This window comes from Microbacterium sp. NPDC077391 (assembly GCF_040686955.1).
Lineage (GTDB): Bacteria > Actinomycetota > Actinomycetes > Actinomycetales > Microbacteriaceae > Microbacterium > Microbacterium commune.
On record NZ_JBFBMI010000001.1, the window covers coordinates 400558 to 458228 of the forward strand.

The 57671-nt window shown below is 69.5% G+C and carries 55 protein-coding genes and 1 tRNA gene (1 of these 56 running past the window's edge); 39 read left to right on the forward strand and 17 right to left on the reverse strand.

Annotated features, from left to right (window positions below; genetic code table 11):
* Positions 1-72: 72 nt before the first annotated feature.
* The 12 genes from AB0O65_RS01835 (at position 73) to AB0O65_RS01890 (ending at position 7929) form a co-directional block, all read left to right on the forward strand.
* Positions 73-264, forward strand: a complete 192-nt coding sequence (locus AB0O65_RS01835; RefSeq protein WP_071645022.1) for a helix-turn-helix domain-containing protein — start codon at positions 73-75, stop codon at positions 262-264.
* 114 nt (positions 265-378) lie between these two features.
* A complete protein-coding gene (locus AB0O65_RS01840; protein WP_003792170.1) occupies positions 379-477 on the forward strand; it encodes an AURKAIP1/COX24 domain-containing protein in 99 nt (32 codons plus the stop codon).
* 81 nt (positions 478-558) lie between these two features.
* The gene (locus AB0O65_RS01845) at positions 559-852 is read left to right on the forward strand and encodes a rhodanese-like domain-containing protein (protein ID WP_071645023.1); all 294 of its coding nucleotides are present in this window, start codon (positions 559-561) and stop codon (positions 850-852) included.
* Positions 849-1112 (forward strand): glutaredoxin family protein, encoded by a 264-nt coding sequence (locus tag AB0O65_RS01850; protein ID WP_071645024.1) that lies wholly within the window; start codon positions 849-851, stop codon positions 1110-1112. Before AB0O65_RS01845 ends, AB0O65_RS01850 begins: the two co-directional genes overlap by 4 nt.
* A complete protein-coding gene (locus AB0O65_RS01855; protein ID WP_071645025.1) occupies positions 1109-1408 on the forward strand; it encodes a Dabb family protein in 300 nt (99 codons plus the stop codon). The genes AB0O65_RS01850 and AB0O65_RS01855 overlap by 4 nt, the downstream gene beginning before the upstream one ends.
* Before the next feature lie 126 nt (positions 1409-1534).
* Entirely contained in the window at positions 1535-2359 is an 825-nt protein-coding gene (locus AB0O65_RS01860; protein WP_191712140.1) for a basic amino acid ABC transporter substrate-binding protein, read from the forward strand.
* Positions 2360-2381: 22 nt separating this feature from the next.
* Entirely contained in the window at positions 2382-3173 is a 792-nt protein-coding gene (locus AB0O65_RS01865; protein WP_191712139.1) for an amino acid ABC transporter permease, read from the forward strand.
* Complete coding sequence (locus tag AB0O65_RS01870; protein ID WP_363382548.1) at positions 3170-3925, forward strand: amino acid ABC transporter ATP-binding protein; 756 nt, start codon at positions 3170-3172, stop codon at positions 3923-3925. Before AB0O65_RS01865 ends, AB0O65_RS01870 begins: the two co-directional genes overlap by 4 nt.
* 61 nt (positions 3926-3986) lie before the next feature.
* Positions 3987-4811: a TSUP family transporter gene (locus AB0O65_RS01875; protein ID WP_363382550.1), complete on the forward strand. Its 825-nt coding sequence runs from the start codon at positions 3987-3989 to the stop codon at positions 4809-4811.
* Between the two features lie 128 nt (positions 4812-4939).
* Entirely contained in the window at positions 4940-6211 is a 1272-nt protein-coding gene (locus AB0O65_RS01880) for an ABC transporter substrate-binding protein (RefSeq protein ID WP_363382552.1), read from the forward strand.
* 12 nt (positions 6212-6223) lie between these two features.
* Entirely contained in the window at positions 6224-7108 is an 885-nt protein-coding gene (locus tag AB0O65_RS01885) for a sugar ABC transporter permease (protein WP_191712136.1), read from the forward strand.
* On the forward strand, positions 7105-7929 hold the full coding sequence (locus AB0O65_RS01890) for a carbohydrate ABC transporter permease (protein ID WP_363382555.1): 825 nt from the start codon (positions 7105-7107) through the stop codon (positions 7927-7929). Before AB0O65_RS01885 ends, AB0O65_RS01890 begins: the two co-directional genes overlap by 4 nt.
* Positions 7930-8003: 74 nt before the next feature.
* On the opposite strand, the gene AB0O65_RS01895 is transcribed toward AB0O65_RS01890, so the two are convergent.
* The 5 genes from AB0O65_RS01895 to aspS form a co-directional block, all read right to left on the reverse strand.
* Positions 8004-9095 carry an ABC transporter ATP-binding protein gene (locus AB0O65_RS01895; protein ID WP_363382557.1) on the reverse strand — a complete coding sequence of 364 codons (1092 nt, stop codon included), beginning with the start codon at positions 9093-9095 and terminating at the stop codon, positions 8004-8006.
* On the reverse strand, positions 9092-9886 hold the full coding sequence (locus tag AB0O65_RS01900; RefSeq protein WP_363382558.1) for an ABC transporter permease subunit: 795 nt from the start codon (positions 9884-9886) through the stop codon (positions 9092-9094). Before AB0O65_RS01900 ends, AB0O65_RS01895 begins: the two co-directional genes overlap by 4 nt.
* Positions 9883-10809 (reverse strand): ABC transporter permease, encoded by a 927-nt coding sequence (locus AB0O65_RS01905; protein ID WP_363382560.1) that lies wholly within the window; start codon positions 10807-10809, stop codon positions 9883-9885. Before AB0O65_RS01905 ends, AB0O65_RS01900 begins: the two co-directional genes overlap by 4 nt.
* The gene (locus tag AB0O65_RS01910; RefSeq protein ID WP_071645034.1) at positions 10806-11942 is read right to left on the reverse strand and encodes an ABC transporter substrate-binding protein; all 1137 of its coding nucleotides are present in this window, start codon (positions 11940-11942) and stop codon (positions 10806-10808) included. Before AB0O65_RS01910 ends, AB0O65_RS01905 begins: the two co-directional genes overlap by 4 nt.
* Positions 11943-12155: 213 nt before the next feature.
* Positions 12156-13931 carry an aspartate--tRNA ligase gene (aspS, locus tag AB0O65_RS01915; protein ID WP_363382563.1) on the reverse strand — a complete coding sequence of 592 codons (1776 nt, stop codon included), beginning with the start codon at positions 13929-13931 and terminating at the stop codon, positions 12156-12158.
* Between the two features lie 99 nt (positions 13932-14030).
* On the opposite strand from aspS, the gene AB0O65_RS01920 reads away from it, so the two are divergent.
* The 5 genes from AB0O65_RS01920 (at position 14031) to ccsB (ending at position 18878) form a co-directional block, all read left to right on the forward strand.
* Entirely contained in the window at positions 14031-14672 is a 642-nt protein-coding gene (locus AB0O65_RS01920; RefSeq protein ID WP_363382565.1) for a histidine phosphatase family protein, read from the forward strand.
* Positions 14673-14797: 125 nt separating this feature from the next.
* Positions 14798-15418 (forward strand): TlpA disulfide reductase family protein, encoded by a 621-nt coding sequence (locus AB0O65_RS01925; protein ID WP_256221176.1) that lies wholly within the window; start codon positions 14798-14800, stop codon positions 15416-15418.
* Positions 15415-16176, forward strand: a complete 762-nt coding sequence (locus AB0O65_RS01930) for a cytochrome c biogenesis protein CcdA (protein ID WP_071645037.1) — start codon at positions 15415-15417, stop codon at positions 16174-16176. Before AB0O65_RS01925 ends, AB0O65_RS01930 begins: the two co-directional genes overlap by 4 nt.
* Positions 16157-17872: a cytochrome c biogenesis protein ResB gene (locus tag AB0O65_RS01935; RefSeq protein WP_363382568.1), complete on the forward strand. Its 1716-nt coding sequence runs from the start codon at positions 16157-16159 to the stop codon at positions 17870-17872. Before AB0O65_RS01930 ends, AB0O65_RS01935 begins: the two co-directional genes overlap by 20 nt.
* Position 17873: 1 nt before the next feature.
* The gene (gene ccsB / locus AB0O65_RS01940) at positions 17874-18878 is read left to right on the forward strand and encodes a c-type cytochrome biogenesis protein CcsB (RefSeq protein WP_363382570.1); all 1005 of its coding nucleotides are present in this window, start codon (positions 17874-17876) and stop codon (positions 18876-18878) included.
* 139 nt (positions 18879-19017) lie between these two features.
* Here the strand turns inward: ccsB and AB0O65_RS01945 are convergent, their stop codons facing one another.
* The gene (locus AB0O65_RS01945) at positions 19018-21063 is read right to left on the reverse strand and encodes a YhgE/Pip family protein (RefSeq protein ID WP_363382573.1); all 2046 of its coding nucleotides are present in this window, start codon (positions 21061-21063) and stop codon (positions 19018-19020) included.
* Positions 21060-23780 carry an MMPL family transporter gene (locus AB0O65_RS01950; RefSeq protein ID WP_363382576.1) on the reverse strand — a complete coding sequence of 907 codons (2721 nt, stop codon included), beginning with the start codon at positions 23778-23780 and terminating at the stop codon, positions 21060-21062. Before AB0O65_RS01950 ends, AB0O65_RS01945 begins: the two co-directional genes overlap by 4 nt.
* 104 nt (positions 23781-23884) lie before the next feature.
* Between AB0O65_RS01950 and AB0O65_RS01955 the strand changes: the two genes are divergently transcribed.
* Positions 23885-24496, forward strand: a complete 612-nt coding sequence (locus AB0O65_RS01955) for a TetR/AcrR family transcriptional regulator (RefSeq protein ID WP_363382579.1) — start codon at positions 23885-23887, stop codon at positions 24494-24496.
* A 47-nt stretch (positions 24497-24543) separates the two neighbouring features.
* Here the strand turns inward: AB0O65_RS01955 and AB0O65_RS01960 are convergent, their stop codons facing one another.
* The 3 genes from AB0O65_RS01960 to AB0O65_RS01970 all read right to left on the reverse strand — a co-directional run bounded on the left by AB0O65_RS01960 (position 24544) and on the right by AB0O65_RS01970 (position 26705).
* Positions 24544-25524: an o-succinylbenzoate synthase gene (locus tag AB0O65_RS01960; protein WP_313478925.1), complete on the reverse strand. Its 981-nt coding sequence runs from the start codon at positions 25522-25524 to the stop codon at positions 24544-24546.
* A gap of 162 nt (positions 25525-25686) precedes the next feature.
* Complete coding sequence (locus AB0O65_RS01965) at positions 25687-25848, reverse strand: hypothetical protein (protein WP_363382582.1); 162 nt, start codon at positions 25846-25848, stop codon at positions 25687-25689.
* A complete protein-coding gene (locus AB0O65_RS01970) occupies positions 25845-26705 on the reverse strand; it encodes a GNAT family N-acetyltransferase (RefSeq protein WP_363382584.1) in 861 nt (286 codons plus the stop codon). Before AB0O65_RS01970 ends, AB0O65_RS01965 begins: the two co-directional genes overlap by 4 nt.
* A gap of 77 nt (positions 26706-26782) precedes the next feature.
* Between AB0O65_RS01970 and AB0O65_RS01975 the strand changes: the two genes are divergently transcribed.
* Entirely contained in the window at positions 26783-27118 is a 336-nt protein-coding gene (locus tag AB0O65_RS01975) for a helix-turn-helix transcriptional regulator (RefSeq protein WP_071644049.1), read from the forward strand.
* 1 nt (position 27119) lies between these two features.
* Entirely contained in the window at positions 27120-28076 is a 957-nt protein-coding gene (locus AB0O65_RS01980) for a hypothetical protein (protein WP_191712120.1), read from the forward strand.
* A gap of 186 nt (positions 28077-28262) precedes the next feature.
* Here the strand turns inward: AB0O65_RS01980 and AB0O65_RS01985 are convergent, their stop codons facing one another.
* Positions 28263-28961 (reverse strand): peptidylprolyl isomerase, encoded by a 699-nt coding sequence (locus AB0O65_RS01985; protein ID WP_363382588.1) that lies wholly within the window; start codon positions 28959-28961, stop codon positions 28263-28265.
* Between the two features lie 70 nt (positions 28962-29031).
* Between AB0O65_RS01985 and AB0O65_RS01990 the strand changes: the two genes are divergently transcribed.
* From AB0O65_RS01990 to AB0O65_RS02030, 9 genes are all read left to right on the forward strand, one after another.
* A complete protein-coding gene (locus tag AB0O65_RS01990; protein WP_363382590.1) occupies positions 29032-29943 on the forward strand; it encodes a 1,4-dihydroxy-2-naphthoyl-CoA synthase in 912 nt (303 codons plus the stop codon).
* Between the two features lie 13 nt (positions 29944-29956).
* Positions 29957-31072, forward strand: a complete 1116-nt coding sequence (locus AB0O65_RS01995) for an AMP-binding protein (RefSeq protein ID WP_363383502.1) — start codon at positions 29957-29959, stop codon at positions 31070-31072.
* 25 nt (positions 31073-31097) lie between these two features.
* The gene (locus AB0O65_RS02000) at positions 31098-31889 is read left to right on the forward strand and encodes a methyltransferase domain-containing protein (protein WP_363382593.1); all 792 of its coding nucleotides are present in this window, start codon (positions 31098-31100) and stop codon (positions 31887-31889) included.
* A gap of 148 nt (positions 31890-32037) precedes the next feature.
* The gene (locus tag AB0O65_RS02005) at positions 32038-33252 is read left to right on the forward strand and encodes a histidine kinase (protein ID WP_363382596.1); all 1215 of its coding nucleotides are present in this window, start codon (positions 32038-32040) and stop codon (positions 33250-33252) included.
* Between the two features lie 29 nt (positions 33253-33281).
* The gene (locus AB0O65_RS02010) at positions 33282-33917 is read left to right on the forward strand and encodes a response regulator transcription factor (protein WP_363382599.1); all 636 of its coding nucleotides are present in this window, start codon (positions 33282-33284) and stop codon (positions 33915-33917) included.
* A 103-nt stretch (positions 33918-34020) separates the two neighbouring features.
* Positions 34021-34782: an ABC transporter ATP-binding protein gene (locus tag AB0O65_RS02015; RefSeq protein ID WP_363382602.1), complete on the forward strand. Its 762-nt coding sequence runs from the start codon at positions 34021-34023 to the stop codon at positions 34780-34782.
* 80 nt (positions 34783-34862) lie between these two features.
* The gene (locus AB0O65_RS02020; RefSeq protein WP_363383504.1) at positions 34863-36248 is read left to right on the forward strand and encodes an FtsX-like permease family protein; all 1386 of its coding nucleotides are present in this window, start codon (positions 34863-34865) and stop codon (positions 36246-36248) included.
* A gap of 77 nt (positions 36249-36325) precedes the next feature.
* Positions 36326-37006 carry a 2-phosphosulfolactate phosphatase gene (locus AB0O65_RS02025; protein ID WP_363382605.1) on the forward strand — a complete coding sequence of 227 codons (681 nt, stop codon included), beginning with the start codon at positions 36326-36328 and terminating at the stop codon, positions 37004-37006.
* Between the two features lie 51 nt (positions 37007-37057).
* Positions 37058-37432, forward strand: a complete 375-nt coding sequence (locus AB0O65_RS02030) for a DUF3054 domain-containing protein (RefSeq protein ID WP_071644065.1) — start codon at positions 37058-37060, stop codon at positions 37430-37432.
* 36 nt (positions 37433-37468) lie between these two features.
* On the opposite strand, the gene AB0O65_RS02035 is transcribed toward AB0O65_RS02030, so the two are convergent.
* The 4 genes from AB0O65_RS02035 to AB0O65_RS02050 all read right to left on the reverse strand — a co-directional run bounded on the left by AB0O65_RS02035 (position 37469) and on the right by AB0O65_RS02050 (position 40791).
* A complete protein-coding gene (locus AB0O65_RS02035; RefSeq protein WP_191712115.1) occupies positions 37469-37957 on the reverse strand; it encodes a SprT-like domain-containing protein in 489 nt (162 codons plus the stop codon).
* Positions 37958-37991: 34 nt separating this feature from the next.
* A complete protein-coding gene (locus AB0O65_RS02040) occupies positions 37992-38522 on the reverse strand; it encodes a hypothetical protein (protein WP_071644069.1) in 531 nt (176 codons plus the stop codon).
* Between the two features lie 93 nt (positions 38523-38615).
* Positions 38616-39485, reverse strand: coding sequence for a fused MFS/spermidine synthase (locus AB0O65_RS02045; RefSeq protein ID WP_071644071.1), 870 nt, complete (start codon positions 39483-39485; stop codon positions 38616-38618).
* 70 nt (positions 39486-39555) lie between these two features.
* Positions 39556-40791, reverse strand: coding sequence for an LCP family protein (locus AB0O65_RS02050; protein WP_363382609.1), 1236 nt, complete (start codon positions 40789-40791; stop codon positions 39556-39558).
* Between the two features lie 162 nt (positions 40792-40953).
* Here AB0O65_RS02050 and AB0O65_RS02055 point away from each other — a divergent pair, with 162 nt between their 5' ends.
* From AB0O65_RS02055 to AB0O65_RS02070, 4 genes are all read left to right on the forward strand, one after another.
* Positions 40954-42630, forward strand: a complete 1677-nt coding sequence (locus AB0O65_RS02055) for an ABC transporter substrate-binding protein (RefSeq protein WP_363382612.1) — start codon at positions 40954-40956, stop codon at positions 42628-42630.
* A 69-nt stretch (positions 42631-42699) separates the two neighbouring features.
* Positions 42700-43704, forward strand: a complete 1005-nt coding sequence (locus tag AB0O65_RS02060) for an ABC transporter permease (RefSeq protein ID WP_363382615.1) — start codon at positions 42700-42702, stop codon at positions 43702-43704.
* Positions 43704-44651 carry an ABC transporter permease gene (locus AB0O65_RS02065; protein ID WP_363382617.1) on the forward strand — a complete coding sequence of 316 codons (948 nt, stop codon included), beginning with the start codon at positions 43704-43706 and terminating at the stop codon, positions 44649-44651. Before AB0O65_RS02060 ends, AB0O65_RS02065 begins: the two co-directional genes overlap by 1 nt.
* 11 nt (positions 44652-44662) lie before the next feature.
* Positions 44663-46327 (forward strand): ABC transporter ATP-binding protein, encoded by a 1665-nt coding sequence (locus tag AB0O65_RS02070; protein WP_363382619.1) that lies wholly within the window; start codon positions 44663-44665, stop codon positions 46325-46327.
* A gap of 9 nt (positions 46328-46336) precedes the next feature.
* Here the strand turns inward: AB0O65_RS02070 and AB0O65_RS02075 are convergent, their stop codons facing one another.
* Entirely contained in the window at positions 46337-46831 is a 495-nt protein-coding gene (locus tag AB0O65_RS02075; protein ID WP_363382622.1) for a hypothetical protein, read from the reverse strand.
* A gap of 214 nt (positions 46832-47045) precedes the next feature.
* Here AB0O65_RS02075 and AB0O65_RS02080 point away from each other — a divergent pair, with 214 nt between their 5' ends.
* The 4 genes from AB0O65_RS02080 (at position 47046) to AB0O65_RS02095 (ending at position 55807) form a co-directional block, all read left to right on the forward strand.
* Positions 47046-50546: a DNA-directed RNA polymerase subunit beta gene (locus AB0O65_RS02080; RefSeq protein WP_071644086.1), complete on the forward strand. Its 3501-nt coding sequence runs from the start codon at positions 47046-47048 to the stop codon at positions 50544-50546.
* 46 nt (positions 50547-50592) lie between these two features.
* On the forward strand, positions 50593-54468 hold the full coding sequence (gene rpoC, locus AB0O65_RS02085) for a DNA-directed RNA polymerase subunit beta' (protein ID WP_071644088.1): 3876 nt from the start codon (positions 50593-50595) through the stop codon (positions 54466-54468).
* Between the two features lie 266 nt (positions 54469-54734).
* Positions 54735-55640 (forward strand): PfkB family carbohydrate kinase, encoded by a 906-nt coding sequence (locus AB0O65_RS02090; protein WP_363382625.1) that lies wholly within the window; start codon positions 54735-54737, stop codon positions 55638-55640.
* Positions 55641-55726: 86 nt separating this feature from the next.
* Positions 55727-55807, forward strand: a tRNA-Tyr gene (locus AB0O65_RS02095).
* A gap of 72 nt (positions 55808-55879) precedes the next feature.
* Here AB0O65_RS02095 and AB0O65_RS02100 read toward each other — a convergent pair.
* Entirely contained in the window at positions 55880-56197 is a 318-nt protein-coding gene (locus AB0O65_RS02100; RefSeq protein ID WP_363382627.1) for a DUF2249 domain-containing protein, read from the reverse strand.
* A gap of 59 nt (positions 56198-56256) precedes the next feature.
* Between AB0O65_RS02100 and AB0O65_RS02105 the strand changes: the two genes are divergently transcribed.
* Complete coding sequence (locus tag AB0O65_RS02105) at positions 56257-56913, forward strand: hypothetical protein (protein WP_363382629.1); 657 nt, start codon at positions 56257-56259, stop codon at positions 56911-56913.
* Positions 56910-57671, forward strand: the 5' portion of a protein-coding gene (locus AB0O65_RS02110; protein ID WP_363382631.1) for a hypothetical protein. Its footprint extends 444 nt past the window's final position; only the first 762 of its 1206 coding nucleotides appear in the window; its start codon is at positions 56910-56912; its stop codon lies off the right edge, out of view. Before AB0O65_RS02105 ends, AB0O65_RS02110 begins: the two co-directional genes overlap by 4 nt.

Genomic DNA, 57671 nt, shown 5'->3' on the forward strand with positions numbered 1-57671 from the left:
CATCCGTCTCACGTGTTTACAGCCGTCGCAGCAACCCCATATGCTGTGCTTCAGCAGAAAGGGGTGCTGGGGATGCCCGACGTTCACGATGTTCGATTCCTGACGGTGGCCGAGGTCGCCGAGATCATGCGCGTGTCCAAGATGACCGTGTATCGCCTCGTGCACGCGGGTGAGCTGCCGGCGATCCGCTTCGGGCGCAGCTACCGCGTTCCCGAGTCGGCGGTCGCCGACGCCCTGCGCACCCCGAACGCCGATGTCGGCTGACCGCCGATTCGGGCGGCGTGCGAGCATTTGATAGAATCGTCCGAGGCATTTTTTCCGTGCCCGTACCCGGGTGCCGTTTCCATGGCATCCAACCCCTGACTTAGTGAGGTTTCCGTGGGTTCAGTCATCAAGAAGCGCCGCAAGCGCATGGCGAAGAAGAAGCACCGCAAGCTGCTTCGCAAGACTCGCCACCAGCGCCGCAACAAGAAGTAAGCGGCACGACACCGAGCGCCCCTCATGGCTCCTGAGCCTGTCGAAGGGGCGCTTCGTGTCTGCGGCGACAGAAGGAGAACCGTGAAGACGATCACCGTCGACCAGCTCGCTCAGCGAGAGGGCGTGCCCCTGATCGATGTGCGCGAGCGCCATGAGTTCGAGGCCGGGCACGTGCCCGGCGCACTCAACCTGCCGATGTCGGAGCTGGGCGGGCGCCTGGACGAGCTGCCCGGCGAGGCGTTCGATGTGATCTGCGAGCTGGGCGGCCGCTCGGCTCGCGTGGTCGAGGCGCTGACCGAGCGCGGACACGACGCGACCAACGTCGAGGGCGGCACCGCCGCCTGGGTGGCGCAGGGTCGTCCGGTCGCGCAGTGACCACCCTCACGATCATCGGCAAGCCCGACTGCCACCTGTGCGAGGTCGCGAGCGAGGTGGTCGACGCCGTCGTCGCCGAGATGCCGGATGCCGCGGCTGAGCGTCTCGAGATCGTCGAGAAGTCCATCGCGGACGACCCCGCGCTCTACGAGCGGTGGTGGGAGAAGATCCCCGTCCTGCTGATCGACGGCGAGCTGCACACGCACTGGCGCGTCTCGCCGGATCGGCTCCGTCAGGCACTCGAGGAGGCCATGAAGTGATCCGTCATGTCGTCAGCTGGAAGCTGGCCGCGGAGGATGCCGCCGTGCGCGCCGAGCAGGCCGCCGAGGTCGCTCGTCGTCTGAACGCGCTGATGGGCGTCGTGCCCGAGCTGCGCGCGGTGTCGGCCGGCGCCAACATCGCTCACCCCGACGTCAACTGGGATGTCACGCTGGTCGCCGATGTGGATTCGCTCGACGCGCTCGAGGCGTACCAGGTGCACCCGGCGCACAAGGAGGCCGGCGCGTACATCAAATCGGTCGTCGCATCCCGGGTCGCCGTCGACTTCGAGATCTGATCCGTCCTGCCTTGCAACGCAAATGTGATGGCATCACGGCCCCGGGCTGCCACGATGTTCCGACCCGCGTGACAAGATGAGTTCACCCCGCCCGCGGGCGCAAGCCCCCGTCACGAAGGAGTGGCCATGAAGCGCCGTCCTCTCATCCTCGGTACAGCCATCGCCGCTGCTGCCGTCCTCGCTCTGTCCGGCTGCGCGAGCAGCGAGAACGGATCCGACGCAGACGCGCCGGCATCCGGCTCCGGTGGTGCGGACTACGGTCTGGTCACGGACGGCACGCTGACGGTCTGCTCCGACATCCCGTACCCGCCCTTCGAGTTCGAGGGGGGCGACAACGGCACCGGGTACACCGGATTCGACATCGACCTGCTCGACGCGATCTCGAAGAAGCTCGACCTGAAGCTCGCGGTGCAGGACACCGGGTTCGAGGCGCTGCAGTCCGGCGCCACGCTGCTCGCCGGCACCTGCGACCTCGGTGCGTCTGCCATGACGATCACCGAGGAGCGCAAGGCGAACATCGACTTCTCCGACCCCTACTACGACTCGCTGCAGTCGCTGCTGGTGCGCGCCGACTCGGACATCAAGAGCATCGACGACCTCGACGGCAAGAACGTCGGCGTGCAGCAGGGCACCACCGGCGAGATCTACGCCAAGGAGAACGCCAAGGGCGCCGAGCTCGTGCAGTACCCCTCCGACGGAGAGCTGTGGCCGGCCATGCAGTCGGGTCAGATCGACGCGATCCTGCAGGATCAGCCGGTGAACCTCGTGCACGAGAAGGCGGACTCCGACTACACGATCGTCGAGACCTACGAGACCGACGAGTCGTACGGCTTCGCCTTCGCGAAGGGAGAGAAGGCCGAGCTGCGCGAGGCGATCGACGACGCGCTGCAGGAGCTGCGCGACGAGGGCGAGTACGACAAGATCTACGACTCGTACTTCGCCGCCAACTGATCGCCACGGAAGGCATCCGACGATGGCGCTGAAGCGCAGAACGAGAACGCTGCTGTATCGCGTGACGATGTACGTCATCTTCTTCGCGGTCGTCGCGGCGGTGGCCTTCTCGATCAACTGGCAGCGGGCGATCCCGCAGTTCTTCAATCTCGAGGTGGCGGCGAAGCTCTTCCCCGACATCATCCTGATCGGACTGCGCAACACGATCCTGTTCACCCTGATCGCGTTCACCGGCGGGGTGCTGCTGGGCATCGTCCTGGCGCTGATGAAGCTGTCGAGCATCGGCCTGTTCCGCTGGGTCGCGACGGGCTGGATCGAGCTCTTCCGCGGGCTGCCTGCGCTGCTGACGATCTTCTCGGTGGCCTTCATCGTGCCGATCGTGTTCGGCTGGAAGGTTCCCGGCGGGCCGGTCGGCGCCGGTCTGCTCGGCCTCATCCTGGTGGCCTCGGCGTACATCGCCGAGGTCATCAGGTCGGGCATCCAGGCCGTCCCGAAGGGGCAGACCGAGGCCGCCCGCTCGCTGGGCATGTCGCCGATGAAGACGATGTTCTGGATCATCCTGCCGCAGGGCTTCCGCATCATCATCCCGCCGATGACGAACGAGCTGGTGCTGCTGCTCAAGGACACCTCGCTCGTCTTCATCGCGGGAAGCTTCATCTGGTCGAAGGAGCTCACCACCTTCGCCCGCGACGCGAACTCGGCGAACGCCAACGCGACGCCGCTGATCGTGGCCGCGCTGCTGTACCTGGTGGTGACCATTCCTCTCACGCGGTTCACCGCGTGGCTGGAACGACGGATGGCGAAGGAACGATGAGCACCGATCTGATCGACGTGCACGCCCCTGTGATCGAGGTGCAGGGGCTGGTCAAGGCGTTCGGCGACAACGTCGTGCTCAAGGGCATCGACCTCACCGTGTACACCGGCGAAGTCGTGTGCATCATCGGTCCGTCGGGCTCGGGAAAGTCGACGCTGCTGCGCTCGGTGAACCTGCTCGAGGAGCCCACCGACGGCCGGGTGCTCATCGAGGGGATCGACGTCACCGATCCCGAGACCGACATCGACCGGGTGCGTCAGCGCATCGGCATGGTGTTCCAGAGCTTCAACCTCTTCCCGCACCTGTCGGTGCTCGGCAACCTCACCGTCGCGCAGCGACGCGTGAAGAAGCGAGGTAAGGAGGAGGCCGAGCAGGTCGCCCGCGAGATGCTCGAGCGTGTGGGTCTGGCGGAGAAGGCGGATGCCTTCCCCAGCCACCTCTCCGGCGGTCAGCAGCAGCGTGTCGCGATCGCGCGTGCGCTGTGCATGAACCCCGACATGATGCTCTTCGACGAGCCGACCTCGGCTCTCGACCCCGAGCTGGTCGGCGAGGTGCTGCAGGTCATGCGCACGCTGGCCGACGAGGGGATGACGATGCTCGTCGTCACGCACGAGATGGGCTTCGCCCGTGAGGTCGGCTCGCGCCTGATCTTCATGGACGGCGGCCACATCCTCGAGCAGGGCGACCCGCGTGAGGTGCTGGCGAACCCGCAGCACCCCCGCACGCAGGACTTCCTCTCCCGCGTGCTCTGAGCCGCGAAGCCCGCCCCGTCGTGTGCGGCGAGGACGCGCCGATCTGACATCCTGAACTGTGATGGAGATCGGCGCGTTCCTCGGCCTCGAGCAGCTCACCTGGGGCGTGCTCGTCCTCGTCGTCGTCGCCGCGTTCGGCGCGGGATGGATCGACGCGGTCGTCGGCGGCGGGGGACTGCTGCAGCTGCCCGCCGTGCTGCTGATCCCCGGCATCACGCCGGTGCAGGCGCTGGCCACGAACAAGCTCGGCTCGATCTTCGGCACGGCGACGAGCAGCGTGACGTACTACCGCCGGGCCAGACCCGACATCCGCACCGCCCTGCCGATGGCGGCGATCGCTTTGGCCGGCTCATTCGGCGGAGCCGCCGTGGCGACCGTGCTTCCGGCATCCGCCTTCAAACCCATCATCGTGGTGGCGCTGCTGGCCGTCGCCCTGTTCACCGCGTTCAAGCCGCAGCTGGGCGCGGCGACCGCGCTGCGCTTCTCGGGGCATCGCCACCACGTCACGGCCGGCGCCGCCGGCCTGGTGATCGGCTTCTACGACGGTCTGATCGGGCCCGGCACGGGCACGTTCCTCGTGATCACGCTCGTCGCCCTGCTGGGCTACGACTTCCTGCAGGCGAGTGCGAAGGCGAAGATCGTGAACTTCGCCACCAACGCCGGAGCGCTGATCCTGTTCATCCCGCACGGCGCGGTGCTGTGGCTGCTGGGGCTCATCCTCGGCGTCGCGAACACGGCAGGCAGCTACCTCGGCTCCCGCATGGCGATCTCCCGCGGATCGGGTTTCATTCGCGTCGTGTTCCTCGGCGTGGTGATCCTGCTGATCGCGAAGCTCGGCGTGGATGTGTGGAACGAGAACCTCGCACCCCTGCTCGCGGCCGGGTGATGGCGGGCATCCGAACCGGGCATCCGGGTCACCGTCCGGATACGACCCTTGCCACCACCGGTGTCTTCCCGCGTAGAATCCGAACTGCGCTCTGTCGGGCGCGCCAGTGCTTCCACGGAGGGGGGACGATGAGGTCACTAGGCACGAAGCGGATCCTGATCGGATTCGCGGGTCTCACGGCGGCGGCGGTCGCTCTCAGCGGATGCTCGGGATCGGGGGATCCGGGCGACGGCGACAAGGTCACCCTCGAGGTGCAGTCGGCGATGGGAGACGGCACGCCCCGATACGAGGCGCTCAGCGCGCTCGCCGAGGCGTACGAGAAGGACAACCCCGACGTCAAGATCGACGTCGTCGCGCTGGGCAGCGACTACGAGGGCGACATGAAGGTGCGGATGGGGTCGGGTGATCTGCCCGACATCTGGGCCACGCACGGGTGGTCGCTGCTGCGCTACAGCGAGTTCCTCGAGCCGCTCGACGAGCAGGGGTGGGCCGACCAGCTGAACCCGGTGCTCCACTCGACGATGAAGAGCGACGACGGCGAGTTCTTCGCTCTTCCGCTGACAACCGACGTCGCCGGCATCCTGTACAACAAGACCGTGCTCGAGGAGGCGGGGATCGACCCCGCATCGCTCGGCACCATCGACGCTTTCGACGACGCGCTCGCGAAGATCAAGGGCGCAGGGGTCGTGCCGATCTCGAGCTCGGGCAAGGACGACTGGTTCGCCGGCAACGTCGCCGACTGGCTCGGCTCGGGGTCGTTCGACGAGGCCGAGTCGGAGAAGCTCGCGGACGGGGAGTTCGTCGATAGCGGATTCGAGGCCCTGTTCAGCACGCTCGAGGAGTGGGCGAAGGCCGGGTACTTCAACCCCGACTTCTCGTCGGCGACCAGCGATGACATCGCGACCGCGCTCGGACAGGGCACGACCGCGTTCGTGATGATCCAGAACACCCTCGCCCTCGGTGCCAGGGAGTTCGTGCCCGACGCGCAGATCGGGTTCATGCCGGTGCCGGCCATCAACGGCGACGACGAGTATCTGATCGGCGGCGAGGGCGTCGCGCTGGGTGCCTGGCGCGACGGCGAGAACAAGGAGGAGGCACTCGACTTCCTCGACTTCCTCGCCGAGCCGGAGAACATCGGCCGCTTCGCCAGCGAAGACGGAAACCCCGCGGGCCTCATCGACATCGACGTCGACCTCGGTGACCTCTCCGACAGCTACGAGCAGTTCTTCACCCCGGGAGAGGTGCGCATGGTGCCGTACTTCGACCGCGCATACCTGCCCAACGGCATGTGGAACACGCTGATCTCGACGACGTCCGGCATCGTCACCGGGCAGACCACGGTCGACTCGGCGGTGAAGCAGGTCGAGGCGGAGTTCGGCACGCTGTACGGCCAGCAGTAGGCCACGCGAGAGGTGACTTCACGCTCGACGGGGATCTTCCCGCGCCGACTCAACTGGTTCTACGTGCCGGCGCTCGTGCTGTTCGCGGTGTTCTCGATCTACCCGCTGATCAGCGGCATCAGCCTGTCGCTGACGAACTGGAACGGGTACAGCCGCGACAAGGCGTTCGTCGGGTTCGACAACTACCTGCGTCTGCTCGACGACGAGGTGTTCCGCACTGCGTTGGTCAACACGCTCATCTACGGGGTGGGCAGCACCGTCATCCAGCAGGTGCTCGGACTGAGTCTCGCCGTCGTGCTCGACCGCATCGTGCGCGGGGCCGCCCTACTGCGCGCCGTCATCTACCTGCCGGTGCTGGTGTCGCCGGTGGTGCTGGGCACGATGTACTACCTGATCTTCCGCTACAACAACGGTGCGCTGAACGACGTGCGCGCCCTGTTCGGGGCGGAGCAGGTCGCCTGGCTGTCGGATGCCGGGTTCGCCATCCCGGCGATCGTCGTCGTCAACTCGCTGCAGTTCGTCGGCATCTCGATGGTCATCTACCTCGCCGGTCTGCAGGGTGTGCCGGCCGAGTACCACGAAGCCGCGCAGCTCGACGGCGCCAGCTGGTGGCAGAGCTTCCGCAGCATCACCGTGCCGCTGCTGCAGCCGGCTTTCGCGACGAGCATCGTGCTGAACCTGATCGGCGGGCTGAAGCTGTTCGACGTCGTGCAGGTGCTCACCGGCGGCGGGCCCGGTCAGTCCACGCACTCGGTGTCGACGCTCATCGGCGAGACGTACTTCTCGAATCAGGCGGCCGGGTACTCGGCAGCGATCGGCGTCGTGCTGTTCATCCTGATCGTCGCTGTGACGTTCGTGCTGAACACGCTGCTCGACCGGAAGCGGGTGGAGCTGTGAAGAACACGGCCACACCGTCGAAGGTGCTCATCTATGCGGGTCTGGCGCTCATCGCCGTGCTGCAGCTGCTGCCGTTCTACTTCGGGCTCACCACCGCCTCCAAACCCAAGACCGACCTCTCGTCGCCCTGGATCTTCCCCGGTGAGGTGCACTGGACCAACTTCGCCACGGCGATACAGCAGGGGAACATCCTGCAGGCCATCGGCAACAGCGCACTCGTGACGGTCGTGTCGACGGTGCTCGTGTGCGTGCTCGGCGCGCTGACCGCGTACCCGCTCGCACGCCGGGTCACGCGCGGCAACCGGCTGATCTACGCCTGCATCATCAGCCTGATCATGATCCCGCCGCTGTCGGTGCTCGTGCCGTTGTACACGCTCATGAAGGACCTCGGCGGGCTGAACACCCACTGGGGCATCATCGTGCTGATGGTCACCGGCAATCTGCCGCTCGCGGTCTTCCTCTACACGGCGTTCATGCGCAGTCTGCCCGTGTCGATCGAGGAGGCGGCGACGGTCGACGGCGCAGGTCCCCTGCAGGTGCTGTTCCGGATCGTCTTCCCCATGCTCCGCCCCGTCACCGCCACCGTCGCGATCCTCGCCGGGGTCGGCATCTGGAACGAGTTCGCCCTGAGCACGTATTTCCTGCGCACCGACGAGACCCGCACGATCGCCCCGGCCGTGGCAGGATTCTTCGCGGCTCAGGGCAGCAACCCGGGCGCCGCGGCCGCGGCATCCGTGCTCTCGGTCGTGCCCGTGCTGGTGGCGTACCTGTTCCTGCAGCGCAGCTTCATCAAGGGGATGGTCGCCGGCTCGCTGAAGTGAGCCCGACGTCAGCGCGCCGGCACGGCGACGTGCAGCCGACGTGGCGATCCGACGCGGCCGAGACGCTCTCGGCCTCAGACCTTCTCGCGTACGGCGACCGGGACGGGATCGATGGTGAGGAAGACGCGCTCGCCGAAGAAGGGATGCGCGTGCGCGTCGTGCTGCACGCGCACCCGCTCGCCCGAGTCGGTGCGAACCAGAGTGCGGCGGATGCTGCCCAGGAACGTGCTCTCCTCGACGACGCCGGCGGTCGCGGCATCCGCCTCGCCGGTGAAGCGCAGGTTCTCGGGACGCAGGTGCACGTCGACAGCGCCGGTGGCGGGCGCGTTCGTGGGAAGCGACCGCCCCCAGACGGTGACCGTGTCGCCGGATGCCACACCCGAGACGACGCTCGACAGCCCGATGAACGACGCGATGTGCGCGGTCGCGGGGCGCAGGTACAGCTCCTCGGGTGTGCCGATCTGGTCGATGCGGCCGGCGTCCATCACCGCGATCCGGTCGGAGACCGCCAGGGCCTCCTCCTGATCGTGCGTCACGAAGACGGTCGTGATTCCCAGGCGCAGCTGGATGCGGCGGATCTCGTCGCGCAGCTGCACGCGCACCTTGGCGTCCAGCGCCGAGAGCGGCTCGTCGAGCAGCAGCACGCGCGGCTCGGTGACGAGCGCCCGGGCGAGCGCGACCCGCTGCTGCTGCCCGCCGGAGAGCTGGTGCGGGAAGCGGTCGGCGAAGGCTTCCAGGCCGACGAGGGCGAGCGCGTCGAGCGCCCGGCGGGCGGCCGCGGCCTTGCCCACGCCACGCCGGCGCAGCCCGAAGGCGGTGTTGCCGGCGACGTCGAGGTGCGGGAACAGCGAGTACGCCTGGAACACCATGCCGATGTCGCGCCTGTTGGTGGGGACGCGCGACACGTCCTGACCGCCCAGCAGCACGGCGCCGACGTCCGCATGCTCCAAGCCGGCCAGCACACGCAGGGCGGTGGTCTTGCCGCAGCCTGAGGGCCCGAGCAGCGACACGAACTCACCCGGTGCGATGTCGAGGTCGACACCGTGCAGCACCCGGTGCGCACCGTAGCTCTTCTCGATGCCGTGGAACTGCACACGCGTGCCCTCACCCGCCTCGGCGAGCAGCACGTTGTCCGCGGTGGCGGGAAGGGGACTCGGGGAGGTCATTGGTCAGCCTTTCGGTTGCCGCGCGCGGCGCGGCCGATGATGAGCAGCAGCAGGAAGCAGAACAGCAGCGCGAGCAGCGTGAAGATCGCCGGCACGTAGGCATCCTGCTTCTGCACGACGATCATCGCGGTCTGGAACACCTGCCGGTTCAGCAGCGACGCGATCGTGAACTCGCCCAGCACGACGGCGATCGAGATGAGGGATGCCGAGAGCAGCCCCTGACGCAGGTTCGGCGCCAGCACCCTGACGACCACGGTCGGCCAGTTCGCGCCGAGCGACCGGGCGGCCTCGGAGAGCGTGCGCAGGTCGGCGGCGTCGATCGATGCCTGGATCGCACGGTACGCGAACGGCAGCACGGTGATGCCGTAGGCGAAAGCGAGCGTCCACGTGCCGGTGCCGAGCGTGCGCCCGATCTGCAGGTAGATCGGAGAGAGGCCGACGACGAGCACGATCGCGGGGATCGAGATCGGCAGAAGCGCCGCGAACTCGAAGACCGGCGTCAGTTTCGGGAAGCGCAGGTTCACGAGGATCATCGTCGGCGCGAGCAGCACCAGCACGATCACCACGGTGACGACCGCGAGGACGAGCGAGTTGCCCAGGCCCGTCCAGATCGGCTTGATCGCCGCCGACGCCGCAGGATCCACCAGCGCCGCCCAGCGCGCGAAGGACAGGCCGCCCTCCCGGTCGCGCAGCGTGTAGAGGAAGGTCGCGACCAGCGGGATCGCGAAGAAGGCGCCGATCAGGATGCCGATGATCCACCGCGTCGCGGGGGAGGGTGCGATGCGGTTCACGACCGCCACCTCGCCGCGCGGCGCTGGATGAGCGAGTACAGCCCCATCACGACGCCGACGATGACGATCATGCCGAGCGCGAGCGCTCCGGCGAGATTCTCGCGGCCGAGCACGGTCTCGCTGGTGAGCGCCGCGCGGATCTGCAGCGGCACGATCTGCGATCCCTGGCTGGCCAGCGCCGCGGCGGTCGCGTATGACGAGAACGCGTTGGCGAACAGCAGCAGCAGGCTGGCGAGGAACGACGGGGCGAGCACCGGGATGCCGACGCGCACCCAGAATCCGAGCCGGGTGCCGCCGAGAGTGAGGTTCGCCTCCGCCCACTGCGGTTTGAGTGCCGCGAGTGCCGGCATGAACGTGATCACCATGAGGGGCACCTGGAAGTAGATGTAGGGGAGGATGAGGCCGGGGACGTCGTAGAGCCACACGCCGTCCGCGAAGATGTCCACACCGAAGGTGTCCTTGAGCAGCACGGTGACGACGCCCTGCAGGCCGATCGTCGCGATGAACGCGAACGCGAGCATGACGCCGCCGAACTGCGCGAGGACGCCGGCCGCGGCATCCACCGTCTGGCGCACGGCGCCCTGCGGGTTCATTCCCAGCATGGCGTAGCAGACCAGGGCGCCCGCCAGCGCGCCGATGACGGCGGTCAGCAGCGACAGCGACGCGGAGTTCGCGAACGTGTTCAGGACGACCGGATCGACGAGTGCGGTGATGTTCGTCCAGGTGAAGACGCCGTCCCCGTCGACGAGGCCCGAGCCGATCGCGAGGAGCGTCGGCACGGCCAGGAACAGCACCACGTAGACGCCGAAGGGAACCAGCCCCAGCCACGCCCAGGACAGACCCGACCGCCGGGCCGTCGGCGACGGCCCGGCGGTGGCGGGGGCGGATGCCGCGGCATCCGCCCCCGTGATCAACGCGGTCACTGAACCGTCACGGCCCACTTCTCGCCGAGCAGCGTGCCGGCATCCGTCGACTGCTTCTCGGCCGGGACGACCGTCTCGGCGGGGACCTCGGGCAGCGCGGCCGCGAGCTCCTCGTCGATCGTGCCCGCTGCGGTCATGGCCTCCATGCGCGCCGGACGGGCGCCGCCCTTCAGCCACAGGTTCTGCACGTCGTCGCTGTAGAGGAACTCCTGCCACAGACGAGCCGCAGCCGGGTGCGGGGCGTCCTTGTTGATGGCCTGGTTGTAGTACGAGGCGTAGCCGACGCCGTCGAGCACGACGACCTTCCAGTCGGGGTTGTCCTTGCCCGCCGCAGTGTTCAGGTAGTCCCAGTCGAAGACGACCGGGGTCTCGCCGCTGGTGATGGTCGCGGGGGTCACGTCGACCTTGAGGAAGTTGCCGGCCTTCTGCAGCTCCCCGAAGAACTCGATTCCGGGGGTGTAGTCGTCGAGGTCCCCACCGGACTGCACGGTGGCGAGGCCCACGGCGCCGAAGGCGGAGCCGGCCTGGGTCGGGTCACCGTTGATCGCGACGGCACCCTTGAAGTCGGCGCTCTTGAGATCGTCGAGCGAGGTGGGCTCGGGGAACTTCGACGAGTCGTAGCCGATCGACATGTATCCGCCGTAGTCGCCGACGAACAATCCGGTGGGCTCCTTGAGGGCGTCGGGGATCTCGTCGAAGTTCTCGACCTTATAAGGCGCGAAGGTGTCTGTGCTCTGCAGCGCGACGGCCAGTCCGAGGTCGAACACGTCGGGCGCGGTGTCCAGGCCCTTGTTGGTCTCTGCGGCCTGGATCTCCTCGGCGCTGGAGACGTCGGGCGAGGCCTCGTTGATGGTGATCTCGGGGTAGCGCTCGGCGAACAGGTCGAGGATCTCGCCGTAGTTGGCCCAGTCGCGCGGCAGCGCGATCACGTTCAGGGCGCCCTCGGCCTTGGCCGCCGCCTCGAGGTCTTCGAGGGTGCCGAAGTCGGCAAGCGACGTTGCGGTCGCAGCGTCCACGGACGAGCCGCTGTCGCCCGCGCTGCTGTCGGCGGCGCAGGAGGTCAGGGCCAGGGCGGCCGTGGCCGCGAGGGCGATGCCGGCGACGAGGCGCGCACGGCGGGTGATGCTGGTCATCAGGGTTTCCTCTCGGATTTCCCGCGCTCGCGCACGGGAGTCGGGTTACGAGAGGAAGCTACGGTGCACGAGTTACCGGGTGGCGCGAACCGGGTGAACGACAGGTGTCCGGAGGGCGAATCGGCGAAGGGTCGGCTGCCCGAGCTCGTACGTCGAGACCCCCGGCTGCAACATCAGCAGCCGGGGGTCTCGACGGTAGGCGGGGCCTGCGGGTCAGGCGTCCTCGGATTCGACGTCGACGCCGGCCTCGGCGCGCTGCTCGGGCGTGATCGGCGCGGGCGCCTCGGTCAGCGGGTCGAAGCCGCCACCCGACTTCGGGAAGGCGATGACCTCGCGGATCGACTCCGTCTTCGTCAGGTGCTGCATGACGCGGTCCATGCCCAGCGCGATACCGCCGTGCGGGGGAGCGCCGAACCTGAACGCCTCGAGCAGGAAGCCGAACTTCTCGTCGGCCTGCTCCTCGCTGATGCCCATCACGCTGAACACACGCTTCTGCACGTCTTCGCGGTGGATGCGGATCGAGCCGCCGCCCAGCTCGGAGCCGTTGCAGACGATGTCGTACGCGTAGGCGAGAGCGGATGCCGGGTCGGTGTCGAACGTCGCCTCGAACTCGGGCTTCGGCCCGGTGAACGCGTGATGCACGGCCGTCCACGAGCCGGAGCCGACCGCCACATCGCCGGACGCCACGGCGTCACCGGCGGGCTCGAACATCGGCGCGTCGACGACCCAGGTGAACGCGAAGACGTTCGGGTCGAGCAGTTCGAGGCGGCGGCCGATCTCGACGCGCGCGGCGCCGAGCAGCGCGCGGCTGGCCTTCGTCTCGCCCGCGGCGAAGAAGGCGCAGTCGCCCGGCTTCGCCCCGACGAGCTCGGCGAGGCCCGCCTGCTCGCTCTCGGAGAGGTTCTTGGCGACCGGGCCGCCCAGCGTTCCGTCCTCGTTGAAGAGCACGTACGCGAGGCCGCGGGCACCGCGCTGCTTGGCCCAGTCCTGCCAGGCATCCAGCGTCTTGCGCGGCTGCGACGCGCCGCCGGGCATCAGAACGGCGCCGACGTACTCCGACTGGAACACGCGGAACGGGGTGTTCGCGAAGTACTCGGTCGCTTCGACGAGCTCGAGGCCGAACCGCAGGTCGGGCTTGTCGGAGCCGTACTTGGCCATCGCATCGGCGTAGGTGATGCGCGGGAGCGGGGTCTGCACGTCGACGTCGATGGTCTTCCACATCGCGACGATGAGGGACTCCATCATCTCGATGACGTCCTCCTGCTCGACGAACGACATCTCGATGTCGAGCTGGGTGAACTCGGGCTGACGGTCGGCGCGGAAGTCCTCGTCGCGGTAGCAGCGGGCGATCTGGAAGTACTTCTCGACACCGCCGACCATGAGCAGCTGCTTGAACAGCTGCGGCGACTGCGGCAGGGCGTACCAGCTGCCCGGGTGCAGGCGCGCCGGCACGAGGAAGTCGCGGGCGCCCTCGGGCGTCGAGCGCGTGAGCGTCGGGGTCTCGACCTCGACGAAGTCTCGACCGTGCAGCTCGTCGCGGATCGCCTTGTAGACGTCCGAGCGCAGGCGCATCGCGGCGGCCGGGCTCGGACGGCGCAGGTCGAGGTAGCGGTGCTTCAGACGCACCTCCTCGCCGATCGGGTCGGATTCGGCCAGGCCGCTCGAGACCTGAAAGGGGAGCGGGGCGGACTCGTTGAGAACGACCACCTCAGCCGCGATCACCTCGATCTCGCCGGTCGGCAGGTTCGGGTTCTCGTTGCCCGCGGGGCGGCGCGAGACCTCGCCGGTCACCTGCAGCACGAACTCCGAGCGCAGCGGGTGCGCCACCTCTTCGTCGCGGATGACGACCTGCGCGATGCCCGATGCATCGCGGAGATCGATGAACGCGACGCCTCCGTGATCGCGGCGACGATCGACCCAGCCCGAGAGGGTGACGGTCTGACCGATGTGCGAGGCATCGAGTGAGCCTGCCGTGTGTGTGCGAAGCACGGAGATTCCTTCTGATCGGGAGATATGAACCCGCCCAGTCTACGTGGCGGGTCGTGACGCCCGATCCGGCGGGGTGCTCGCCCGCGATACGGTGGGCGGGTGACGGCACGACGACTCCACCTGGTGCGCCATGGCGAAGTGCACAATCCGAAGCGGGTGCTCTACGGGCGCCTGCCCGATTACCACCTGAGCAGGGCCGGGCGCCGGATGGCGCGCGACGCGGCCGAGTATCTGGCATCCACAGGCCGCCCCGTGGGCGAACTGCGCTGCTCTCCGCTGGAGCGCACCCAGGAATCCGCCGAGCCGTTCACCGAGCTGTTCGGGCTGGAAGCGACGCACGACGCGCGCATCATCGAACCCGCCAATGTGTTCGAGGGGCAGCGGATGTCGCGCGCTCTGCGCAATCCGTTCAACTGGCGGCATCTGCGTCGACCGTCGGTGCCCAGCTGGGGTGAGCCGTACACGTCGGTCGCGACGCGCATGCGCGCGGCGATGGATGAGGCGTGGGATGCCGCCGAGCGGGCGGCCGCGGTGCACGAGGGCGACATCGTGTTCGTCTCGCACCAGGCGCCGATCTGGATCACGCACCTCTCGGTCGCAGGAATCACGCTGCAGCACGATCCGCGCACCCGGCGCTGCGCGCTGTCGAGCATCACCTCGTTCGAGCGCGTCGGCGACGTGTGGCGTGAGGTCGACTACGCGGAGCCCGCAGCCAAGGGCGTCGACCTCGGCGCGGTCTGACCCACCGGTTTCGAATCGCTCACCTGGCGGCGATCTCGGCGCAGAAACCGCCAGGTGAGCGATTCGAACGCCGGCCGGGCAGCCGTTTCAGAGCGCGCATAGGAACCGCGCGTACGATTCCCAGCGTGTCCGTGCCTGCTCGATCCCTTCGCGGCGCTTGGCGCATCGGCGCCGCAGCGCTCTCCGCGACGCTCGCCATCGGCCTGAGCGCCTGCGCGCCCGACCCCATGGTCGAGGCGTACAAGAACGGCGATCAGAAGGCGTACACGACCGCCGATTTCCGAGTCGAGTCGATCCCGGCCGCCGAGCGCAAGGCGCCCGTCGATTTCGGCGGGGTCACCGAAGACGGGACGACGTTCTCGAGCGACGACATCCGCGGCGAGGTCGCCGTCGTGAACTTCTGGTACGCCGGGTGCGGGCCCTGCCGCATCGAAGCCGAAGACCTCGAGGCGACCTGGCAGAAGCACAAGGACGACGGCGTGCAGTTCATCGGCGTGAACATCTACGACCAGGCCGACACCGCGAAGGCCTTCGCGAAGACGTACGGCGTCACCTACCCGAGCCTCATGGACGCCACCACCGGCGACGCCAAGCTCGCGTTCGCCCGGGTGACGCCGATCCAGGCACCGCCGACCACGCTCGTGCTCGACAGGCAGGGGCGGGTCGCCGCGCGCATCATCGGGCCGATCGACGGCACCTCGATCCTGTCGACCCTCATCAAGGACGCCCTCGAGGAGAAGGCGTGACTCCGGATGCCGTGATCGGAGCCGGCGCGCTCTGGATCGCCATCCCACTCGCCCTGCTCGCAGGGCTCGTGTCGTTCCTGTCGCCGTGCATCCTGCCGCTGGTACCGGGGTATCTGGGATTCCTCGGGGGAGCGGCGGGAACCGCAGCCCCCTCGGCGCAGGTCAGCGCATCCACCTTCCCACGCCGCCGGATGCTTCTCAGCGTCCTCCTGTTCATCGCCGGGTTCACGGTGGTGTTCGTCGCCTACACGGTGATCGGCGGCGCGGCATCCGTCTTCTTCCTGGAATGGGGCGACCTGATCACCCGCGTCCTGGGCGGCGTCGTCGTGCTGATGGGCCTGGTCTTCCTCGGAATGTTCGGGTTCGCGCAGCGTGAGTACAAGATGCGGGTCGACTCGACCGCCGGTCTCATCGGCGCACCTCTGCTCGGCTTCACGCTCGCGATCGGCTGGGCGCCGTGCACCGGCCCCACACTCGGCGCCATCATCAGCGTCGGCTGGACCCTGGGCGATCCGTGGCGTGCCGGACTGCTCGGTGTCGCGTACTCGCTCGGCCTCGGCATCCCGTTCCTGCTGGTCGCGCTCGGCTTCGGCTGGGCGACCAGTGCGACCGCCTTCATGCGGCGCCACATCCGCGTCGTCAACATCGTCGGCGGTGCGCTGCTGATCGTGCTGGGCCTGCTGATGGTCACCGGCGTGTGGACCCAGATCATGTCTCGACTCACGGCGGTGATGAGCAGTGTCATCCTCCCCCTCTGATCGCTCCGACGGCACGGCGGCCGCCTCCGATCCGCTTCGGCCCTCCGATCACATCGACTCCGCGCCCGTCGACGACAACGACATCAATCAGCCCGCGCTGGGCGTCGTCGGCTGGCTGCGGTGGGGCTGGCGCCAGCTGACGTCGATGCGCGTCGCGCTGGTGCTGCTGCTGATCCTCGCCATCGCCGCGATCCCCGGATCGGTGTTCCCGCAGCGCACGGCCGACCCCAACGGCGTCGTGCAGTACCGGCAGAACAATCCCGACATCTTCCCCGTGCTCGACGCGATGCGGATGTTCGACGTGTACTCGTCGCCCTGGTTCTCGGCGATCTACCTGCTGCTGTTCGTCTCGCTGATCGGCTGCATCATCCCGCGCATCAAGCACCACGCGAAGGCGCTGCGCGCGTTGCCGCCGCGCACCCCGGCGCGGCTCGGCCGACTCGAGCACCACCGTTCGGTGACCCGGGAGAACGGCGACGCGGCCGCGGCGATCGACGTCGCCGAGAAGCAGCTCAAGTCGCTCGGGTACCGCGTGGCACGCTACGACCGCGGCACGACGTGGTCTGTGTCGGCCGAGCGCGGGTACTGGCGAGAGACCGGCAACCTGCTCTTCCACATCGCTCTCGTCGGCGTGCTGGTCACGGTCGGCATCGGCGGAGGCTTCGCGTACACCGGCCAGCGCGTGGTCATCGAGGGCGCCAGCTACGTGAACACCCTGATCGACTACAACTCGATCAACCGGGGTCGTTTCGTCGCGGACGACGCGTTCCAGCCCTACGCGCTCACGCTCGACTCGTTCGACGTTACCTACGAGGATTTCGGCACCCCCGGTGCGGGTCAGGCCGGCAACTTCGCCGCCAACCTCTCGGTGCGAAACGTCGACGGCTCGACCAGCAAGGGCACCGTGCGCGTGAACCACCCGCTGCACGTCGGCGGCGACAGCGTCTACCTGCTCGGCAACGGATACGCACCGACCATCACGGTGCGCAACGCCGAGGGCGACACGGTGTTCAGCGGGCCGGTCGAGTTCCTGCCGCAGGACAGCGCGATGACCTCGCTCGGCGTGGTGAAGGTCACCGACGGCATGCCCGAGCAGCTCGGCGTGATCGGCTTCCTCTACCCGACACCGCTGAAGATGAAGAGCGGCGCGTACACCTCGGTGCACGGCGCGCTGAACCTTCCGCTGCTGACGCTGGACGTGTATCAGGGCGATCTCGGCGTCGACGGCGGCAAGCCGGTCTCGGTGTTCGAGCTCAACACCGACGGTCTCGAGAAGCTCAACGGCCGCACCACCGACACCGAGTCGATCGAGCTGCAGCCCGGTGAGACGGCCGACCTGCCCAACGGGCTCGGCACCGTCACGTTCGAGAACGTGTCGCCGAAGGGCGCGAAAGACACGCTGCAGTCGGTGAAGCGCTACGTCTCCCTGCAGATCCACCACGACGCGTCGGCGCCGTGGGTGCTGGCGTTCGCGCTGCTCGCCCTCGCCGGCCTGGGGCTGGCCCTCTTCGTGCCGCGTCGACGCATGTGGGTGAAGGCCACCACCGCCGACGACGGCATCCACCTCGAGTACGCCGCACTCTCGCGCGGCGACGATCCGACCCTCGCCGCCGCCGTTGACGACCTCGTCCGCGGACACGAGCGGCTTCTCGAAGCGGCCGCGCCCGAAGGCTCGACCCCCGCGAAGGGAGCATGACATGCCCGACCTCGATTCGATCTCGATCCTCACGCTGTGGACGGCCATCGCCGTCTACGCCGGCTCGTTCATCGCCTACGCCTTCGACCTCGCCCGTCGCTCCTCCGCGACGATCGCAGAGGTCGAGACGCCGGTGCTGGTCGCGGCCGGGGGAGCGGATGCCCGTGGCGCCGGCTCGCCGGCATCCGGAACCGCCGCAGGCGGCGCAGCCAGGAGCGGGAAGGCGAAGAGCGGCACGCCGCGCTACGTCTTCGCCCGCATCGGCACGGCGCTGGCGATCCTCGGCTGGCTGTTCCATCTCACGTCGACGCTGACCCGCGGCTTCGCCGCCGGACGCGTGCCGTGGGCGAACCTGTACGAGTTCGCGATGGTCGGCACGCTGCTGATCATGGCCGTGTACCTCGTGGTGCTCACCCGCATCGACCTGCGCTACCTGGGAACGTTCATCTCGGGGCTCGTGGTCGTGCTGCTGGGGGCCGCCGCGGCGAACTTCTACGTCGCGGTCACCCCGCTGGTCGACCCGCTGAAGTCGGTGTGGCTCGTGATCCACGTGTTCGTGGCATCGCTGTCGACCGCCCTGTTCGCGCTCGCCTTCGCTCTGTCGGTCATGCAGCTCATGCAGTCGCGGCGCGAGCGTCGCATCGCGGACGGCGTCGAGAACGCGGGTCCGGGGTTCCTGCGCACACTGCCGAACACGGTGCGTCTCGAGAACATGGCGTACCACTTCACGGTCGTGGGCTTCATCTTCTGGACCTTCACGCTGATCGCCGGCTCGATCTGGGCGCAGGACGCCTGGGGTCGCTACTGGGGCTTCGACGTGAAGGAGACCTGGACGTTCATCATCTGGGTGCTCTACGCCGGGTACATCCACGCCCGCGCGACGCGCGGCTGGCGCGGCAACCCGTCAGCATGGCTCTCGATCACCGGATTCACCGCCGTGATCTTCAACTTCGCGATCGTGAACGTCTTCTTCAAGGGCCTCCACGCGTACTCCGGCCTGAGCTGAGCTCAGCTCTTCGCCCACGAGGCCACCCACGCCGCGCGCACGTAGGAGAACAGACGAGGGCAGGACCTGGATCATCGGATCCGTCCTGCCCTCGTCTGTTCCCCTGCGCCCGCAGAGGCAGGCCGCAGGCGTCCGGATGCTAGGCCGCGGCCAGCACGGCCTTCGCTGACGTCGTGCGCCGGGTGGCCACCGCGATGGTGGCGGCACCGAGCGACAGCACAGCCCACACGACCAGGCCGGCGAAGGCCGCACCGCTCGGCTCGATCAGCCCGCTCAGAGCGGGCGCCGTCGGCATCGCGGCGCCGAGGCCCGCGAGCCAGTCGGGCACCGTCGAGATGAGGCTCGTCGCGAATGCCAGCACGCCCACCAGGGCGCTGATCCAGCGACCGATGCCGCCGAGCACGGCGACGAGCGCCTGGTTGATCGCGGCGAAGGCGATGCCGACGATGATCGCGAACCCGGCGAAGCCCCACCACGTCGCCGCGTCGTACGCCACGACCAGCTGCACGACCAGCGCGACCAGCAGGCCCTGCGCCGCACCGATCGCCGCGGCGGGCCAGAACCCGCGCAGCACCATGCCGGCCGACGAGCGTCGCGAGGTGAGCGCGCTGCCGGGAACCGCCCGCAGCACGACGAAGGACGCCAGCGCCCCGAACCACAGCACGACGGCCGACAGCAGGGGAATCGTCGCCGGACCGAAGAAGTCGTTCGTGTCGGAGCTCGAGGTGACCGGGTCGGCGATCACCGACGCGAGGGAGGTCGACTGCTCGTCGTCGAACGACGGCAGCGAGGTCGACGCGGTGCGCAGGCCCTCGGCGAGCTCGTCGGTGCCGGATGCCAGGTCGTCGAGTCCGCTCGAGAGCTCACCCGCACCGTCGCCGAGGGCGGTGATGCCGTCGCCGAGCTGCGACGCGCCGTCAGCGAGGCCCGATGCCCCGGTCGCCGACTGGCCCACGCCGTCGGCGAGCTGGCCCAGTCCGCTGCCGAGCTGGGATGCCGCCGTACCGGCCGTACGCAGCTGGCCGGCGATCGTCTTGGGAGCCTCGGTGCTCAGCTGCGTGAGCCCGTCGGCCGTTCCCGCGGCGGCCTGCGCCGCAGGCCCGGCGTACTGCGACGCGGCGCCGGCGGCCTGCGCGGCCTGTCCGGCCGGCTCGACCAGACCCCCGGCGAGCCCGGCCGCCTGATCGAGCTGGCCGCAGAAGTCGGGATTCGCGGTGCGGTCGCACTGCGCGGCGAGTCCGGCGAGCTGCTGCGACAGGCCGCTGACACCGGTCTGCACGCCGGCGGTCGCGGCAGCCGCGCCGTCCGCCGCCTGCTTCACCCCGGCGGTGGCCTGCTTGGCCCCGTTCGCGGCATCCAGCAGCTGACCCGGCACGAGTCCGCCGCTCTCCAGCGCCGCCGCACCCGAGATCAGACCCTGTCCGAGCTGCGTCGCGCCCGAACCGGCTTCGCGCGCCTTCCCGGCGATCGTGTTCAGGCCACCCGCGAGCTCACCCGCGCCGTCTGCGAGCTTGTTCGCCCCGTCGGCCAGCTGCGCCGCGCCGCCCGGGATCTCGGCCGCGCCGTCGGCCGCAGAGCGTGCACCGGCGGCGAGCTGGTCGGCGCCGTCGGCGGCATCCCCGATCTGGTCGCCGATGGTCTTGAAGCCGATCAGCACGTTGCCGACCGTCGCCTCGCTCAGCATCGTGCCGAGGGTCGAGGCGGCGACCGAGGCGATCTGCTGGCTGATCAGCCCGTCGGCCACGCGCCCGTCGGGCGGGGAGGTGACGCTGATCTCGGCCTGCTCGGCGGTTGCCTCACCGTCCTGCAGGGCGACGCCCGCCGAGGTGGCGTCCTTCGAGAACGACTTCGGGATCGTCACGATCGCCTGGTACCGGCCGTCGGCCATGCCCTCGGCAGCATCGTCCTCGTTCGAGATGACCCACGTGAGGTTCGAGTCGAGCTCATCCGAGCCCTCCACGAGTCCTGCGGCGAGCTGACGGCCGAGCGGGGTGTACTGCCCGTCGATGGTGACCGGCTTGTCGAGGTTGACGACCGCGGCGGTCATCTCCTCGAGGCGGTCGGTCGGGTCGTGCAGGGCGGCGACGAGGATCCCGCCGATCATCGCGGGCAGCAGCAGCACCCCGATGAGCGTCAGCCAGGTGATCGGTCGCCGGGAGCGTGCGCGTTCGATGGGAAGACTCATGCGGTCACCTCGGTCGGGTCGGGAAGGACGGAAGTGCGGGACAGATCCGAGACGGATGCCGGGGCGCGGCCGGCATCGACGAGCAGCCGCTGCGCGGCATCCGGATCCGTCGTGGTGAAGACCACGGCGAGAGCGTCACCGGCGTCGCGCAGCTGCGCGGCGATCTGGTCGCGGTGCGAGAGCGACATGCGCTCGATGCCGTGCAGGATGACCAGCGTCGTGTGACCGCGCAGCGCCTCGCCGACGTGAGCGGGGGCATCCGGCTCGTCGAGCAGCGCGACGCCGACGTGCGCGCGCACCCACACCGCGCGACCGGGCAGCAGGTGTCCGGCGACGCGCAGCCTCCCGGCATCCGGGGTCACCCGCCCCGCCAGCACGAGCGCCAGGGCGCGCAGCGCGCGCGACGTCGTTCCGGTGACGACCAGCGATCCACCCGGCGCGAGGCGCAGGTGCGCCCCGTGGATGTCCGCCTCGTCGACGACGAGGTCGTCGGCCGCGAGGACGCTCCCGTCACCCGGCCACGCCTCGAGCGCGCGCTCGCGCTCGACCGCCTCGCCCTCGATGTCGACGTGCGGCAGGATGCGCTGCATCCACCGCGGGATGCGCCACGCGCGGTCGCCGAGGATCGCCATCACCGCGGGGATCAGCGTCATGCGCACGAGGAACGCGTCGATCGCGATGCCCGCGGCGAGCCCGAGGGCGATCGGCTTGAGCGACGAGTCGCCCTCCGGCACGAACGCGACGAAGACCGCGAACATGATGAGCGCCGCCGCCGTGACCACGCGGGCGGTGCCGGCGAAGCCGGATCGCACCGCCTCGACGGCCGCAGCGCGACCAGAGCCCGCGGCGTGCACGAAGTCCTCGCGCATCCGCGAGACGAGGAACACCTGATAGTCCATGGCCAGGCCGAACAGCACACCCATCAGCACGATCGGCATGAAGCTGATGATCGGGCCCGTGCGCGCGACGTGCAGGGCATCCGCGAACCAGCCCCACTCGAAGACCGCGGCGACGACGCCGAACGCGGCGGCGATCGAGAGCAGATAGCCGATCGCCGCGGTGACCGGCACCCAGATCGAGCGGAAGACGATCGCCAGCAGGATCAGCGACAGGCCGATCACGAAGATGCCGAACGGAAGCAGCGCCGAGCCGAGCTGATCGGAGATGTCGATCGCGACGGCGGTGAATCCGGTGACCTTCAGGTCGATGCCGTACTCGTCGAGCCACTCGTCGTGGTGCGAGCGCAGTTCGCGCACGAGGTCGCTGGTGGCGGGGTCGTCGGGGGCGGTCTCGGGGATGATCTGCACGATGCCGGTGTCGGCCGTCTCGTTCGGCGTGGCCAGGGCGACCTCGCGCACGCCGGGCAGCTTCTCGACCTCGTCGCCGAGATCCTGCATGAGGTTCAGCGGATCGGTGGAGGTGACGATCGTGCCGGTGAGGATCAGCGGGCCGTTGAAGCCGGGGCCGAATTCCTCTGCGGTGAGGTCGTAGCTGATGCGCGCCTCGGATCCCTTCGGCAGCACGCCCGCGTTGGGCAGTGCGAGGTTGAGACTGAGCGCCGGGATCGCGACGATGCCGAGGCCGACGATGACCGCCGTGGCGACCATGACCGGACGCTTCGTGATGGCGTTCACCCAGCGCCGCGAGAAGGTGGGCCGAGGTGCGGCATCTGTCTTCCGGCGCGCGCGGCGCGGGCGCCCGGCGACGCGACCCTTGACGAAACCGAGCATCGCGGGGGTGAGCGTGACCGAGATGGCGACGGCGATCGCCACGGCGACCGAGGCGGCGACGCCCATGGTCGTCAGGAACGGGATGCCCGCGAAACCGAGCCCGATCAGGGCGATCAGCACCGTGACTCCGGCGAACACGACGGCCGAGCCGGCCGTGCCGACGGCTCGTGCGGCGGACTCCTCCGGATCGACGCCGTCGCGCACCTGATCCTGGTGCCGGGCGACGATGAACAGCGCGTAGTCGATGCCGACCGCGAGGCCGAGCATGAGCGCGAGCAGGGGAGTGGTCGACGAGACGGTCGCGAATGCCGTGGCGGCGAAGATGCCGGCCATCGAGATGCCGACGCCGAGCACTGCGGTCAGCAGGGGAAGGCCCGCGACGACGAACGAGCGGAACGTCACGATCAGCACGAGCAGGGCGATGAGCAGGCCGATCGCCTCGGTGATCGTGACGGTGGGGATCGACGTGGCGAACAGGTCGCCGCCGAGCGCCGCCTGCGATCCGTCCGGCAGCGCCGTGGCGAGGTCGTCGACGCGCTGCTGCAGGTCGTCTTTCACGCTGTCCGGCACGTCCGTCGACTGCCCGTCGAACTGCAGGCGCACGATCGCGGCGGTCTTCTCGTTGTTGACCATGCCGGTGATGTTCTCGTCGTAGGGCGACGTCACGGCGAGCACTCCGTCGATGCGCTGGAGATCCCGCACAGTGCTCTCGATGTCGTCGCGGTACGCGGTATCAGTGACGTCATCGCCGTCGGCGGCGACCACGATGAACTGGGCGTTCGTGCCGCTCACCTGGGGGAAGGTACGCTGCAGCTGCTCGAGTCCGGCCTGCGACTCGGTGCCGGGGATGGAGAACGTGTTGTCTGTTCCCGCGCCGAGCCCCACCGCGCCGCCGCCCGCGACGCCGAGCACGATCAGCCAGGCGACGAGCACACGCCAGGGGTGGCGGAACGACCATCGGCCGAGCGAGGAGAGAAGGGTGGACACGCGGCCTCCGCAGAATCTCGATACATGTCTGTATTGAATACGTAGATGTATCGTAAGGGCATCGGGATGCCGGATGCTGTGCACCCGATGTGAAGGAGGAGCCGATGTCGACGACGCGCAGCCGTGAGAACACCCGCGCGCGCCTGCTCGAGGCGGCTGCGCAGGTGTTCGCCGAAATGGGCCTGGAGGGCGCCACCGTCGAGGCCGTCTGCGAGCGGGCCGGATTCACCCGCGGTGCGTTCTACTCGAACTTCGAGTCGAAGGACGCCCTGTTCCTCGAGCTCGCCGCGTCGGTCGGCGAAGGGCGCCTGCAGGCCGTCCGCGAGCGGGTCTCGGCCCTCGTCGGCCAGAACGCCATCGACGACTGCGACCCGGCCGACCTCGTGCAGCAGATCATGGACTCCGGCGCCGATGACCGCGTCGGCGTGATGATGATGAGCGAGATCCGCATCCGTGCGCTGCGGGATCCGGGATTCGGCGCCGCGTACCTCGCACAGGAGGACGAGATGGTGGGCAGTATCGCCGCCATCATTCAGGAGATCGTCGACACGGGGCAGATCACTCTGCGCATCGGCGCGGAGGAGGCGGCCCGGCTGCTGATGATCGTGTGGGAGGGGATGATCGTGCGCGGCGCGATGAGCGGCGAGGATTCGGATCGACTGCGCCGCACGGGCAGCGAGGCCCTCGGCCGCATAGTCGAGCTGATCCGCCTCTAGACACAGGCCTATTCGCCTGCTCTGGTCGCCGGTTCTGGTCGACGGCCTCAGCCTCGGGTATCCAGCAGCGCGTGGCAGCGCTCGAGACGCGCCAGCCACCAGTCGCGCCGCTCGGGCGGCGCCTCCAGGCGCGCCAGTGCACCGGCATCCGGAATCACCCGCGCCGCAGACACCGAGCCGCCCACCGGGCGGGCGTCGGCGACGTCGTCGGTGAAGAGCGAGGCGGTGCCCAGCCCGCAGTCGAACTCGAGAGAGGGGAGGGATGCCGCGAGCGCCGCCCCCTGCGACAGCCCCACTGCGGTGTCGAGCGCGCTCGAGACGACCGCCGGCAGCCCTGCCTGCGCGACGATGTCGAGCGCTCGCCGGATGCCGCCGAGCGGCTGCGCCTTGATGACGACGAGATCCGCGGCGCCGGCGCGGGCGACCGCCAGCGGATCATCGGCCTTGCGGATGCTCTCGTCGGCGGCGATCGGGATGCCCATGTGCTTCACCCGACGGCGCAGCTCCGCGAGCTCGTCGACCGACGCGCAGGGCTGCTCGGCGTACTCGAGATCGAACTCGGCGAGAGCGTGGATGGCGTGCTCGGCCTCGTCGACGTTCCAGCCGGCGTTCGCGTCGACGCGGATCCGCCCTTCAGGCCCCACCTGCGCGCGTACGGCGCGCACGCGGGCGATGTCGTCGGCCAGCACCTGGCCGCGCTCGGCCACCTTGACCTTGGCGGTGCGGCATCCGTCGAATCGGGCGAGCACCTCGGGCACGCGCGCCGCCTCGACGGCCGGCACGGTGGCGTTGACGGGGATGCGCTCACGCAGCGCCCGGGGCTGCTCGTGCCAGGCGAAGTCGATCGCCGCAGCGAGCCAGGTGGCGGCCTCGGCGTCGGGGTACTCGACGAAGGGCGAGAACTCGGCCCAGCCCTGCGGTCCCTCGAACAGCAGCGCCTCGCGCACGTCGACGCCGCGGAAGCGCGTGTTCATCGGCAGGGCGACCACGCGGGCGGTCGCGAGCAGGTCGGCGAGGGGCGGCGTCATGCGTCCATCATGCCCGCGCATCCGGCTCGGGCTCTTCGTCGACACCCCATCTCGTGCTCACGCCCCCACCTCGCCCACACCCCCATCTCGTGCCGACACCCCTGGATGCGTAAGCCCGCAGGTAGGGGTGTCGACGGGAACCGGGGGTGTCGGCAGCGGAGGTCAGCCGGCCTTCTTCTGCAGCTCGCCGACGCGACCGGTGGGCCGGAAGCCGAGGCGGGTGTTGACGGCGAGCATGTGCGCATTCGACGCGGCGTTGTAGGTGTAGATGCGCGGCGTCTCCGGGGAGTGGCGCTGCTGCATCCGCAGGTTCTCGAGCTTCACGCGCAGGCCGAGACGGTGGCCGCGGTCCTCGCGGCGCACGAGAGTGCCCCACTGGTACGCGTTGCCGTCGTCGCCCGAGACGACGAGCTGCGTGTACGCGGCGACCCGGCCGTCGCCGTCAGAGCCACCGTTCCGAACGATGTGCGGCCCTGCATGGCCTGCATCTGCTCGTCGGCGCGGTAGTCGGCGACGTCGGCTGATGCGGCCTCGATGTCGAGCTCGCCGGTCGGCGCCTCGGTGTCGAGAACGGCGTCGAGAGCCGCCCACTCGGCGAGGATCTCGTCGGGCACCGGACCGACCCAGCTGCGGATCGCGTACCGCTCGGCGGGTGCCGCCTCGAGCAGCTCGTCGATGATCGCGTCATCGACCGGCAGCTCGAGGCGGTTCTGCAGGTCGCTGAGGGCGAGCGTGTATCCGTGCCGTCGCGCGAATTCGATTCCCGGCTGCCCGGCGCCGTCGTCGGGCTCGGATGCCGGCCACTCCGTCTCCGCGCGCAGGGTCGTGCGATCGGCGTCAGCCGCCTCGGCCTCGATGTGCGCGAGCAGGGCGGAGCCGACACCCCGTCGACGATGGGCGAGCGGCACGGTCACGCCGAGGGCGGCTGAGCGCAGGTTGTCTTTCAGGCTCAGGGCGAGCGATCCGCCGCCCACGACCGCGCCGTCGAGCACGGCGACGTAGGTGCGACGCTCGGTGGTCTCGGAGCGCTGCTGCATCTCGGCGCGGCTCTCTTCGAGGGTCCAGATCAGCGCGTTCTCGCCCATGTCGGCGCGCTTGGCCTCGGCATAGGCCTGCCACCACAGATTGTGCTCGACGGTGTGGAACGGATCGACGCGGCGGATCTGCACCGAGGTGTTCATCGCCCCAGACTACGGTCGCGATGTGACCATCAATGTGCCATTGACAATGGTATGTGTCACACAATATAGTCTCTCGCATGAGCGACAGCGAGTTCGACGTCCATCTGCAGGAGCTGCGGCGAGGCACCATCGTGCTCGCCAGCCTGCAGCTGCTGCGCACCCCGGGTTACGGGTACGGCCTGCTGGAGCAGCTGGCATCCGCCGGCTTCCCCACCGATGCCAACACGCTCTACCCGCTGCTGCGCCGACTCGAGAAGCAGGGCTATCTCGACAGCGAGTGGAACACAGACGAGGCGAGGCCCCGAAAGTTCTACCGCACCTCCGAGGCGGGCGTCCGCCTCGCGACCACACTGACTCAGGAGGTCGCGGCCATCGCCGCCGCGACCGCCGCGCTCCGCGACCAGGAGAACTGACATGACCGCCACACTGACCGACCGGTACATCGCCGCCACCGTGCGGAGCCTCCCAGCCGGGCTGCAGAAGGAGGTCGGCGACGAGCTGCGCGCCTCGATCGCGGATGCCGTCGACGCCCGCACCGCGAACGGCGAGGCTTTAGAGCATGCCGAGCACGCCGTGCTCACCGAACTGGGCGATCCCGCGGCGCTCGCCGCGGGATACGCCGATCGGCCGCTGCATCTGATCGGGCCGAAGTACTACCTGACCTGGTGGCGGCTGCTGAAGATCCTGCTCGCAATCGTGCCGGCCTGCGCAGTCGGCGGGGTCGCGATCGCGCAGGCGCTGGCCGGCGCGGGCATCGGCGAGATCATCGGCGAGGCCATCGTCGTCGCCCTGTCGGTGATCGTGCACGTCTCGTTCTGGACGACGCTGGTCTTCTTCATCCTCGAGCGGACGGGCGCCGACACCGGCGTCAGGTGGAGCGTCGATCAGCTGCCCGAAGATCCGCAGAACGGCACCGGGCACGCCGATCTGATCGCCTCGCTGATCATGCTCGCGCTGTTCGCCGGGGTGCTCGTGTGGGATCAGCTGCGCGGCTGGACGGCCTCCGCCGATGAGCCGCTGTCGATCCTGAACCCTGGGCTCTGGCCGTGGGGCATCGGCGCGCTGCTGGCGCTGCTCGTCGCCGAGGCCGTGCTCTCGGTCGCGGTCTTCGCTCGCGGGCGCTGGACGATGACCTTCGCCTGGATCAACGCCGCCCTGGCGGCAGTCGTCATGGTGCTCGGCCTGACCGCGCTGATGAACGGGACGCTGTACAACCGGCGTTTCGTCGACGAGGTGTTCCTGAGCAACGGGGTGGGCGATGACGCCGTGATCGTCCTCGCCGTGCTCACCGGCATCGGCATCGTGGGCATCACCGTCGGCGACATGATCGACGGCTGGCGCAAGGCCGCTCGCGCCCGCCTGGCCCGCTGATCCGCGGCCGCCCTCCCGCGGCGAGCGCCGGCGAGCCCCGGGCCGCCCTCCCACCGCCGAGCTCCCGCCGCCGAGCGCCGAGACCCCCAGATAACGCCGAGACCCCCACCTGCGGACGTTCCGAGGTGGGGGTCTCGCCGCGAAGTAGGGGTCTCGGCGCAGAAGACGGCGCCGCGGCGCGCGGCGTCAGCCCTTCGTGACGCTCTCGATCATGACCGGGGTCTTCGGGGCTCCGTCGGGGCCGCCGTTCTCGGTGCCGGCGGATGCGACATCCGCGACGATCGCGGTGGACGCCTCGTCGAGGTGGCCGAACACCGTGTAGCTCGGCGGCAGCTGGCTGTCGGCGTAGACGACGAAGAACTGCGAGCCGTTCGTGTCGGGCCCGGCGTTCGCCATCGCGAGCGTACCGGCCTCGTACGTCTCGGAGCCGTCGAGCTCGTCGGCGAACGAGTAGCCGGGGCCGCCCGTCCCCGTGGCGCTCGGGTCGCCGCACTGCAGCACGAAGATGCCCTCGGTGGTCAGGCGGTGGCAGGTGGTGCCGTCGAAGTAGCCCTGCTCGGCGAGCGAGAGGAAGCTGTTCACGGTGCACGGCGTCTTCGCGGCGTCGAGCGTCATCTTCAGCTCGCCGACGCCGGTCGCCACCGTGACCGGCACCTCGGCGGTCTCGGACGGCTCGGCAGCGGGCGCGTCGACCGCGGTCGACGCCGGACGGCCGTCCTCCGGGTAGGAGCACGTCCCGGATGCCTCGCTCGCAGACGACGACGGCGCGGGGTTCGATGAGCCCGGCTCGCCGGCATCCGGATTCGACGCGCAGCCCGTCAGGGCGAGCGCCGCAGCGGCGGTGAGAGCGAGCACGGAACGGCGGAGGTGAGTTGTCAGGCGCACGCCACGATCGTACGCGACCCGGTCGCACCGACCCGGTCGCACCGACCCGCAGGTGATTAGGCTGAGAGCCGTGACCGCCGACTTCGTCTCCGACATCTTCGACCCGTCCGAGTGGCAGCTCGCCCCCGGCGCCGAGGACTACACCGACATCACCGCGCACGTGTCGCTCGACGGGGGCGTCGCCCGCATCGCGTTCGACCGGCCCGAGGTGCGCAACGCGTTCCGCCCGCACACGGTCGACGAGCTCTACCGGGCCCTCGACATCGCGCGGCAGGATCCGCGGATCGGCGCCGTGCTGCTCACCGGCAACGGCCCGAGCCCGAAGGACGGCGGCTGGGCGTTCTGCTCGGGCGGCGACCAGCGCATCCGCGGTCGCGACGGCTACAAGTACTCCGACGACGAGGCGACGGTGCACGACACCGCGCGCGCCGGTCGGCTGCACATTCTCGAGGTGCAGCGGCTGATCCGGTTCATGCCGAAGGTGGTCATCGCCGTCGTGCCGGGCTGGGCGGCGGGCGGCGGACACTCGCTGCACGTGGTGTGCGATCTGACGGTCGCCAGCGCCGAGCACGGCAGGTTCAAGCAGACGGATGCCGACGTCGGCAGCTTCGACGCCGGTTACGGCTCGGCGTACATGGCACGACAGACCGGGCAGAAGATCGCCCGCGAGGTGTTCTTCCTCGCCGAGGAGTACTCGGCGCAGCGCGCCTACGAGATGGGCGCGGTCAACCGCGTCGTGCCGCACGCCGAGCTCGAGCGGGAGGCGCTGAAGATGGCGCGCACGGTGCTGACCAAGTCGCCCACCGCGATCCGGATGCTGAAGTTCGCCTTCAACGCCGTCGACGACGGGCTCGTCGGCCAGCAGGTGTTCGCCGGGGAGGCCACGCGGCTCGCCTACGGCACCGACGAGGCCGTCGAGGGACGTGACTCGTTCCTGCAGAAGCGCGACCCGGACTGGTCGCCCTTCCCGTACCACTTCTGAGCCCGTGGCCGAGGTGAGTCTGCGAACCGTCGACGGCGCGGATGCTGGCGCGGTGCGGGATGCCCTGCCGGCCGCGCTCGACGGAGCGGGCCCCCTGGCGCTCGGCTTCGAGCCCTCGGCGGAGGATGTGGTGCCCGAGGGCACCGCGGTGGTCATCGCCACCTCCGGGTCCAGCGGCATCCCCAAGCGCGTCGTGCTCAGTGCCGCCGCGATGCGGGCGAGTGCCGCGGCGACCGCCGCGCGGATCGGATCGGGGCAGTGGATGCTCGCCCTGCCCGCCGCGTACATCGCCGGCGTGCAGGTGCTCGGACGCTCGCTGCTCGCGGGCATCGACCCGGTGCCGCTCGAGGGCCGTTTCACCCCCGATGCCTTCGTCCGCGCGACCGCGACGCTGCGTGACGGCGTCGACCGGTTCACCTCGTTCGTGCCGGCGCAGCTTGCGACTCTGCTGGACGCAGCGGACGAGCAGCCGGGCGTGCGCGCCGCGCTCGAGTCGTACCGAGCGATCCTCGTCGGCGGACAGGCGCTGCCCGAGCGGCTGCGCGTCCGCGCCGACGCCGTGGGGGCGCGGATCGTGCGCACCTACGGCTCCAGCGAGACGGCCGGCGGGTGCGTCTACGACGGACGACCGCTCGACGGCGTCGGGCTCGCGGAGGTCGACGGAGAGGTGCGCATCAGCGGACCGATGCTCGCCGACGGGTACCTCGGAGACGACGAGCGCACGGCCCAGGTGTTCGTGCCCGGCTCCGATGGCGTGCGCTGGTACCGCACCGGCGACGCCGGCACCATCACGTCCGCAGGTCGTCTCGCCGTCACCGGCCGGATCGACAACGTGATCGTGTCGGGCGGCATCAACGTGTCGCTCGACCGGGTGGAGCGGGTCGTGCGCGGCATCCCGGGGCTGGAGCAGGCGGTCGTGGTCGGCGTGCCCGATGAGCGCTGGGGCGAGGCATCCGTCATCTTCGCCGACGTGCCCCACGGAGAGCAGCTGCTCGAGGCCGCCCGCGCGCGCGTCGAAGCCGAGATCGGCCGGCATGCCCGGCCGGCGCAGCTGCGCGCCGAGCGGGTTCCGACGCTGGCATCCGGCAAACCCGACCGCGAGTCTCTGCGTCGCCTCGCCCGCGACTGAGCCACCGCTGCGGCAGACTGGCCGCATGGCCGTCTACACGCACGGGCACCACGATTCGGTGCTGCGCTCGCACAACAACCGCACGGTGGCGAACTCCGCCGCCTACCTCGCGGGGCACCTGACACCCGACGACCATCTGCTCGACGTGGGAGCGGGCCCCGGCACCATCACCCTCGACTTCGCCGAGCGGGTGCACCGGGTCACGGCGACCGAGATCTCCGACGACGCGCTCGCCCTGTCGCGCTCCCTCGCCGCCGAGCGGGGGGCGACGAACGTCGACTTCTCCGTCGAAGACGTGCATGCGCTGAGCTTCGCCGACGACACCTTCGACGTCGTGCATGCCCACCAGGTGCTGCAGCACGTCGGCGACCCGGTGCAGGCGCTGCGCGAGATGCGCAGGGTCACCAGGCCGGGCGGCCTCGTCGCCGCCCGCGACGCCGACTACGCGGGTTTCATCTGGTTCCCGCTGCTGCCCGAGCTCGACGAGTGGCTGCGCCTGTACCGCGAGGCGGCGCGGCGCAACGGCGGCGAGCCGGATGCGGGGCGTCGCCTGCTCGCGTGGGCACGCGCCGCGGGCTTCACCGACGTCACCTCGACCGCGTCGACCTGGTGCTACGCGACGCCGGAGGAGCGAGCGTGGTGGGGCGGGATGTGGGCCGACCGCATCCTGCAGTCCGCACTCTCGACACAGCTCGAACGCGACGGGCTCGCGGATCGGGCGCAGCTGCAGCAGATCAGCGACGCCTGGCGCGCCTGGGCATCCGACGGCGACGGCTGGTATCTCGTCCCGCACGGCGAGATCCTCTGCCGAGCCTGAGTCGCGCCGGCCGCTACGCGTCGGCAGGTCCCAAATGGCCGCTTCAGTCGCCCGGAGGCGGCCATTCGGGCCCACTCGGCTGCCTCGGATGCCCGGATACATCTCGAGGCGGACGCGCGGCGCGCACCCCCTCCCGTAGCGTGAAGGGGTGATCCGCCGCATCCCCGCCCCCTGGCTCGTGCTCGACATCGTCGGGGCGATCGTCGGCCTGCTGATCACCGTTCCCCTGTCGCTGACCTTCAGCGGCGGGCAGCTGAGCTTCTGGATGCCCGATCCGCCCTCGGCCGTCATGCTCGTCGCGGTCTCGATGCTGCTCTGGGGGGCGGCCGCGATCAGCCGGCTCTCGCCGCCGATCGCCCTCGTCGTCGCGTGGACGGGCGCGCTGCTGCAGATGGCCGCGGGCCTGCCGCCGCTTCCGCTCGATCTCGCCATCTTCGTGGTGCTGTTCGCTGCCGCCGCCTGGGGCACGAAGCGCATGATGTGGATCGGCGGCGCCTCCGCCGTCGGCGGCGGCCTCATCGCCGGCGTCTACATCGGCGTGCTCCAGTACGACTTCACGGCCGCGGTGACCGCGCCCTCGCCGATCGAGATGCGGCTCGTGCTGCTGAGCATCACGATGGGGCTGACGATCGTGCTCTCGCTCGCCATGGCCTGGGGCGCCGGGCTGCTCTGGCGGCTGGTGCGCCAGAGCCGCGCGAACCGCGAGGCGCAGCTGCGTGCCGAGACCGCGGCGGCCGAAGAGCAGGAGCGCGTGCGCATCGCCCGCGACATGCACGACATCGTCGCGCACTCGCTCGCCGTGGTGATCGCGCAGTCCGATGGCGCACGCTACGCCGCGGCCGCGCGACCCGAGCTCGCGCAGGAGGCGCTGACCACGATCGCGCAGACCGCGCGCTCCGCGCTGTCGGATGTGCGGATGCTGCTGACCCAGCTGCGCCACCGGCAGGGCGACGGCCCCCAGCCCACACTCGCCGATCTGGAGACGCTGTTCGCCCAGGTGCGTCAGGCGGGCGTCGAGCCGCGGGTGTCGGTGGATCCGATGCCGCAGGCCGAACCGCCCGGCGCCGTGCAGCTGGCGGTCTACCGGATCCTGCAGGAGGCGCTCACCAACGCCATCCGGCACGGCGAGGGCGACGTCGACGTGCGTCTGTCGTGGTGGGCCGATCGAGTCGACCTTCTCGTGCACAACCGGATCGCCGCCGTGACCACGGCCGCGGACGCGTCGACGAGTGCGCACGGCGGCCACGGCCTCATCGGAATGCGCGAGCGCGCTCAGCTGATGGGCGGAACGCTCACGGTGCAACATGAGCCGAGCCGCTTCACCGTGCGCGCTACGCTTCCGATCGGCCCCTCGGCGAACTGAGCGGGCCGCAGACGACCAGGAGGTCACGGATGATCAGGGTCGTGCTCGTCGACGATCAGGCGCTGTTCCGCGCGGGTGTGCGGATGCTCGTCTCGTCGCAGCCCGACATGGACGTCGTCGGCGAGGCCGGCGACGGCCGTGAGGCCATCGAGGTGATCGGACGCACCCGCCCCGACGTGGTGCTGATGGACATCCGGATGCCCGTCATGGACGGCCTGACCGCGACCGCGCAGGTGCTCACCCAGCCCGAGCCGCCGCGCATCGTCATGCTCACGACCTTCGACCTCGATGAGGCCGCGGCACGGGCGATCCAGCAGGGCGCCAGCGGATTCCTGCTGAAGGACGCCGATCCGGAGTTCCTGCTCGCCGCGATCCGGACGGTCGATTCCGGGTCGAGTGTGATCGCGGCCTCCGCCACCCGCGAGCTGTTCGCGCACTTCACCACCGAGACCAAACCCGTGCCGGCCGAGTACGCCGACCTCACCGACCGTGAGCGGGAGATCTTCGCGCTCGCCGCGCGTGGGCTGTCGAACTCCGAGATCGCGGCGCGCGAGTACCTCAGCGAGGCGACCGTGAAGACCCACATCAGCCGCATCCTGAACAAGCTGCGCGTGCGCGACCGCGTGCAGCTGGTCGTCTTCGCCTTCGAGCACGGCCTGGCCTGACCGTCGTACTCCTGCGGGCGCGCAGGGATCATCCCTGCGATGTACGCGGATGCCATCGCCGGGCCGATGTGCCCGCCGGGGCGGCGGAAATAGCGTCGAGGGCATGGAGATCACGACCTCGGACCTCGGCCTCGCCGCACGCGTCCAGCACCTCACCAAGACCTACGGGGCCGGCGCCGCGGGCGTCCGGGCCCTCGACGACGTCAGCGTCGGCATCCGCCGCGGCCAGTTCACCGCGATCATGGGGCCGTCCGGGTCGGGCAAGTCCACGCTCATGCACATCATGGCCGGGCTCGACGCCCCCACCGAGGGGCGCGCCTGGATCGGCGACACCGAGATCACCGGGCTCGGCGACCTCGAGATGACCGTCCTGCGCCGTCGCCGCGTGGGGTTCATCTTCCAGGCGTTCAACCTCGTGCCGACCCTCGACGCCCTCGGCAACATCCTGCTGCCCTTCGAGCTCGACGGGCGCCGGCCGACGGCCGTCGAACGGGCGCGCATCGACGGCCTCGTCGAGCGCCTCGGTCTGGCATCCCGCCTCACCCACCGGCCGCACGAGCTCTCGGGCGGACAGCAGCAGCGCGTGGCGATCGCCCGCGCACTGGCCACCGCACCCGACCTCGTGTTCGCCGACGAGCCGACCGGCAACCTCGACTCGCGCAGCGGCCGCGAGGTGCTCGCGCTGCTCGCCGGGGCGAGCCGCGACCACGGCCAGTCGATCGCGATGGTCACGCACGACGCGATCGCGGCGAGCCACGCCGACCGGGTGCTGTTCCTCGGCGACGGCCGCATCACCGCCGACCATCCGAAGCAGAGCGCCGAGCAGATCGCCGCGTACATGCTCGCCGCGGAGGTGGCGGCGTGAGCGCGGCCGCCGCGGCGATGTCGCTTCTCGAGCCGACCCGCCCGCGCCCGGCACGCCTCGGCTGGCTGCGCGAGCGGGGGATGGGAGCGAGCATCCTGGTCTCGGCGCTCGCCGCCGCCTTCGGCGTGATCCTCGTCGAGGTGACCGCCTACCTCGCAGCGGTGCTGCAGTCCGACCCGTTCATCGGCGACAGCGAGGTGCTCGCCATCGTGGTGGCGATCCTGTCGGTGCTGCTCGTCGCGGTCGCGATGTACGTGGCCGCGATCGTCACCGCGAACACGTTCTCGACCATCATCGCCGGCCGGACGCGCCGCATCGCCTTGCTGCGTCTGATCGGCGCCTCGGCCCGCTCGCAGCGTGCGGAGGTCACCGGTCAGGGGTTCGTGGTCGGCCTGATCGGAGCGGGCGTCGGTCTGGTGGTCGGCGTCGGCTTCGCGGCGCTCGGGGTGCTTGCCGGCGAGCTGCTGCTCGATCGCACCCCGGCGGAGTTCACGCTCGCGCAGCCCGGTGTGCTGTTCCCCGTGGTGGGCGTGGCGCTGACGACGTGGCTCGCCGCCTGGATCGGATCGCGTCGCGTGCTCACCGTCACGCCCCTGCAGGCACTCGGCGGCTCGGTCGAGCGCACGCACGCTGAGGAGGCCGGCCGCCGCGGCAGACACGTGGGCGCTCTGGTGCTGATCGTGGCCGGAGCCGCGCTGCTCGCCACCGGCGTCCTGCTCGGGCTGGTCACGCCACTGGGCGTGGTCGTGGCGTTCTTCGGCGGGCTGTCCTCGTTCACCGGCCTGGCGACCGCGTCGCCGCTGTTCATGCCCCCTGTGCTGCGCCTGGTCGGCCGGTTGTTCGGCAACGAGGCGACGGCGCGGCTCGCGGCGGAGAACGCGCTGCGGCATCCGGAGCGGTCGAGTCGGATGGCGATCGGCGTGGTGATGGGGGTGGCGCTGGTGACGATGTTCGCCGTCGCGCTGGAGTCGGTGAAGGCGCTGCTGATGCGCCAGAGCGAGGGAGAGTTCGTCGACGGCTTCTTCGCCCCGATGGACGCGTTCGCGAGCATCATGATGGTGCTGGTCGCCGTGTCGGCGGTCATCGCCGCGGTGGGCCTGGTCAACCTGCTCACCATCGGCGTCGTGCAGCGTCGTCGTGAGCTCGGGCTGCTGCGCGCGATCGGACTGACCTCTGCCCAGGTGCGCCGGATGGTGCTGCTCGAGGCCGTGCACATCACGGTCGCCGCCACCCTCACCGGTCTCGCGCTCGGCATCGCGTACGGGTGGATCGCCGCGCAGTCGCTGCTCGGCTCGGTGCCCGTGCTGCCCGACTTCGAACCGGCCGGGCTCGTGTACCCGGCGGTGCCGTGGATCCCCGTGGTGATCATCGTCGTCGCGACCGCCGTGCTGACCGTCGTCGCCGCGGTCACCCCGACTCGCCTCGCGACGCGAGTCGCCCCCGTCGAGGCGCTCGCCGCCGACTGAGCACTGCCCTCCAGCCGGGTGGCGTGCGGGTGGCGCAGCCCGGCATCGGATATCCGGCGGCGGATTAGGCTGGATGGATGCCCTCCCCGTTCGACCAGTCCTCGTATCAGGTGCGCTTCGACTGGGGCGCGGACGGGCTCGCTCGGCTCGCGCCCGCCGGCATCGTGATCGTCGTCGACGTGCTGCGCTTCTCGTCCACCCTCGCCGACGCCGTCGCCGCGGGGCAGCGCGTCACGCTCGAATCGGCTGTGTCGTGGTCGACGAACGGCGCCGCGGTCGCCTCGGCCGCGTCAGCCGCGGCTGGTCCGGATGCCCATCCCGCGACGGTGCTGATCGGCGGCATCCGCAACGCCGCCGCGACCGCTCGGGCGGTGCTGGACGTGCAGGAGCGGCAGGGGGCGCGGGCCTCGGTCTCGGTCATCGCGGCGGGCGAGCTCGCATCCACCGGCGAGCTGCGTTTCGCGGTCGAGGATCAGCTCGGCGCCGGAGCGATCATCGCCGCGCTCTGCGACCTCGGCATCGATCACTCGTCGCCGGAGGCGGCCGCGGCGGCCGAGGCGTTCCGTGCGCTGCGGCCGGGGATGCGGCACATGCTCGTCGGCAGCGGCTCCGGCCGCGAGCTGGTCGCAGGGGTGGCCTCCACCGCCCGCATGGAGGCCGCCGGAGTGCGCCCGGCGACCACGGCAGAGGCGGCGGAGCTGGATGCCGTCGACACCGCTGCCGTGCTGCGCGACGGTGTCTTCGAGCGCTTCCGCTGACCGGCCGCGCGGCATCGACAGCACCGTCGGGCGGCGGCATAGGGTCGGAGCATGAGGTTTGTCCCCGCGGTCATCGTCGACGCCGTGTTCGTGCTCATCTTCGCGGCGATCGGCCGCGCATCGCACGACGAGAATCCGCTCGGGTTCCTGCTCACGGCCTGGCCGTTCCTGGTCGCGCTCGTCGTCGGGCACGCGCTCGCCGCGCTCGTCCCCGCGCGCCCGCGGCGGCCGTGGTCGCTCGGCTGGGGCGTGATCGTCTGGGTCGTGACGGTGGGCGGCGGGATGCTGCTGCGCATCGCCACGGGCGACACCGCCGAGACCCCGTTCATCATCGTCGCCTCGCTGGTGCTCGCGGCCATGCTGCTCGGCTGGCGGCTGATCGCCCTGCTCACCCGGCGCTATCGCGCTCCGCGGGTCGCGGACTGACGCCCGCCGCCCGCAGCGCCGACCGACTGAGCGCGCTCAGCGCGGCAGCTGCGCGGCGAGCCTGTCGGCCGCGGTGATCTCGCGGCGATGCCATTCGAACAGGAAGCGCCGATCGAAACGGCGCGAGCACTTCGCGCACGACGTCTCGCGCGCCGGGCGGCGGTGACGATAGGCGACGTGCCCGGCGGGGCAGCTCCCGATCCACGGTGCGAGCTCGGTCGCGGTCTCGCCCTGGTGGGTGGTGCCGCCGACATAGCCCAGCGAGCGCGCGGTGCGCTTCCAGGCCGGTCCGTGCCCCGCCGCGTGCCCCGCCAGCGCGTGCGCCACTTCGTGCAGCAGCGTCTGATGCACCTCGTCGTCGTCGAACCGGGCGGCGAGATACCGCGACACCGAGATGCGGCGGCGCTGGTAGTCGCACAGTCCGGCACGACGCTTGGCGTTGTCGAACTCGAACGACCACGACTCGTCGAGGTGCATGCGGATCAGCGCGTCACCCCAGACGCGCACGCGGTTCAGATCGGCCATGTGATCAGAGTAGAACCGGCGACCGACATCGGGTCTAGACGAGCGCGTCGGCTTCCATCGCGCTGCGCCGCTCGGCGGCCTCGATGGCGCGCAGCGCCTTCTCGAGATCCGAGTCGTCGGCGCCGGCCGCCCGGCGCAGGAACAGCGAGCGCTTGAAGCTCTCCCGCGCCTGCTCGAAGTCGCGCACCTCGTACGCGTTCTTGCCGTGGTGCTGATGCGCGAAGGCGGCGATCCCCGCCCAGCCCTGACCCTCGGCCTCGCTCGCGCAGGTGGCGAGCTCCTGAGCCGCCGCGGCGTTGGCGCCGCGGTTCTGCAGCACCGTGGCGTGCAGCACGCGGGCGCGCAGCAGGTCTTTGCGGGTGCCGGCCATGCGCGCCTGTCGCACCGTCTCGTCGGCGAGCTCGAGCGCCTCGTCGAGCCGATCGAGCACCTTCAGCAGCCACACGCGCTCGAGCAGCACGGGAAGACTGCGCTGATGCTCGATCTCGGCGAGACGCGTCACGCATTCCCGCGGGTCGACGATCTCACGAAGGGTGTCGGGGTCGTAACCCTGGATCAAATTCACGACTGATGGCTCCTCTCCGCGACCGTCATCCCAGTCTGCCCCGAGGATCTGAGAACCGTCCGAGGCACGCCCTGGATGACCCCGAACCGAGGATCAGCGCAGGAAGATGCTCGCGTCGGGGCGGGGGGATGCCACGGCATCCGCGTCGGTGACGATCGCCGCGCCCTTCGCGAACGCCGCGACCTCGGCATCCTGAGCGATCTTCGCCGGATGCGGACCCGCGGCCAGCAGCCGCGGCAGCCACTCGGTCGGAAGCGGAGTGCGTGAGGCGGCCATCACGAGATTGCCGAATCGGCGTCCCTTCAGCACCTGCGTGTCGGCGAGCAGGGCGACCTCGTCGAACACGCTCATCGCGGTCGCCACCTGGCGGCGCGCGAACGCGAGCCCAGGGCCGTCGGCGACGTTCACCAGCAGCACGCCCGCCGGCGCGAGCAGGTCGGCGATCTCGCGGTAGAACTCCAGGCTGGTCAGGTGAGCGGGCGTCTGGGCACCGGAGAACACGTCCGAGACGACGAGATCGCAGCGCCCGGTCAGGGCGGGCGGCAGGCGCCGCAGCCCCTCGCGCGCGTCGCCGATCCGGATGCGGATGGCCGCCGACCGCGGCAGCGGAAGGTGCTCGCGCACGAGCGCGACCAGCGGAGCCTCCAGCTCGATCACCTGCTGGCGCGATCCGGGCCTGGTCGCCTCGATGTAGCGGGGGACGGTCAGCGCGCCCGCGCCGAGATGCACGACGCTGAGCGGGGCGGATGCCGACGGGCCGAGCTGATCGATCACCGCGCCCATCCGCACGATGTACTCGAAGTGCAGGTGGGTGGGATCATCCAGGTCGACGTGCGACTGCGGCGTGCCGTCGACGATCAGCTCGAAGCCGCTGCCGAACTCGCTCGGCGCCACCTCGGCGATGCCGCCGTGCTCGAGCCGCGCCTGCGGGTTCGCGGCATCCCGCGCGCGTGCTCGTCCCATGCTCATCTCCTCTGTCGTGCGGTCTGCGGGGTGCAGGTCGCTTGGTCGTGTCCGTGCCAGAGAGCATCCGTCAGCGACGCCGGCCGCCCGAGCAGGTCTCCTGGTTCAGGTCGATGCCGCTGATCTGCTCCGACAGCACGACGCCGTCGGTCACCGACGGTGCGGGGCTCGGCGCATCGGATGCCGGGGCGGAGGGCTCCGCAGGCGAGACCGGGTCGTCGGCGACCACGCCGCCGTGGTTGCTGGCCTCACCGGTGATCTGCATCGACTCCCCGGTGCGGATGGCCTGCCACATCGGCTCGGCCGCGCCGTCATCGGTCACGACGCGGTTCGGATCGGACGGCGCCTCGACCGTGGGCAGCTGCAGGAACTTGAACTCCTCGAACGGCACGTCCTTCAGTGCGAGCGCGAGCTGCGCGAGGCGTACCGGGTTGGCGAGCTCCCTGCTCGGATCGACGTTGTCGGCGACGACGTTCGACAGCCGCAGCACCTTCGGCACGTCGGTGAGGGTCTCGCTGCTGAGGATCGTCTTCGCCAGACGCGACATGTACTGCTGCTGGTTGGAGATGCGCGCGAGGTCGCTGCCGTCGCCGATGCCCTTGCGCACCCGGATGAACTGCAGCGCGTCGTAACCCGACACCGTGCGCAGTCCGGGCGGCCAGTCGATCCCGGTGTCGCGGTCGCGGATGCCCGTGCCGCCGACGCAGATCTGCACCCCGCCGATCGCGTCGGTGATCTTCATCACGCCGTCGAAGCTGAGCTTCGCGGCGAAGCCGATGTCGATCCCGCTCAGCGCGGCGACCGACTTGATGACGCACGACAGCCCGGCCCGCTCGAAGACGGTGTTGATCACCGCCGAGGATGCTCCGGATGCCACCGAGCCGTCCTCACGCGTGCATTCGGGCACCTCCAGCATCAGGTCGCGCGGCAGCGAGACGACGCTCACCTTGCGCGGCTCGGCCGAGACGTGCACGAGCAGGTTGACGTCGTTGCGGATGCCGTCCTCGCCGACGCACCGCTCACCGAGCTTCTGCGTCGACACCTCACCGCACTCGTCCGTGCCGACGAGGAGGACCGCGAACTCGCCCGGGTACGCCGCGAGCGCCGGGGGAGCGACCTTCGGTGCGTCCTCCAGGTCGACCGCGTCCTGACCCACCCGCAGCGTGAGGTCCGCGGCGATGAAGCCGCCGATCCCGAGAGCCGAGACCGCGACGACCGCGGCGCCGATGCCCAGCATCCGCAGAGCCGACCCCCAGGCCGAGGGCGTGCGGTGCGGCGCGTGCTGAGCGACGGGGGTGCGCGTCATGGCACCCGACCCTACAGCGCGCGGCAGGGGCCGACCCGATACCGGATCGCAACACGCGAAAGTTTGGCGATCGGCGGGGCGCTGAGTAGCGTCAAGACATCATGTGCGGATGCGATGGGGCATCCGATTCATGCGAAGAAGCATTCCACAGAGAGGCACACCATGCTCCACAGCACCCGCAGGCGAGGCTTCGCGCTCGCCGCCGGCGCGGCCGTCGCAGCGATGCTGCTGACCGGCTGCGTCGCCAGCCAGCGTGACGACGACAACAGCTCCGAGTCGTCCAGCGACGTCGACAGCACCTTCGTCTTCGCCGCATCGTCCGACCCGCAGGGCCTCGACCCGGCCCTCGCGCAGGACGGCGAGACCTTCCGCGTCTCGCGCCAGATCTTCGAGGGTCTCGTCGGCACCGAGCCCGGCACCGCCGACCCCGCTCCGCTGCTGGCCGAGTCGTGGGAGTCGTCCGAGGACGGCATGAGCCACACCTTCGACCTGAAGACCGGGGTGACGTTCCACGACGGCACGCCGTTCAACGCCGAGGCCGTCTGCTTCAACTTCGAGCGCTGGTACAACTGGACCGATCTGCTCGCCTCCGAGGCGCTCGGCTACTACTACAACAAGCTGTTCCGCGGCTACGCATCGAACCCGGCGGACGCCGTGTACAAGTCGTGCACCCCCGACGGCGACGACAAGGTCACGATCGAGCTGAACAAGCCCTTCGCGGGCTTCGTCGCCTCGCTGTCGCTGCCCGCGTTCAGCATGCAGAGCCCGTCGGCGCTGCAGGAGTTCAAGGCCGATGAGGTCGGCGGCACCGCCGCTGCGCCCACGCTGTCGGAGTACGCGAAGGCGCACCCCGTCGGCACCGGACCGTTCCAGTTCGACTCGTGGGCCCCGGGCGAGAACGTCACGCTCACGTCCTACGGCGACTACTGGGGCGAGAAGGGCCAGATCGAAGAGGTCATCTTCCGCGTCATCGACGACCCGACCGCTCGCCGCCAGGCGCTCGAGGCCGGCGACATCGACGGGTACGACCTGGTCGGCCCCGCCGACACCAAGGCCCTCGAGGAGAAGGGCTTCACCATGGTGTCGCGCAAGCCGTTCACGATCCTCTACCTCGGCTTCAACCAGGCGGTGCCCGAGCTGCAGGACATCACGGTGCGCGAGGCGCTCTCGCACGCCATCGACAAGGACGCGCTGATCAAGCAGGTGCTGCCCGAGGGCACCGAGAAGGCCACGCAGTTCGTGCCGCCGGTGGTCAACGGCTACAACAAGGACGTCACCACCTACGAGTACGACGTCGACAAGGCGAAGTCGATGCTGGCCGAGGCCGGCTACACGGCCGACAACCCGCTCACGCTGACCTTCAACTACCCGGTCAACGTGTCGCGTCCGTACATGCCCAACCCCGAGCAGATCTTCACCGTGCTGGCGAAGCAGCTCGAGGAGGCGGGCGTGAAGGTCAACCCGCAGACCGACGCGTGGAGCCCGGACTACCTCGAGAAGATCTCGAGCACGCCCGACCACGGCATCCACCTGCTGGGCTGGACCGGCGACTACAACGACACCGACAACTTCGTCGGCGTCTTCTTCGGACAGCAGAGCGCGGAGTGGGGCTTCGACAACGCCGAGCTGTTCGGCGCACTGGCGGATGCCCGTGGCATCTCGAACATCGAGGACCAGACCGCGGCGTACGAGAAGATCAACGAGGAGGTTGCGGAGTTCATCCCCGGTGTCCCGCTGGCCCACCCGGCGCCCACCCTCGCGTTCGCCGAGCGTGTGAAGAGCTACCCGGCCAGCCCGGTGAACGACGAGGTCTTCTCGGAGATCGTCCTCACCAAGTGATGCCCGCCACGTCGTCCGCCTCGGACCTGTGAGGTCCGGGGCGGGCGACGCGCCCTGACGGAGAACTTCGTGCTGCGAACAATCGGCAAGCGGCTGCTGCTGCTCATCCCCACCCTCTTCGGCCTCAGCATCCTGCTGTTCGCGTGGGTCCGCGCCCTGCCGGGCGGCCCCGCCGTCGCCCTGCTCGGCGAGAAGGCCACCCCGGCGGCGGTCGAGCAGGTCAACGCCCTCTACGGCTTCGACCGGCCCCTCATCGAGCAGTACGTCACCTGGATCGGCAGACTGCTGCAGGGCGACTTCGGCGCGTCGATCGTCACGTCCCGCCCCGTCGTGGAGGAGTTCTTCCGCCGCTTCCCGGCCACGATCGAGCTCAGCATCGCCGCGCTCGTCTTCGCGGTCGGCATCGGCATCCCGCTCGGATACTGGGCGGCGCGCCGCCACGGGAAGTGGACCGACCACGGCGCGGTGATCTTCAGCCTGGTCGGCATCACCATCCCGGTGTTCTTCCTCGCGTTCATCCTCAAGTACATCTTCGCCGTGCAGCTGGGCTGGCTTCCCTCCGACGGAAGGCAGAGCCCGCGCATCAACGCCACGCACGTCACCGGCTTCTACGTCTGGGACGGCATCATCACCGGCGAGTTCGATGCGGCGTGGGACGCCGTCCTGCACCTGGTGCTGCCCGCGCTCGCGCTGGGCACGATCCCGCTGGCGATCATCGTGCGCATCACCAGGGCCAGCGTGCTCGAGGTGCAGAACGCCGACTACGTCCGCACCGGCAAGGCGAAGGGCGTGGCGCCCACCACGCTGCGCAACCGGTTCATCCTGCGCAACGCGATGCTGCCCGTGATCACCACGATCGGACTGCAGACGGGTCTGCTGATCTCGGGCGCGGTGCTCACCGAGACCGTGTTCGCCTATCCCGGCATCGGGTCGTTCCTCGCGCAGTCGATCTTCGCGCGGGACTTCCCCGTGCTGCAGGGCTTCATCATCTTCATCGCGATCGCGTACGCGCTGATCAACCTGGCCGTCGACGTGTCGTACAGCCTGATCGATCCGAGAGTGAGGGTTCAGTGATGAGCGCAGTGCTCCCACCCGCCCAGGGCGGCGAGGTGCTCGACACCGTCGCCGTCGCACAGGCCGACCTCGCGTCCGGCGGCGGATTCTGGCATGACGTGTTCCGACGCCTGCGGCGCAACCCCGCCGCGTGGGTCGGCGCCGTCATCGTGCTGCTGTTCCTGCTGGTCGCGGCGCTGGCTCCGCTGCTCGCACCGTACCCGGAGCGCGCTCTCCCGGGCACCGAGTACATCACGCCCACCGGCATCCCCGGGATCGGCGACGTCGACGGATTCCCGCTCGGTCTCGACCGCTTCGGCGGCGACGTGCTGTCGAAGCTGATCTGGGGAGCGCAGGCCTCGCTGCTGGTCGGCGTCGTCTCCACCGCCCTCGGTCTCGTCGGCGGCATGCTGCTCGGCCTGCTCGCGGGAACCTTCGGGGGCTGGGTCGACACGCTGATCATGCGCATCGTCGACATCATCCTCTCGGTGCCGAACCTGCTGCTCGCGGTGTCGATCGCCGCGATCCTGGGGCAGACGCCGTCGGCGGTGATGATCGCCATCGGAGCGTCCCAGGTGCCGATCTTCGCCCGCCTGCTGCGTGCGTCGATGCTGCAGCAGCGCTCGGCCGAGTACGTGCTCTCGGCGCAGACGCTCGGGCTCGGTCGCGGCCGCATCACCATGTCGCACGTGCTGCCGAACGCCATCGGCCCGGTCATCGTGCAGGGAACCCTCACCCTCGCCACCGCGGTGATCGACGCGGCGGCGCTGTCGTTCCTCGGTCTCGGCGGCGGACGCCCCGAGACGGCCGAGTGGGGTCGGATGCTGACCTACGCGCAGAACGAGCTGGCGATCGCTCCGCAGTTGGCCTTCCTCCCCGGCATCTGCATCGCGGTGACCGCGCTGGGCTTCACGCTGTTCGGCGAGGCGCTGCGCGAGGCGATGGACCCGAGGACGCGTGCGCGATGAGGAACGAGACGATGAACACGAACCCGGATGCCGTGCGCCAGCCGCTGCTGCAGGTGTCGAACCTGGCCGTCGACTTCGGCACCGTCGACGGCGTCGTGCACGCCGTCGAGGGCGTCGACCTCGAGATCGCCCCGGGGGAGACCGTCGCGATCGTCGGCGAGTCCGGCTCGGGGAAGTCGACCACCGCGATGGCCGTGATCGGTCTGCTCGCCTCGGGCGGTCGGGTGGCCGGTGGCAGCATCACCCTCGACGGGCGCGAACTGGTCGGCATCTCCGAGAACGAGATGCGCAAAATCCGCGGTCGCGACATCGGCATGGTGCCGCAGGATCCGATGTCGAACCTCAACCCCGTCGCCAAGATCGGCACGCAGGTCGCCGAGACGCTGCTCGCGCACGGCCTCGCGAACCGCTCCACCGTGCAGCAGAAGGTCATCGAGGCGCTCTCCGCGGCAGGTCTTCCCGACCCCGAGCGTCGCGCCAAGCAGTACCCGCACGAGCTGTCGGGAGGTCTGCGCCAGCGCGCCCTCATCGCGATCGGCCTGGCCTGCCGGCCGCGTCTGCTCATCGCCGACGAGCCCACCAGCGCGCTGGACGTCACCGTGCAGCAGACGATCCTCGATCAGCTCGACGAGATGACACGCGAGCTCGGCACCGCCGTGCTGCTGATCACGCACGACCTCGGTCTCGCCGCGGAACGCGCCCAGCGGGTGGCGGTCATGCACCGCGGTCGCGTCGTCGAGCAGGGCCCGGCGCGCCAGATCCTCGAGGACCCGCAGCATCCGTACACGCAGAGTCTGGTGCAGGCGGCGCCGTCGATCGCCGCCGCGCGGCTGCAGCCGGAGGTGTTCCAGACGGGGCGGGAGCAGGATGCCGTGGCGGACGCCGTCGCAGACAACATCGTCGAGATCGAGGGACTGCGCAAGGTGTACCCGATGCGCGGGAGCGCGTCGGACTTCGTCGCCGTCGACGACGTGTCGCTCGCGATCCCGCGCGGCAAGACCGTCGCCATCGTGGGCGAGTCGGGGTCGGGCAAGACGACCACCGCCCGCATGCTGCTCAAGCTCATCGAGCCGACCGCCGGCACGATCCGCTTCGAGGGCAACGACATCGCGAAGCTCGACCGCGCGCAGTCGCGGGAGTTCCGCCAGCGCGTGCAGCCGGTGTTCCAGGACCCGTACTCGAGCCTCAACCCGATGTTCACGATCGAGCGTCTGATCGCCGAGCCGCTGGAGTTCTACAAGCGCGGCAGTCGCGCCGAGCGTCGCTCGCGCGTGCGCACCCTGCTCGATGACGTCGCCCTGCCGCAGTCGATGCTGCAGCGCTACCCGTCGGAGCTGTCCGGCGGTCAGCGTCAGCGCGTCGCCATCGCCCGCGCTCTCGCCCTCTCTCCCGATCTCATCGTCTGCGACGAGCCGGTGTCGGCCCTCGACGTGCTCGTGCAGGACCAGATCCTCACCCTGCTCGGCGACCTGCAGAAGGAGTACGGACTCAGCTATCTGTTCATCTCGCACGACCTCGCGGTGGTGCGTCTGATCAGCGACTATGTGTGCGTGATGAAGGACGGCGCGCTCGTGGAGGCGGCCAGCTCGGAGGAGATCTTCACCAACCCCCGCGACCCGTACACGCGGCGCCTGCTGGCATCCATCCCGGGCAACGAGCTCGGCATCGCCTCCTGACGCGGGGCGTCAGCCTCGCAGGTCGGGGTCGCGCGCCCAGCGCCGCGACAGCGCGCGCACGCGCAGCGCGCGCGCCTGCCACGACACCCAGAGCACCGGCCAGAGCAGCGCGGCGGTCGGCCCGTCGAACGTCAGCCGGTCGCGCCAGAGCGTCCGGCCGGGGTGGCCCGGCTGAGCGCAGACCGCCATCTGGTGGTCCCACACGTCGAGTGCGCCGAGCGGGCCGGTGAGTGGGATGCCGCTGTCGCGGAGGATGCGCACCGGACCGCCGGGCTCGTCGACGGTGCGATCGCTGATGTGGATCAGCTGCGTGCCGACCGGGACGCGCCCGAACGCGGCCAGTCGCACCGGCACCTCGTCGCCCGGAGTCCACCGCTCGGGCAGGCCGTCGGGCAGCAACGGCTGCATCTGCAGCAGGGGAGCGTACAGCTCGCCCACGATGCGCGGCGAATGCAGCGCCCGCCACGCGGTGTCGACGTCGCAGTCGATGGTGAACTTCAGCATGATGCGCATACTGCAGTGTCGCTCATACCCCAGCATCCGGCATTGGTCAAGGATTCCGCTTGCCATGTCGTGAAATCGTGCGTATAGTTGGTAGTTGCGCTCGCTTCTCCGTGCCCTCATATGGTGGTCGGCATCCGTTGAGCTCTCGAGCGCGTTCTCCACCGACGTCTAGGAATCGACCAGCCCCTGCGCGGGGCTCACGGAGGTTACTCCCTTGGCTGCTGCTCGCAACGCATCCACATCCACCACCAACAAGAACGGCCGCGGAGTCTCCCGCCTCTCGTTCGCCAAGATCTCCGACACGCTCGATGTCCCGGATCTGCTGGCTCTGCAGACCGAGTCGTTCGGCTGGCTCGTCGGCAACGACGACTGGAAGGCGCGCGTCGCCGAGGCCAAGAAGTCCGGCCGCAACGACGTCTCCGAGGTCTCCGGCCTTGGCGAGATCTTCGAGGAGATCTCCCCGATCGAGGACCTCGGCGAGACCATGCAGCTCTCGTTCACGAACCCGTACCTCGAGCCCGAGAAGTACTCGATCGACGAGTGCAAGGAGCGCGGCAAGACCTACGCGGCCCCGCTGTACGTCGAGGCCGAGTTCATGAACCACCTCACCGGTGAGATCAAGACCCAGACGGTCTTCATGGGCGACTTCCCGCTGCAGACCGGCAAGGGCACGTTCATCATCAACGGCTCCGAGCGCGTCGTCGTCTCGCAGCTCGTCCGCTCGCCCGGTGTCTACTTCGACAAGACTCCCGACAAGACGAGTGACAAGGACATCGTCACCGCTCGCGTCATCCCCAGCCGCGGTGCGTGGCTGGAGTTCGAGATCGACAAGCGCGACCAGGTCGGCGTGCGCATCGACCGCAAGCGCAAGCAGTCCGTCACCGTCTTCCTGAAGGCGCTGGGCATGTCGAGCGAGCAGATCCTCGCCGAGTTCTCCGGCTTCCCCTCGATCGAGGAGACCCTGGCGAAGGACACCATCCTCACCCAGGAAGACGCGCTGCGCGACATCTACCGCAAGCTGCGTCCGGGCGAGCAGGTCGCCGCCGAGGCCGCGCGCTCGCTGCTGGACAACTTCTACTTCAACCCGAAGCGCTACGACCTGGCGAAGGTGGGTCGCTACAAGATCAACCAGAAGCTCGGTCTCGCCGCTCCGCTCACCGACTCGGTGCTCACCGTCGACGACATCGTCGCGACCATCAAGTACCTGGTGCGCATCCACCGCGGCGACGAAACGTTCGAAGGCATCCGCGGCGGCAAGAAGACCGAGATCCGCATCGCGACCGACGACATCGACAACTTCGGCAACCGTCGCATCCGCGCCGTCGGCGAGCTGATCCAGAACCAGGTCCGCACCGGTCTGTCGCGCATGGAGCGCGTCGTCCGCGAGCGCATGACCACGCAGGACATCGAGGCGATCACGCCGCAGACCCTGATCAACGTGCGCCCCGTCGTGGCCGCGATCAAGGAGTTCTTCGGCACCTCGCAGCTGTCGCAGTTCATGGACCAGAACAACCCGCTCGCGGGTCTGACCAACAAGCGCCGCCTGTCGGCCCTCGGCCCCGGTGGTCTCTCGCGTGACCGCGCCGGCGTCGAGGTGCGAGACGTGCACCCGTCGCACTACGGCCGCATGTGCCCGATCGAGACGCCGGAAGGCCCGAACATCGGCCTGATCGGTGCGCTCGCGACGTTCGCGCGCATCAACTCGTTCGGCTTCATCGAGACGCCGTACCGTCGCGTCGTCGACGGCGCCGTCACCGACCAGATCGACTACCTCACGGCAGCCGAGGAGGTCGACTTCAACATCGCCCAGGCCAACGCGCCGCTCGACAAGAACGGCCGCTTCATCGAGAGCCACGTCCTGGCCCGCCCCCGCGGCGGATCGGGTGAGGTCGACCTGTTCCTGCCCGAGGAGATCGGCTACATCGATGTCTCGCCGCGCCAGATGGTGTCGGTCGCGACCTCGCTCGTGCCGTTCCTCGAGCACGACGACGCGCAGCGCGCGCTCATGGGCGCCAACATGCAGCGTCAGGCCGTGCCGCTGCTGCGCTCGGACTCGCCGCTCGTCGGCACCGGCATGGAGGGCTACACCGCCATCGACGCGGGTGACGTGATCACCGCGCAGAAGGCCGGTGTGGTCAGCGAGGTCTCCGCAGACCGCGTCGTCGTCATGCTCGACGAGGGCGGCACGCAGGAGTACCACCTGCGCAAGTTCGACCGCTCCAACCAGGGCACCTCCTACAACCAGCGCGTGATCGTCAGCGCCGGTGAGCGCGTCGAGGTCGGCGAGGTCATCGCCGACGGTCCCGCCACCGAGAACGGCGAGCTCGCTCTCGGCAAGAACCTGCTCGTGGCGTTCATGCCGTGGGAGGGTCACAACTTCGAGGACGCCATCATCCTCAGCCAGGAGCTGGTGAAGGACGACACCCTCTCGTCGATCCACATCGAGGAGTACGAGGTCGACGCCCGCGACACGAAGCTGGGCAAGGAGGAGATCACCCGTGACCTCCCCAACGTCAGCCCCGAGCTGCTGAAGGACCTCGACGAGCGCGGCATCATCCGCATCGGCGCCGAGGTCCGTCCCGGCGACATCCTCGTCGGCAAGGTCACGCCGAAGGGCGAGACCGAGCTGTCGGCCGAAGAGCGCCTGCTGCGCGCCATCTTCAACGAGAAGAGCCGCGAGGTGCGCGACACCTCGCTGAAGGTGCCGCACGGTGAGCAGGGCACGATCATCGCCGTCAAGGAGTTCGACGCCGAGGAGGGCGACGACGAGCTGGGCTCGGGCGTCAACCGCCGCGTCGTGGTCTACATCGCTCAGAAGCGCAAGATCACCGAGGGCGACAAGCTCGCCGGCCGTCACGGCAACAAGGGTGTCATCGCGAAGATCCTGCCCGTCGAGGACATGCCGTTCATGTCGGACGGCACGCCGGTCGACGTCGTGCTGAACCCGCTCGGCATCCCGGGTCGAATGAACTTCGGTCAGGTGCTCGAGACCCACCTCGGCTGGATCGCCAAGACCGGATGGAAGGTGGAGGGCGACCCCGAGTGGGCCGCCAAGCTGCCGGAGAACGGTCGCGACGTCGCCCCGAACACCAAGGTCGCGACCCCGGTGTTCGACGGTGCCAGCGAGGCCGAGATCTCGGGTCTGCTCGACTCGACCCTGCCCACCCGTGACGGCGTGCGCCTGATCGACTCCTCGGGCAAGACGCTGCTGTTCGACGGCCGCTCCGGCGAGCCGTTCCCGGCTCCCGTCTCGGTCGGCTACATGTACATCCTGAAGCTGCACCACCTCGTCGACGACAAGATCCACGCACGCTCGACGGGCCCGTACTCGATGATCACCCAGCAGCCGCTCGGCGGTAAGGCGCAGTTCGGTGGACAGCGCTTCGGTGAGATGGAGGTGTGGGCGCTCGAGGCTTACGGTGCCGCGTACGCACTGCAGGAGCTGCTCACGATCAAGTCCGACGACATCCTCGGCCGCGTCAAGGTGTACGAGGCGATCGTCAAGGGCGAGAACATCCAGGAGCCCGGCATCCCCGAGTCCTTCAAGGTGCTCATGAAGGAGATGCAGTCGCTCTGCCTGAACGTCGAGGTGCTCTCGGCCGACGGCACCGCCGTCAACCTGCGGGACACCGACGACGAGGCCTTCCGCGCAGCGGAGGAGCTCGGCATCAACATCTCCAGCCGTTTCGAAGCCGCGTCGATCGACGAGATCTGATCTCGGCCCTCGACAAGCGACAGATTTTTTCTACACAGGAGAACTAGTGCTCGAATCAACCACTTTCGATGAGCTTCGAATCGGCCTGGCCACCGCTGACGACATCCGCGGATGGTCCTTCGGTGAGGTCAAGAAGCCCGAGACGATCAACTACCGCACGCTGAAGCCCGAGAAGGACGGCCTCTTCGGCGAGCAGATCTTCGGACCCTCCCGCGACTGGGAGTGCGCCTGCGGCAAGTACAAGCGTGTCCGCTTCAAGGGCATCGTCTGCGAGCGCTGCGGCGTGGAGGTCACCAAGAGCTCCGTCCGTCGTGAGCGCATGGGTCACATCGAGCTCGCCGCTCCCGTGACGCACATCTGGTACTTCAAGGGTGTTCCCTCGCGCCTCGGCTACCTGCTCGACATGGCGCCGAAGGACCTCGAGAAGGTCATCTACTTCGCCGCCTACATGGTGATCTCGGTCGACGAGGATGCTCGTCACCGCGACCTCGCCACGCAGGAGAACAACATCCGGCTCGAGCTGAAGACGCTCGGCGACCGCCGCGACGCGAAGATCGCGGAGCGGATGGCGAAGCTGGAGGAGGAGCTCGCCGCTCTCGAGGCGGAGGGTGCCAAGGCCGACGCGAAGAAGAAGGTCAAGGACGCCGCCGAGAAGGAGATGACCCTCACCCGCAAGGGTGCCGACGAGGCCATCGCCAAGCTCGAGCGCGTGTGGGAGGACTTCCGCACGCTCGAGGTGGGCGCGCTGCGTCCCGAAGACGACGTATTCCACGAGCTGCAGGACCGGTTCGGTCAGTACTTCGAGGCGCACATGGGTGCCGAGGCGATCAAGCGCCGCCTCGAGACCTTCGACCTGGCGGCCGAGTCCGAGAGCCTGCACCTGCAGATCTCGGAGGGCAAGGGCCAGCGCAAGATCCGTGCGATCAAGCGCCTGACCGTCGTCAACTCCTTCCTCGAGACCGGCATGAGCCCGGCCGCGATGGTGCTCGACGTCGTCCCGGTGATCCCGCCGGAGCTGCGTCCGATGGTGCAGCTCGACGGTGGCCGCTTCGCGACCTCCGACCTCAACGACCTGTACCGCCGCGTGATCAACCGCAACAACCGTCTTCGTCGTCTGATCGACCTCGGCGCTCCCGAGATCATCGTCAACAACGAGAAGCGGATGCTGCAGGAGGCCGTTGACGCTCTGTTCGACAACGGCCGCCGCGGTCGCCCCGTCACCGGCACCGGCAACCGCGCCCTGAAGTCCCTCAGCGACATGCTGAAGGGAAAGCAGGGTCGCTTCCGCCAGAACCTGCTCGGCAAGCGCGTGGACTACTCGGGCCGTTCGGTCATCGTCGTCGGCCCGCAGCTGAAGCTGCACCAGTGCGGTCTGCCCAAGCAGATGGCTCTGGAGCTGTTCAAGCCGTTCGTGATCAAGCGCCTGATCGACCTCGGTCACTCGCAGAACATCAAGGCAGCCAAGCGCGCCGTCGAGCGCACCCGTCCCGAGGTGTGGGACGTGCTCGAGGAGATCATCCGCGAGCGTCCGGTGCTGCTGAACCGTGCGCCCACGCTGCACCGTCTCGGCATCCAGGCGTTCGAGCCGCAGCTCGTCGAGGGCAAGGCCATCCAGCTGCACCCGCTCGTCTGCGCCGCGTTCAACGCCGACTTCGACGGTGACCAGATGGCTGTGCACCTGCCGCTGTCGGTCGAGGCTCAGGCCGAGGCCCGCGTGCTGATGCTCGCCTCGAACAACATCCTCAAGCCGTCCGACGGCCGTCCGGTCACCCTGCCCTCGCAGGACATGATCATCGGTCTGCACCACCTGACCACGGTCAAGGAGGGCGCTGCCGGTGAGGGTCGTGCGTTCGGCTCGGTCTCCGAGGCGATCCTGGCGAAGGACGAGGGCACCCTCGACCTGCAGGCGAAGGTCCGCATCCGCATCCCGGGGCTGACCTTCCTCGAGGGCGAGGCTCCCGAGGGCTACGAGCGTCACGGTCTCGTCGACGCGTCGCTCGGTCAGGCGATCTTCAACGGCGCCCTGCCGAAGGGCTACCCCTTCGTGCGCGGCCAGGCCGACAAGGGCAAGCTGTCGCAGATCGTGAACAAGCTGGCCGAGGAGTACCCCAAGGTCGAGACGGCCGCCACGCTGGACCGCATCAAGGATGCCGGTTTCCACTGGGCGACCCGTTCGGGTGTGACCGTCGCGCTCAGCGACATCCTCACCCCGCCGAACAAGGCGGAGATCGTCGCGGGCTACGAGAAGCAGGCCGCGAAGGTCCAGTCGCAGTACGACAAGGGTCTGACGACCGACATCGAGCGTCGTCAGGAACTCATCAAGATCTGGACCGAGGCGACCGACGAGGTTCAGGCCGCGATGCGCGCGCACTTCCCCGAGGACAACACCATCAACCGCATGGTGACCTCCGGTGCTCGTGGTAACTGGCTGCAGATCCGCAACATCGCGGGTATGCGCGGTCTGGTGAACAACCCCAAGGGTGAGATCATCCCCCGTCCGATCATCTCCTCGTACCGCGAGGGTCTGTCGGTGGCGGAGTACTTCATCGCGACGCACGGTACCCGCAAGGGTCTGGCCGACACCGCTCTGCGCACCGCCGACTCGGGTTACCTGACCCGTCGTCTGGTGGACGTGTCGCAGGACGTCATCATCCGCGAGCAGGACTGCGGCACGTCGAAGGGCCTCGAGCTCCCGATCGCCGCACCGAACTCGCAGGGTGTGCTGACCCGCGACGCGAACGTCGAGAACTCGGTGTTCGCCCGCACCCTGGCATCCGACGTCGTCACCGAGGCCGGCGAGGTCGTCGCCACCGCCGGTGAGGACGTGGGTGACGTGCTGATCGACAAGCTCGTCGAGGCCGGCATCGAGACCATCAAGGTCCGTTCGGTGCTGACCTGCGACTCGGCTGTCGGTGTCTGCGCGCAGTGCTACGGCCGTTCGCTCGCGACGGGCAAGACCGTCGACATCGGCGAGGCCGTCGGCATCATCGCCGCCCAGTCGATCGGTGAGCCCGGTACCCAGCTGACGATGCGTACCTTCCACACGGGTGGTTCGGCCTCGGCCGACGACATCACCCAGGGTCTGCCGCGAGTGCAGGAGCTCTTCGAGGCCCGCACCCCGAAGGGCGCCTCCCCGATCGCCGAGGCCGACGGCCGCATCACGATCGAGGAGACCGAGAAGGCCAAGAAGGTCATCCTCACGCCCGACAACGGCGACGAAGAGGTGGTCTACCCGGTGCTGAAGCGTGCGACGCTTCTCGTCGAGGACGGCCAGCACGTCACCGTCGGTCAGCCCCTGCAGGTCGGCACGCTCGACCCCAAGGAGGTCATGCGAGTCATGGGTGCCCGCGAGGTGCAGAAGTACCTCGTCGGCGGCGTGCAGGGCGTGTACCGCTCGCAGGGTGTGCCGATCCACGACAAGCACATCGAGGTCATCGTCCGCCAGATGCTGCGCAAGGTCACCGTGGTCGACCACGCTGACACCACGCTGCTGCCGGGTGAGATGGTCGACTCGAAGCGCTACCAGCAGATCAACCGCGAGGCCGTGGCAGAGGGCAAGCGCCCCGCGTCGGGTCGTCCGGAGCTGATGGGTATCACCAAGGCGTCGCTCGCGACCGAGTCGTGGCTGTCGGCCGCGTCCTTCCAGGAGACGACCCGCGTGCTCACGCAGGCCGCCATGGAGGGCAAGCGCGACCCGCTGATCGGTCTCAAGGAGAACGTCATCATCGGTAAGCTCATCCCGGCCGGAACCGGTCTGTCGAAGTACCGCGACATCACGGTCGAGGCGACGGAAGAGGCCAAGAGCGAACGCTACCCGAACCGGATCTTCGCATCCGACGGGGCGTACGCCGACGGCGACTTCGGATACGTCGACTTCGACGCGTTCTCGACGGATGACATCACCCCCGGCACCTACAACTGATAGGTCCTGAGTGAGTCGAAGGCCCCGGCCCCTCTTCGGAGGGCCGGGGCCTTCCCCGTCCCTCGCCCCCTGCTTTCCCGCCTACCGCTTCTCGCTCCGGTATGAGTTTGTGCCGCTTGAGCGCGGCTGAGGCGGCACAAACTCATACCGGAGCGAGGGGTGGTGCGGGGCGGAGGGTCGGGGTGGGAAGGGTCAGGCCGAGGGGAGGGTGGGGGCGGGCGCCCGGGGGAGTGCCGTTGACGAACCGCTCGCGGTACCCTCGCAGAATGACTGCTGTGGTGATCGGGGATGCCCTGATCGATGAGATCCGTGATGCGTCCGGCGTGCGCGAGCTGGTCGGGGGAGCCGCTCTGAACGTCGCCGTCGGCCTGCGCCGGCTGGGCGTGGAGACGACGCTGATCGCGATGGTCGGCGACGACGAGGCGGGCCGGCACATCCGTGAGTACCTGCGCGACCACGGGGTGCGGCTGATCGACAGCCCCGCTCCGCTCGGGTCGTCGAGGGCGGTGGTGACGTGGTCATCCGCCGGCGAACCGCAGTACGCCTTCAACGAGGCGGCCCGCGGCCGCAGCATCCGGTACGGCGACGAGGCGCGCGAGACGATCTCGACGGCCGATGTCGTCGCCATCAGCTGCTTCCCGTTCGATCGGCCGGACGAGGTGGATGCGCTGGTCGACGCCCTGCAGGATGCCCGCATCGCCGTCGATCCGAACCCTCGCAGCGGCATGATGGGCGATGTCGCGGAGTTCGTGCGCGGGTTCGAGCTCCTCGCCGCCAGGGCGGAGCTGGTGAAGGTGGGCGCCGATGACGCGACCCTGCTCTACGACGGCGACATCGATGCGCTGCGTGGCCGTCTTCGGCGGCTCGGCGCGGGCGCGGTGCTCGCCACGGCGGGTGCCGCCGGCGCGGTGCTCGAGACCGACGCGGGTGTCTTCCGCGCCCCGATCGCGTCGCTTCCCGGGCCGGTGGTCGACACCGTGGGCGCGGGCGATGCGACGCTCGCGGCCGTCGCCGCCGGGCTGTCGCAGGGCGAGCCCAGGACGGATGCCGAGTGGCAGCAGCTGCTCGATGACGCGATGCTCATCGCCGCCGCGACCTGCCGCGCGGAGGGCGGCCTGCTGCGCACGCCGGAATCGCTGCAGGAGGCGGAGCGCGGTGTGTTCGGCAGCTGATCTCTCGATTTCTCACCGTCGCCGGTGACCGGTATGCTTGATCTTCGCGCCCCCGGTTGGCTGAGAAAGCCGGACGGGTGTGCACTGGCAAGTTGCCCGAGCGGCCAAAGGGAGCTGACTGTAAATCAGCCGCGTAAGCTTCGGGGGTTCGAATCCCTCACTTGCCACACACTGACCGAAGGCCCTCGCATCGCGAGGGCCTTCGTCGTTCCGGAGCTGCTGACCGCGGTGACGCCGGCTCAGCCGACGTGGCGCACGAGAATGCGCCAGCGCTCGGGGCCCTCGTCGAGGTAGCGGGTGTGGAAGGTGTCGCCGTGCTTGCCACGCAGCTGGGTCAGCAGCGGCACCGGGTCGTGCGTCGCCGAGATCACGAGGGCGGCCCCGGGCTGAAGCGACTCGATCGCCCCGAAGATCGCCGCATGGCGCACCGCGTGCGGGATGGCCTGCGCGTCGAGCTCGGGCAGCTCTTCGTCGTGCCCGCCGCAGGCGCATCCGCTTCCGCCGGGCATCTGCGTCGTGGCCTCCGAGCGTGACCGGTGGATCTCGATGCTTCCCATGATTTTCTCCGTCTCTGCGAGGGTGTGGCTACCTGGCTGATTTTATTACACTGGATACCGTGGAAAATGCACAGACGGCCGGAGAAAAGCGTGCGCGCCTCGGCGACGGCGGCCGGCACTCGTCGACCCGCGAGCGGATCCTCCGCGAGGTGGAGTCGCGCACCTCGGCATCCACCTCCGACATCGTCGCCGCCACCCGACTGCACGAGAACACCGTCCGCGAGCACCTCGAGCGCCTGCGCCAGGAAGGACGCCTGCGCCGGGTCCGCGCCGAGGTGCAGGGCCGCGGGCGCCCGGGCTGGCGGTGGCAGGCACCACCCGCCGACACCGTGAGTCCCTACGCCGGGCTCGCGCTCACGCTCGCCGACACGCTCACCCGCGTCGCCGCCGATCCGGTGGGCGAGGCCCGGGCGTCGGGTGAACGGTGGGGGGCGGAGATCGCTGCCCAGCATCCGGATGCCGCGGCCGCAGCCCGCACGATGGTCATCGACGTGATGCGCGAGCAGGGCTTCGCGCCGGTCGACGACGGCGACGGGATCCGGCTGCACCGCTGCCCGCTGCTGTCGGCTGCGGCTCGCCGCGCCGAGGTGGTCTGCGCGGTGCACGAGGGGATGATCGCCGGCATCCTGCGCTCCCGCGATGCGACGGCGGATGCCACCTTGCTGCCGTTCCAGGACGACGGCACCTGCGCCCTGCACCTGCGGACAGCATCATGACCACCCCGCGCCCGGCCGCTCTCGGCGCACGCGGCGCGCTCGGCCGCCGACCCGCGGCACGCGGCCGCCGGCCCGGGTTTCGGATGCTGTGGATGCTGCCGGCCGGCCTCGCCCTGCTCGCCGGGCTCGACGCGGGCCTGCTGCTGCTCGGCCTGCCGGCGCCGGTCACCGCCGAGCGCCTGCCCGCCGTACACGGCATGCTTCTCGTGCTCGGCTTCGTGGGCACGCTGATCAGCCTCGAACGAGCCACTGCTCTCGCGCGCCCGCTCGGCTACGTCGCGCCGGCCCTGCTCGGTGTCGGCGGCATGCTGCTCGTCGTCCCGGCCGTGCCGCTGGCCATCGCCAAGATCGTGCTCGCCGCGGGCACGGCATCCGTCCTTCTGCTCTACATCCCGCTGTGGCGCCGCCAGTACGACCACGCGCTGCTCACCCAGCTGCTCGCCTCGGGCCTCGCGCTCTCGGGAGCGCTGATCTGGATCGGCCAGGACACGATGACGCGCGTGATCCCGTGGCTGATCGGATTCCTCGTGCTGACCATCGCCGCCGAACGCGTCGAGCTCGCGCGCATCACGATGGGGCCGCAGGCCGGCATCCGGCTTCTCGTGCACGGCTGGGCGGTGACCGCCGCGCTCGTCGTCGGACTCGTCTTCCCCGACGCCGGCGCCATCCTGCTCGGTCTCGCGTTGCTCTCGCTGACCGGCTGGCTGGTCGCCCACGATGTCGCGCGCCGCACGATCCGCGCCACGGGCGTGACGCGG

Excerpts from the sequence above, each read along its gene's own strand:
- AB0O65_RS01835 (WP_071645022.1), top strand. The coding sequence starts at position 73 with ATGCCCGACGTTCACGATGTTCGATTCCTGACGGTGGCCGAGGTCGCC.
- AB0O65_RS01860 (WP_191712140.1), top strand. The coding sequence starts at position 1,535 with ATGAAGCGCCGTCCTCTCATCCTCGGTACAGCCATCGCCGCTGCTGCC.
- AB0O65_RS01865 (WP_191712139.1), top strand. The coding sequence starts at position 2,382 with ATGGCGCTGAAGCGCAGAACGAGAACGCTGCTGTATCGCGTGACGATG.
- AB0O65_RS01870 (WP_363382548.1), top strand. The coding sequence starts at position 3,170 with ATGAGCACCGATCTGATCGACGTGCACGCCCCTGTGATCGAGGTGCAG.
- AB0O65_RS01875 (WP_363382550.1), top strand. The coding sequence starts at position 3,987 with ATGGAGATCGGCGCGTTCCTCGGCCTCGAGCAGCTCACCTGGGGCGTG.
- AB0O65_RS01880 (WP_363382552.1), top strand. The coding sequence starts at position 4,940 with ATGAGGTCACTAGGCACGAAGCGGATCCTGATCGGATTCGCGGGTCTC.
- AB0O65_RS01895 (WP_363382557.1), bottom strand. The coding sequence starts at position 9,095 with ATGACCTCCCCGAGTCCCCTTCCCGCCACCGCGGACAACGTGCTGCTC.
- AB0O65_RS01910 (WP_071645034.1), bottom strand. The coding sequence starts at position 11,942 with ATGACCAGCATCACCCGCCGTGCGCGCCTCGTCGCCGGCATCGCCCTC.
- ccsB (WP_363382570.1), top strand. The coding sequence starts at position 17,874 with ATGCCCGACCTCGATTCGATCTCGATCCTCACGCTGTGGACGGCCATC.
- AB0O65_RS01945 (WP_363382573.1), bottom strand. The coding sequence starts at position 21,063 with ATGAGTCTTCCCATCGAACGCGCACGCTCCCGGCGACCGATCACCTGG.
- AB0O65_RS01955 (WP_363382579.1), top strand. The coding sequence starts at position 23,885 with ATGTCGACGACGCGCAGCCGTGAGAACACCCGCGCGCGCCTGCTCGAG.
- AB0O65_RS01960 (WP_313478925.1), bottom strand. The coding sequence starts at position 25,524 with ATGACGCCGCCCCTCGCCGACCTGCTCGCGACCGCCCGCGTGGTCGCC.
- AB0O65_RS01970 (WP_363382584.1), bottom strand. The coding sequence starts at position 26,705 with ATGAACACCTCGGTGCAGATCCGCCGCGTCGATCCGTTCCACACCGTC.
- AB0O65_RS01975 (WP_071644049.1), top strand. The coding sequence starts at position 26,783 with ATGAGCGACAGCGAGTTCGACGTCCATCTGCAGGAGCTGCGGCGAGGC.
- AB0O65_RS01980 (WP_191712120.1), top strand. The coding sequence starts at position 27,120 with ATGACCGCCACACTGACCGACCGGTACATCGCCGCCACCGTGCGGAGC.
- AB0O65_RS02000 (WP_363382593.1), top strand. The coding sequence starts at position 31,098 with ATGGCCGTCTACACGCACGGGCACCACGATTCGGTGCTGCGCTCGCAC.
- AB0O65_RS02010 (WP_363382599.1), top strand. The coding sequence starts at position 33,282 with ATGATCAGGGTCGTGCTCGTCGACGATCAGGCGCTGTTCCGCGCGGGT.
- AB0O65_RS02015 (WP_363382602.1), top strand. The coding sequence starts at position 34,021 with ATGGAGATCACGACCTCGGACCTCGGCCTCGCCGCACGCGTCCAGCAC.
- AB0O65_RS02020 (WP_363383504.1), top strand. The coding sequence starts at position 34,863 with ATGGGAGCGAGCATCCTGGTCTCGGCGCTCGCCGCCGCCTTCGGCGTG.
- AB0O65_RS02025 (WP_363382605.1), top strand. The coding sequence starts at position 36,326 with ATGCCCTCCCCGTTCGACCAGTCCTCGTATCAGGTGCGCTTCGACTGG.
- AB0O65_RS02030 (WP_071644065.1), top strand. The coding sequence starts at position 37,058 with ATGAGGTTTGTCCCCGCGGTCATCGTCGACGCCGTGTTCGTGCTCATC.
- AB0O65_RS02035 (WP_191712115.1), bottom strand. The coding sequence starts at position 37,957 with ATGGCCGATCTGAACCGCGTGCGCGTCTGGGGTGACGCGCTGATCCGC.
- AB0O65_RS02045 (WP_071644071.1), bottom strand. The coding sequence starts at position 39,485 with ATGGGACGAGCACGCGCGCGGGATGCCGCGAACCCGCAGGCGCGGCTC.
- AB0O65_RS02050 (WP_363382609.1), bottom strand. The coding sequence starts at position 40,791 with ATGACGCGCACCCCCGTCGCTCAGCACGCGCCGCACCGCACGCCCTCG.
- AB0O65_RS02055 (WP_363382612.1), top strand. The coding sequence starts at position 40,954 with ATGCTCCACAGCACCCGCAGGCGAGGCTTCGCGCTCGCCGCCGGCGCG.
- AB0O65_RS02065 (WP_363382617.1), top strand. The coding sequence starts at position 43,704 with ATGAGCGCAGTGCTCCCACCCGCCCAGGGCGGCGAGGTGCTCGACACC.
- AB0O65_RS02070 (WP_363382619.1), top strand. The coding sequence starts at position 44,663 with ATGAACACGAACCCGGATGCCGTGCGCCAGCCGCTGCTGCAGGTGTCG.
- AB0O65_RS02075 (WP_363382622.1), bottom strand. The coding sequence starts at position 46,831 with ATGCTGAAGTTCACCATCGACTGCGACGTCGACACCGCGTGGCGGGCG.
- AB0O65_RS02090 (WP_363382625.1), top strand. The coding sequence starts at position 54,735 with ATGACTGCTGTGGTGATCGGGGATGCCCTGATCGATGAGATCCGTGAT.
- AB0O65_RS02100 (WP_363382627.1), bottom strand. The coding sequence starts at position 56,197 with ATGGGAAGCATCGAGATCCACCGGTCACGCTCGGAGGCCACGACGCAG.